53 protein-coding genes and 1 pseudogene (2 of these 54 cut by a window edge) are annotated in these 55,936 nt (G+C 65.1%); 13 read left to right on the top strand and 41 right to left on the bottom strand.

Going from position 1 to position 55,936, the window contains the following annotated elements; translation table 11 throughout:
• The 3 genes in view from glgC to HYH08_RS13790 are tightly spaced (at most 37 nt apart) and all read left to right on the top strand, a layout consistent with a single transcriptional unit that may run on beyond the window.
• Nucleotides 1–893 carry the 3' portion of a glucose-1-phosphate adenylyltransferase gene (gene glgC, locus HYH08_RS13800; protein WP_220010349.1) on the top strand. The gene continues 370 nt to the left of window position 1, outside the view, so 893 of the gene's 1,263 nt are visible here — the last part of the coding sequence; the start codon falls outside the window, past its left edge; it ends in the stop codon at nt 891–893.
• Nucleotides 890–2,338 (top strand): glycogen synthase GlgA, encoded by a 1,449-nt coding sequence (gene glgA, locus HYH08_RS13795; RefSeq protein ID WP_220010348.1) that lies wholly within the window; start codon nt 890–892, stop codon nt 2,336–2,338. The genes glgC and glgA overlap by 4 nt, the downstream gene beginning before the upstream one ends.
• A gap of 37 nt (nt 2,339–2,375) precedes the next feature.
• Nucleotides 2,376–2,636 carry a SemiSWEET transporter gene (locus HYH08_RS13790; protein WP_220010347.1) on the top strand — a complete coding sequence of 87 codons (261 nt, stop codon included), beginning with the start codon at nt 2,376–2,378 and terminating at the stop codon, nt 2,634–2,636.
• Nucleotides 2,637–2,799: 163 nt separating this feature from the next.
• On the opposite strand, the gene HYH08_RS13785 is transcribed toward HYH08_RS13790, so the two are convergent.
• Nucleotides 2,800–3,594: a DODA-type extradiol aromatic ring-opening family dioxygenase gene (locus HYH08_RS13785; RefSeq protein ID WP_220010346.1), complete on the bottom strand. Its 795-nt coding sequence runs from the start codon at nt 3,592–3,594 to the stop codon at nt 2,800–2,802.
• 160 nt (nt 3,595–3,754) lie between these two features.
• Here HYH08_RS13785 and HYH08_RS13780 point away from each other — a divergent pair, with 160 nt between their 5' ends.
• Complete coding sequence (locus HYH08_RS13780) at nt 3,755–3,934, top strand: hypothetical protein (RefSeq protein WP_220010345.1); 180 nt, start codon at nt 3,755–3,757, stop codon at nt 3,932–3,934.
• Between the two features lie 21 nt (nt 3,935–3,955).
• Here HYH08_RS13780 and HYH08_RS13775 read toward each other — a convergent pair whose 3' ends face one another.
• Nucleotides 3,956–5,416 (bottom strand): carboxylesterase/lipase family protein, encoded by a 1,461-nt coding sequence (locus HYH08_RS13775; protein WP_220010344.1) that lies wholly within the window; start codon nt 5,414–5,416, stop codon nt 3,956–3,958.
• A gap of 242 nt (nt 5,417–5,658) precedes the next feature.
• Nucleotides 5,659–5,835 (bottom strand): hypothetical protein, encoded by a 177-nt coding sequence (locus HYH08_RS13770; protein ID WP_228747813.1) that lies wholly within the window; start codon nt 5,833–5,835, stop codon nt 5,659–5,661.
• 261 nt (nt 5,836–6,096) lie between these two features.
• Between HYH08_RS13770 and HYH08_RS13765 the strand changes: the two genes are divergently transcribed.
• The gene (locus HYH08_RS13765; RefSeq protein WP_220010342.1) at nt 6,097–8,787 is read left to right on the top strand and encodes a flavin-containing monooxygenase; all 2,691 of its coding nucleotides are present in this window, start codon (nt 6,097–6,099) and stop codon (nt 8,785–8,787) included.
• A gap of 27 nt (nt 8,788–8,814) precedes the next feature.
• Here the strand turns inward: HYH08_RS13765 and HYH08_RS13760 are convergent, their stop codons facing one another.
• Nucleotides 8,815–10,206 carry an MFS transporter gene (locus HYH08_RS13760; protein WP_220010341.1) on the bottom strand — a complete coding sequence of 464 codons (1,392 nt, stop codon included), beginning with the start codon at nt 10,204–10,206 and terminating at the stop codon, nt 8,815–8,817.
• Between the two features lie 81 nt (nt 10,207–10,287).
• On the opposite strand from HYH08_RS13760, the gene HYH08_RS13755 reads away from it, so the two are divergent.
• From HYH08_RS13755 to HYH08_RS13745, 3 genes are all read left to right on the top strand, one after another.
• Entirely contained in the window at nt 10,288–11,223 is a 936-nt protein-coding gene (locus HYH08_RS13755) for a LysR substrate-binding domain-containing protein (protein ID WP_228747812.1), read from the top strand.
• 151 nt (nt 11,224–11,374) lie between these two features.
• Nucleotides 11,375–11,647 carry a hypothetical protein gene (locus tag HYH08_RS13750; protein ID WP_220010340.1) on the top strand — a complete coding sequence of 91 codons (273 nt, stop codon included), beginning with the start codon at nt 11,375–11,377 and terminating at the stop codon, nt 11,645–11,647.
• A 112-nt stretch (nt 11,648–11,759) separates the two neighbouring features.
• Nucleotides 11,760–12,065 carry a hypothetical protein gene (locus tag HYH08_RS13745; protein ID WP_220010339.1) on the top strand — a complete coding sequence of 102 codons (306 nt, stop codon included), beginning with the start codon at nt 11,760–11,762 and terminating at the stop codon, nt 12,063–12,065.
• A 279-nt stretch (nt 12,066–12,344) separates the two neighbouring features.
• On the opposite strand, the gene HYH08_RS13740 is transcribed toward HYH08_RS13745, so the two are convergent.
• From HYH08_RS13740 to HYH08_RS13655, 18 genes and pseudogenes are all read right to left on the bottom strand, one after another.
• Nucleotides 12,345–12,500: a hypothetical protein gene (locus HYH08_RS13740; protein ID WP_220010338.1), complete on the bottom strand. Its 156-nt coding sequence runs from the start codon at nt 12,498–12,500 to the stop codon at nt 12,345–12,347.
• Between the two features lie 104 nt (nt 12,501–12,604).
• On the bottom strand, nt 12,605–13,123 hold the full coding sequence (locus HYH08_RS13735) for a septal ring lytic transglycosylase RlpA family protein (protein WP_220010337.1): 519 nt from the start codon (nt 13,121–13,123) through the stop codon (nt 12,605–12,607).
• Between the two features lie 153 nt (nt 13,124–13,276).
• Nucleotides 13,277–13,441 carry a hypothetical protein gene (locus tag HYH08_RS13730; protein WP_220010336.1) on the bottom strand — a complete coding sequence of 55 codons (165 nt, stop codon included), beginning with the start codon at nt 13,439–13,441 and terminating at the stop codon, nt 13,277–13,279.
• Nucleotides 13,442–13,475: 34 nt separating this feature from the next.
• Nucleotides 13,476–14,726, bottom strand: a complete 1,251-nt coding sequence (locus tag HYH08_RS13725) for a DUF1501 domain-containing protein (protein WP_220010335.1) — start codon at nt 14,724–14,726, stop codon at nt 13,476–13,478.
• A gap of 2 nt (nt 14,727–14,728) precedes the next feature.
• Nucleotides 14,729–16,186 carry a DUF1800 domain-containing protein gene (locus HYH08_RS13720; protein ID WP_220010334.1) on the bottom strand — a complete coding sequence of 486 codons (1,458 nt, stop codon included), beginning with the start codon at nt 16,184–16,186 and terminating at the stop codon, nt 14,729–14,731.
• Between the two features lie 168 nt (nt 16,187–16,354).
• The gene (locus HYH08_RS13715; protein WP_220010333.1) at nt 16,355–18,874 is read right to left on the bottom strand and encodes a M56 family metallopeptidase; all 2,520 of its coding nucleotides are present in this window, start codon (nt 18,872–18,874) and stop codon (nt 16,355–16,357) included.
• Nucleotides 18,871–19,263: a BlaI/MecI/CopY family transcriptional regulator gene (locus tag HYH08_RS13710; protein ID WP_220010332.1), complete on the bottom strand. Its 393-nt coding sequence runs from the start codon at nt 19,261–19,263 to the stop codon at nt 18,871–18,873. Before HYH08_RS13710 ends, HYH08_RS13715 begins: the two co-directional genes overlap by 4 nt.
• 383 nt (nt 19,264–19,646) lie before the next feature.
• A complete protein-coding gene (locus tag HYH08_RS13705; RefSeq protein ID WP_220010331.1) occupies nt 19,647–21,299 on the bottom strand; it encodes an NAD-dependent malic enzyme in 1,653 nt (550 codons plus the stop codon).
• 427 nt (nt 21,300–21,726) lie between these two features.
• The gene (locus tag HYH08_RS13700; RefSeq protein WP_220010330.1) at nt 21,727–22,719 is read right to left on the bottom strand and encodes a Bug family tripartite tricarboxylate transporter substrate binding protein; all 993 of its coding nucleotides are present in this window, start codon (nt 22,717–22,719) and stop codon (nt 21,727–21,729) included.
• Nucleotides 22,720–22,820: 101 nt separating this feature from the next.
• On the bottom strand, nt 22,821–25,145 hold the full coding sequence (locus HYH08_RS13695) for a mechanosensitive ion channel domain-containing protein (protein WP_220010329.1): 2,325 nt from the start codon (nt 25,143–25,145) through the stop codon (nt 22,821–22,823).
• Nucleotides 25,146–25,843: 698 nt separating this feature from the next.
• Nucleotides 25,844–26,802, bottom strand: a pseudogene (locus tag HYH08_RS13690) (polyphosphate kinase 2 family protein).
• Complete coding sequence (locus HYH08_RS13685) at nt 26,762–27,781, bottom strand: branched-chain amino acid ABC transporter permease (RefSeq protein ID WP_220010327.1); 1,020 nt, start codon at nt 27,779–27,781, stop codon at nt 26,762–26,764. The pseudogene HYH08_RS13690 and the gene HYH08_RS13685 overlap by 41 nt, the downstream one beginning before the upstream one ends.
• A complete protein-coding gene (locus tag HYH08_RS13680) occupies nt 27,778–28,659 on the bottom strand; it encodes a branched-chain amino acid ABC transporter permease (RefSeq protein WP_220010326.1) in 882 nt (293 codons plus the stop codon). Before HYH08_RS13680 ends, HYH08_RS13685 begins: the two co-directional genes overlap by 4 nt.
• Before the next feature lie 5 nt (nt 28,660–28,664).
• Nucleotides 28,665–29,369, bottom strand: a complete 705-nt coding sequence (locus tag HYH08_RS13675) for an ABC transporter ATP-binding protein (protein WP_220010416.1) — start codon at nt 29,367–29,369, stop codon at nt 28,665–28,667.
• A complete protein-coding gene (locus HYH08_RS13670; RefSeq protein WP_220010325.1) occupies nt 29,369–30,139 on the bottom strand; it encodes an ABC transporter ATP-binding protein in 771 nt (256 codons plus the stop codon). The genes HYH08_RS13675 and HYH08_RS13670 overlap by 1 nt, the downstream gene beginning before the upstream one ends.
• A 15-nt stretch (nt 30,140–30,154) precedes the next feature.
• Entirely contained in the window at nt 30,155–31,465 is a 1,311-nt protein-coding gene (locus tag HYH08_RS13665; RefSeq protein ID WP_220010324.1) for an ABC transporter substrate-binding protein, read from the bottom strand.
• A gap of 93 nt (nt 31,466–31,558) precedes the next feature.
• Nucleotides 31,559–32,263: an NUDIX hydrolase gene (locus HYH08_RS13660; protein WP_220010323.1), complete on the bottom strand. Its 705-nt coding sequence runs from the start codon at nt 32,261–32,263 to the stop codon at nt 31,559–31,561.
• A gap of 29 nt (nt 32,264–32,292) precedes the next feature.
• Nucleotides 32,293–33,318: an ABC transporter substrate-binding protein gene (locus HYH08_RS13655; RefSeq protein ID WP_220010322.1), complete on the bottom strand. Its 1,026-nt coding sequence runs from the start codon at nt 33,316–33,318 to the stop codon at nt 32,293–32,295.
• 139 nt (nt 33,319–33,457) lie between these two features.
• Here HYH08_RS13655 and HYH08_RS13650 point away from each other — a divergent pair, with 139 nt between their 5' ends.
• Nucleotides 33,458–33,907 carry a cupin domain-containing protein gene (locus HYH08_RS13650; protein ID WP_220010321.1) on the top strand — a complete coding sequence of 150 codons (450 nt, stop codon included), beginning with the start codon at nt 33,458–33,460 and terminating at the stop codon, nt 33,905–33,907.
• A gap of 47 nt (nt 33,908–33,954) precedes the next feature.
• Here the strand turns inward: HYH08_RS13650 and HYH08_RS13645 are convergent, their stop codons facing one another.
• From HYH08_RS13645 to HYH08_RS13620, 6 genes are all read right to left on the bottom strand, one after another.
• Nucleotides 33,955–34,728 (bottom strand): anti-sigma factor family protein, encoded by a 774-nt coding sequence (locus tag HYH08_RS13645; protein WP_220010320.1) that lies wholly within the window; start codon nt 34,726–34,728, stop codon nt 33,955–33,957.
• Nucleotides 34,725–35,243 carry a sigma-70 family RNA polymerase sigma factor gene (locus HYH08_RS13640; protein ID WP_220010319.1) on the bottom strand — a complete coding sequence of 173 codons (519 nt, stop codon included), beginning with the start codon at nt 35,241–35,243 and terminating at the stop codon, nt 34,725–34,727. The genes HYH08_RS13645 and HYH08_RS13640 overlap by 4 nt, the downstream gene beginning before the upstream one ends.
• A 40-nt stretch (nt 35,244–35,283) precedes the next feature.
• Nucleotides 35,284–36,753: a YncE family protein gene (locus HYH08_RS13635; RefSeq protein ID WP_220010318.1), complete on the bottom strand. Its 1,470-nt coding sequence runs from the start codon at nt 36,751–36,753 to the stop codon at nt 35,284–35,286.
• Between the two features lies 1 nt (nt 36,754).
• On the bottom strand, nt 36,755–37,327 hold the full coding sequence (locus HYH08_RS13630) for a DUF305 domain-containing protein (protein WP_228747811.1): 573 nt from the start codon (nt 37,325–37,327) through the stop codon (nt 36,755–36,757).
• A 74-nt stretch (nt 37,328–37,401) separates the two neighbouring features.
• Entirely contained in the window at nt 37,402–38,187 is a 786-nt protein-coding gene (locus HYH08_RS13625) for an ABC transporter permease (protein ID WP_220010317.1), read from the bottom strand.
• Nucleotides 38,187–39,005: an ABC transporter ATP-binding protein gene (locus HYH08_RS13620; RefSeq protein WP_220010316.1), complete on the bottom strand. Its 819-nt coding sequence runs from the start codon at nt 39,003–39,005 to the stop codon at nt 38,187–38,189. The genes HYH08_RS13625 and HYH08_RS13620 overlap by 1 nt, the downstream gene beginning before the upstream one ends.
• A 122-nt stretch (nt 39,006–39,127) precedes the next feature.
• On the opposite strand from HYH08_RS13620, the gene HYH08_RS13615 reads away from it, so the two are divergent.
• Together HYH08_RS13615 and HYH08_RS13610 are read left to right on the top strand one after the other, a co-directional pair.
• Complete coding sequence (locus tag HYH08_RS13615; protein ID WP_220010315.1) at nt 39,128–39,910, top strand: ATP-binding cassette domain-containing protein; 783 nt, start codon at nt 39,128–39,130, stop codon at nt 39,908–39,910.
• The gene (locus HYH08_RS13610; RefSeq protein WP_220010314.1) at nt 39,907–41,466 is read left to right on the top strand and encodes a glycine betaine ABC transporter substrate-binding protein; all 1,560 of its coding nucleotides are present in this window, start codon (nt 39,907–39,909) and stop codon (nt 41,464–41,466) included. Before HYH08_RS13615 ends, HYH08_RS13610 begins: the two co-directional genes overlap by 4 nt.
• Nucleotides 41,467–41,492: 26 nt before the next feature.
• On the opposite strand, the gene HYH08_RS13605 is transcribed toward HYH08_RS13610, so the two are convergent.
• From HYH08_RS13605 to HYH08_RS13595, 3 genes are all read right to left on the bottom strand, one after another.
• A complete protein-coding gene (locus HYH08_RS13605; RefSeq protein ID WP_220010313.1) occupies nt 41,493–41,870 on the bottom strand; it encodes a rhodanese-like domain-containing protein in 378 nt (125 codons plus the stop codon).
• Between the two features lie 82 nt (nt 41,871–41,952).
• A complete protein-coding gene (locus HYH08_RS13600) occupies nt 41,953–43,665 on the bottom strand; it encodes a sulfatase-like hydrolase/transferase (RefSeq protein WP_220010312.1) in 1,713 nt (570 codons plus the stop codon).
• A 197-nt stretch (nt 43,666–43,862) separates the two neighbouring features.
• A complete protein-coding gene (locus tag HYH08_RS13595; protein WP_228747810.1) occupies nt 43,863–44,516 on the bottom strand; it encodes a TetR/AcrR family transcriptional regulator in 654 nt (217 codons plus the stop codon).
• Nucleotides 44,517–44,622: 106 nt separating this feature from the next.
• Here HYH08_RS13595 and HYH08_RS13590 point away from each other — a divergent pair, with 106 nt between their 5' ends.
• Complete coding sequence (locus HYH08_RS13590) at nt 44,623–45,243, top strand: hypothetical protein (protein WP_220010310.1); 621 nt, start codon at nt 44,623–44,625, stop codon at nt 45,241–45,243.
• A gap of 166 nt (nt 45,244–45,409) precedes the next feature.
• On the opposite strand, the gene ilvC is transcribed toward HYH08_RS13590, so the two are convergent.
• The 7 genes from ilvC to miaA form a co-directional block, all read right to left on the bottom strand.
• Nucleotides 45,410–46,429: a ketol-acid reductoisomerase gene (ilvC, locus tag HYH08_RS13585; protein ID WP_097667105.1), complete on the bottom strand. Its 1,020-nt coding sequence runs from the start codon at nt 46,427–46,429 to the stop codon at nt 45,410–45,412.
• Nucleotides 46,430–46,562: 133 nt separating this feature from the next.
• Complete coding sequence (locus HYH08_RS13580; RefSeq protein WP_220010309.1) at nt 46,563–47,165, bottom strand: LysE family translocator; 603 nt, start codon at nt 47,163–47,165, stop codon at nt 46,563–46,565.
• Nucleotides 47,166–47,172: 7 nt separating this feature from the next.
• On the bottom strand, nt 47,173–48,048 hold the full coding sequence (locus HYH08_RS13575; RefSeq protein ID WP_220010308.1) for an EamA family transporter: 876 nt from the start codon (nt 48,046–48,048) through the stop codon (nt 47,173–47,175).
• 48 nt (nt 48,049–48,096) lie between these two features.
• Nucleotides 48,097–48,792, bottom strand: coding sequence for a class I SAM-dependent methyltransferase (locus HYH08_RS13570; protein WP_220010307.1), 696 nt, complete (start codon nt 48,790–48,792; stop codon nt 48,097–48,099).
• A 3-nt stretch (nt 48,793–48,795) separates the two neighbouring features.
• Nucleotides 48,796–49,338, bottom strand: coding sequence for an acetolactate synthase small subunit (ilvN, locus tag HYH08_RS13565; RefSeq protein WP_220010306.1), 543 nt, complete (start codon nt 49,336–49,338; stop codon nt 48,796–48,798).
• Nucleotides 49,339–49,358: 20 nt separating this feature from the next.
• Complete coding sequence (locus HYH08_RS13560) at nt 49,359–51,134, bottom strand: acetolactate synthase 3 large subunit (RefSeq protein WP_220010305.1); 1,776 nt, start codon at nt 51,132–51,134, stop codon at nt 49,359–49,361.
• Nucleotides 51,135–51,463: 329 nt separating this feature from the next.
• A complete protein-coding gene (gene miaA, locus HYH08_RS13555; protein ID WP_220010304.1) occupies nt 51,464–52,405 on the bottom strand; it encodes a tRNA (adenosine(37)-N6)-dimethylallyltransferase MiaA in 942 nt (313 codons plus the stop codon).
• Nucleotides 52,406–52,416: 11 nt separating this feature from the next.
• Here miaA and serB point away from each other — a divergent pair, with 11 nt between their 5' ends.
• The gene (gene serB / locus HYH08_RS13550; RefSeq protein WP_220010303.1) at nt 52,417–53,322 is read left to right on the top strand and encodes a phosphoserine phosphatase SerB; all 906 of its coding nucleotides are present in this window, start codon (nt 52,417–52,419) and stop codon (nt 53,320–53,322) included.
• 143 nt (nt 53,323–53,465) lie between these two features.
• Here serB and HYH08_RS13545 read toward each other — a convergent pair whose 3' ends face one another.
• From HYH08_RS13545 to hflC, 3 genes are all read right to left on the bottom strand, one after another.
• Nucleotides 53,466–54,956 (bottom strand): Do family serine endopeptidase, encoded by a 1,491-nt coding sequence (locus HYH08_RS13545; protein WP_220010302.1) that lies wholly within the window; start codon nt 54,954–54,956, stop codon nt 53,466–53,468.
• A gap of 144 nt (nt 54,957–55,100) precedes the next feature.
• Nucleotides 55,101–55,307, bottom strand: coding sequence for a DUF2065 domain-containing protein (locus tag HYH08_RS13540; protein ID WP_092022075.1), 207 nt, complete (start codon nt 55,305–55,307; stop codon nt 55,101–55,103).
• Nucleotides 55,308–55,392: 85 nt separating this feature from the next.
• On the bottom strand, nt 55,393–55,936 hold the 3' portion of the coding sequence (hflC, locus tag HYH08_RS13535) for a protease modulator HflC (RefSeq protein ID WP_220010301.1). 353 nt of this gene lie beyond the right edge of the window; only the last 544 of its 897 coding nucleotides appear in the window; its start codon lies off the right edge, out of view; its stop codon occupies nt 55,393–55,395.

Genomic DNA, 55,936 nt, shown 5'->3' with positions numbered 1-55,936 from the left:
ACGCCTGCCGCTTCATCGTCGTGCTGGCCGGCGACCACGTCTACAAGATGGACTACGAGGTGATGCTGCGCCAGCATGTCGACAGCGGCGCCGACGTCACCGTCGGCTGCCTCGAAATGCCGCGTGCGGAATCCTCGGCCTTCGGCATCATGCATATCGACGAGAACGGCTGGATCCAGGAGTTCCTGGAGAAGCCCAAGGATCCGCCGCCGATGCCGGGCAAGCCCGACGTCTCGCTCGCCAGCATGGGCATCTACGTGTTCAACGCCAAATTCCTGTTCGACGAGCTCAAACGCGATGCCGAGGACCCGAACTCGAACCACGATTTCGGCAAGGACATCATTCCCTATATCGTCAAGAACGGCCGTGCCATCGCGCATCAGTTCTCGACCTCCTGCGTACGCTCGGGCAGCGACCCACGCGCCTACTGGCGCGACGCCGGCACGGTGGATGCCTATTGGGCCGCCAATATCGACCTCACCGACGTGGTGCCCGAGCTCGACCTGTTCGACCGCGCCTGGCCGATCTGGTCCTATGCCGAGATCACGCCGCCGGCAAAGTTCGTCCACGACGAGGAGAGCCGCCGCGGCCAGGCGGTGAGCTCGCTGGTCTCGGGCGGCTGCATCATCTCCGGCGCCTCGCTGCGCCGCTCGCTGCTGTTCACCGGCGTGCGCGTCAACTCCTATGCCAATGTCGAGAACGCCGTGATCATGCCCTATGTCAATATCGGGCGCGGTGCGCGGCTGAAGAACGTCGTGATCGACCGCGGCGTGGAGATTCCGGAGGGCCTCGTCATCGGCGAAGATCCGGAATTCGACGCAAAGCGCTTCCGCACCACCGAACAGGGGATCACGCTCGTCACCCAGCCGATGATCGACAGGCTCAATACATGACGCCTGTTCGCGTCCTCGCGGTCGCCTCTGAAGTCTATCCCATCGTCAAGACCGGCGGCCTCGCCGATGTCGCAGGCGCCTTGCCGATCGCGCTGAAAGCGCACGGCGTCGAGATGCGCACCTTGATGCCGGGCTATCCCGACGTGATGCGGTGGTTTTCCGGCGCGGAGGAAATCCGGCGCTGGCCGGATTATTTCGGCGGCCCCGGGCGCCTGCTCGCGGGCTCGCATGACGGCCTCGATCTGTTCGTGCTCGACGTGCCGCATCTCTACGCGCGGCCGGGAAACCCCTATGTCACGCGCGAGGGCACCGACTGGCCCGACAACGGCGTGCGCTTCGCCGCGCTGTCGCGTGTCGCCGCCGACATCGGCCACGGCCTCGTTCCGGCTTTCGTGCCTGATGTCGTGCACGCCCATGACTGGCAGGCCGGACTCGCGCCGGCCTATCTGCACTATGACGGCGGGGCGCGGCCCGGCACGGTGATGACCATTCACAACATGGCCTATCAGGGAAAATTCGCTCCCGAGCTGATCGGGTCGATCGGCCTGCCCTGGCACTCGTTCAACACCAGCGAACTTGAATATTTTGGCGGGATCAGTTTCCTGAAGGCAGGCCTGCAATTCGCCGATCGCATCACGACGGTATCGCCGACCTATGCGCAGGAGATCCAGAGCGATGAAGGCGGCATGGGGCTCGGCGGCCTGCTGCGCGCGCGCGCCGACGCATTGAGCGGCATTCTCAACGGCATCGACACCGCAGTCTGGAATCCTCAGACCGATCCGCACATCGCGTATCGCTTCGGCGCGGACGATCTCACCTTCCGGGCCGCGAACAAGGCGGTGCTTCAGCAGCAATTCAATCTCGATTCATCGGACGAGGCACCGCTGCTCGGCGTCATCAGCCGGCTGTCCTGGCAGAAGGGCCTCGATCTCCTGCTGGAGGTGATCCCCACCATCCTGCGCGAAGGCATGCAGCTGGCGCTGCTCGGCAGCGGCGACCGCGATTTGCAGGAGGGCTACCAGGCCGCCGCGCGCGCGAACCCCGGCCGGATCGGCGTCGTAATCGGCTATGACGAGATTTTGGCACATCTGATTCAGGCCGGCTCGGACGCGCTGCTCGTGCCCTCCCGGTTCGAGCCCTGCGGCCTGACCCAACTCTGCGCGCTGCGCTATGGCGCCGTCCCGATCGTCTCGCGCGTCGGCGGCCTCGAGGACACCATCGTCGATATCGGCGAGGCCGGCCGCGAGGCCACCGGATTCAAGTTCGGCCCGGTAACGGCGGATGCACTCGGCTGGGCACTGCACAAGGCTAGCACCACATTCCGTAACAAGGCGGCCTGTCGCCGCCTGCAATTGAGCGGCCTTGCCACCGACGTATCCTGGCGCAACCGCGCCGGCGAATACGCCGCGCTCTATCGTGATCTCATGGCATCCCGCCGCCGCTGAGGCATGATCGTCGTCGAATCCATGCTATAGAGCCGGCATGGACCCGCTCGTCATCAAGCTGATCGGCTTTGCCGCCGCCACCTGCACCACCGTCGCCTACGCGCCGCAAGTTGTCAAAGTCTGGAAGACCCGCTCGGCGCGCGACATCTCGCTCGGCATGTTCCTCATCATGGTGCTCGGCCTCGCGCTCTGGCTGGTCTACGGCCTGCTCTCAGGCGACGGCCCGCTGATCGCCTCGAACGCCGTCACCATGCTGCTCGCCGGCGGCATTCTGGTGATGAAGCTGAGATACGGGTGAGGCGTGGTAACCCTCTCCCCTTGCGGGAGATGGGTGAGGGGTATCTTCCCGCGAGTCTGGAATCGTAGGGTGGGCAAAGGCGCACTTGCGCCGTGCCCACCATCTTTCTCGATCGCAGAAAGTACGTGGGCACGCTCCGCTTTGCCCACCCTACGACACCGAGTCACCCAAACACGTACGACGCCATCGCAACATTCGCGACCTCGTCGACGAAGACGCGCTTGCCGACGTCGCCGCCGGCAGCACCGGCCGCGACCATCAGCGGCAGCAGATGGTCCTCGCGCGGATGTGCCAGCCGCGCGCTCGGCGCGCTCTCCCAGTCGACCAGCATCGCGTTGCGGCGCGCCGCGTCCTTATTGCTGATGGCTTCGTTGAGATAGGCTTCGAAATCGTACGAGACCGGCCTGGACTCCGGCCGGTTGAAGCCGCGCATGTTGTGATAGGTCAACCCGCTGCCGACGATCAGAATGCCCTCGTCGCGCAGCGAGGCGATCGCCTGCCCGACCTTGATGTGCTCGGCCGCATCGTAACTCGACTTCAGCGACAGCAGCACGATCGGCATGTCGGCATCCGGATACATCAGGCCGAGCGGCACGAAGGTGCCGTGGTCAAAACCCTGATTGGCGTCTTCGCGGCAATCGAACCCGGCGCGCGTCAGCAGCGCCTTCACATCCATCGCGAGCTCGGGCTTGCCCGGCGCAGGATATTTGAGGTGGTAGGTATGCTCGGGGAAACCGTAATAGTCGTACACCATCGGCGGATGCGCCGAGGTCGAGACGGTGAAGGCGTCGGCCTCCCAATGCCCGGTGATGACGAGCACGGCCTTCGGCGTCTCGGGGAAAAGCTGCGGCAACCGGCCGAACTCCGCGGCGGTCTTGGCATATTGCACCCGCCGGTCCTCCATGAAGGGCCAGGGGCCGCCGCCATGGGACAGGAACAGGGTCGGTAATCGCGTCATGGGCAAGGGCTCGGCTAAAAGACAACATATGCGCGCAGCTGGCCGCGCGAACCGGCCGCGAGCATAGGCAAAGCCGTATGGTTAGCAAGCCGTTAACGATTTGCCGCCCACAATCGCCCCACGGCCGAAGGAGTCGGCCTGAAGACAAGCGAGACGTGAGATGAAGAAGTTTGCGCTGGGGGACGTCGTCAACAGTGACAAGGGCCGCCGCGGCGTCGTGCGCGCCGCCTACCGCTCGAAGGAAGGCCAGCAGTTCTACGCCGTCGAGAAGGACGGCGCGATCGACCATCTGGAGGAAGACCGGTTGACGCCGGCCCCGCGCGTCGAGCTCGCGGCCTAACTCCACTCTCTCATTGTCGCGTTAGCGCGCAAGCCGGTCGAGACGCTCCGCAAGGGGATCGTCCCCGCTCGCGATGCGCTCGTTCGTGATCAGCAGCAGACGATCGCGGCCTGCCGCCGCATCCCAGCGCGGCAGGTCTGGCCCGTTGGGATCGCCGTTCCGGGCAAAATTGATCCAGTAGGCGCGCATGCTGTTCGCGACCTCGCGGTCGCGCCTTGAGAAGATGCCGGCGCCGGGCACGCCTTCCGCGCCGAAGATGAACTGCAACTCCCGCCCGTGGCCGCCTTCGGCATTGGCACGCGGCGCCTCGGGCATATAAGCGAAGCGATAGCGGAAGGTCGGCGCGCCGCGTGCCGCATGCAGCCGCGCGAGCAGCCGTGCCGGTTCAGTGAAGACTTTGTCGGTATAAAACCTTGCCGCGAGGTCCGATGACGTGGCGACTTCAGGATAGAGCTTGCGCAGCTCATTGATGGTCGTGCCTGAGGATGCAAGCGCCCTCACAATGTCGGGCTCGCTGTCGAAATCCGTCTCGTCATCGTTGCAGCCGATGATCAGCGCAATCCGGCTTTCATGTCCGGCCGCAAAGCCTGTTGCGATATCTTCCGTCACGAGACTTCCGTCGATTGCCGGCGCAAAGCCGTGCGGTGATGTCGCGAGCAGCTTCTGCTCGGCGGCCAGCACATGTCGCGGCTCGGCGGCGCGCAAATCTGCCTGGCCTCCGAGTTCGGCCGCAAATTGCAGGCCCGCGGCCTCCGCCTCTTGCGCCGGGCGCAAGCGCGCGCGGCCAGGCACCGATTGCAGGATGGCTTTCTGGAACAGGCCCCGCGCCTCCTCGCACAGCATCAGCAGCGCAATCGACGTCGCCCCCGCGCCGCTGCCGAACAGGGTGACGTTGTTCGGATCGCCGCCGAACGCCGCGATATTGTCGTGAACCCAGCGCAGCGCCGCGATCTGGTCCATCAGTCCAAAATTTCCGGAGCCGCCTTCCGACAGCGCGGGATGGCTGAGCCAGCCGAGTGCGCCGAGGCGATAGTTCACCGTGACCACGATGAGGCCGGCCTGCGCCAGCCTGGCGCCGTCGAACAGCGGATCGTTCACGGTGCCGCCGACGAAGCCGCCGCCATGGATGAACACCATCACCGGCAGTGGGCCGTCGACGCCGAAGGGCCGGAAGACGTTGAGCGTGAGGCAATCCTCGCTGGCATCCGCCAGCGATGGCTGGAGACAGGGCGCGCCGTACTCATAGGCGGTGCGCATCTCCGAACTCTCGGCCGTTGCCTGCGGCGGCCGCCAGCGCAGCGCGCCGACCGGCGGAGCCGCATAAGCAAGCCCCTTGAAGAACGCCACCTCGCCTTCGACCGCACCAAGCAGCTGACCTTCACGCGTCAGCGCAAACGGGAACTGTCCGACCGGCTGGGCGACGGCCGGCCCGGCAAGGCAGAGGAATGCGGAAGCGGCAACAAGCGCAAGCACGGATCGCATCTTGGGGGATCTCGATGCGCGACAGAGTTCTAACGAAGTTACGTCTGCCGTACGCGCGGAGGCAAGCTCTGTGGGCGTCTTGCTACCCTACTTGCGACAGCCGTCATGCCCGGGCTCGTCCCGGGCATCCACGTTCTTCGTGCCACCGGAAAGGCGTGGATGGCCGGGACAAGCCCGGCCATGACGATGTGGAGGGCGCAACGCACATCAAAAGCAGCTGATTTGGCTCCGCGACGGCAGGCCTACCCGCCCTTCGCCAGGATCTCCGCCAGCGCCCGCCTTGCGATGATGCCGAGCTCACCGAGTGTGGAGTGGCCCGCCTGCGCCGCTTCGATCAGGCGCTCGGCGATGAACCTGCGGCTGTCGTGATCGCCGCCATGTGGCAACTGGCGGCACGTCTCCTCCAGGACGACGTCCATGTTGGCTTTGGTTCGCTCACTTAACTCGGTCATAACGCCCGGCAGGTCACGCGTGGCTTGTAACCGCAAGCATACACGGACGGATCGTCCATGATTAGTCCGGGCAATCACGGCCATTGTGCATCGCGACGCGTGCAATGGAGCAACGTTCGCGCCGCCATGACGCCGCAAACCAACTATCGAAGATTGCACTTGTTCTGATGACAATCCGGACCTGCAGGGCTAGCCTGCCGGCAAAACAAGATACACGGGAGGAATGCCATGCCTGACGCAGTGGTCGCTGCACGTGACTCCAACGCCGCTGATGGAACCGCCCAGCAGGTCGACGTCGCCGTGGTCGGCGCCGGATTTGCCGGCCTGTATCTCCTGCATCGCCTGCGCAAGGCTGGCTTCAGCGCCATCGGCCTCGACGAGGCCGGCGATGTCGGCGGCACCTGGTACTGGAACCGCTATCCCGGAGCGCGCTGCGATATCCAGACCATCGACTACAGCTACACGTTCGATCCGGAACTCGACACGGCCTGGACCTGGTCGGAGAAATACGCGACCCAGCCCGAAATCCTGCGCTATCTCGGCTTCGTCGCCGACCGTTACGATCTCAGGCGCGACATCCGCTTCAAGACCAGGGTCACCGGAGCCAGATGGGACGAGACCGCCGAGCGCTGGCAGCTCACCACCAGCAATGGGGCGCCGGTGTCCGCGCGCCATTACATCATGGCCACCGGCTGCCTCTCGACACCGAAGCCGCCGGAGATCGACGGCGTCAGGGAATTCGAGGGCAAGGTCTATTTCACCGGGCGCTGGCCGCATGACGGCGTCAACCTCGCTGGCAAACGCGTCGCAGTGATCGGCACGGGCTCGTCGGCGATCCAGTCGATCCCGCTGATTGCCGAGCAGGCCGCGCATCTGACCGTGTTCCAGCGTACGCCGAATTTCGCGCTGCCGGCGGGTAACGGTCCGGCGCCGGAGGATCGCAGAACCTTCTTTGAGAGTGACCGCGCCGCCTATCGCGAGCAGGCGCGCCAGTCGATGGCCGGCGTGCCCTATCCGCAGCAGACCGTAGTGAGCTGGCAATTGAGCGATGCCGAGCGCCGCGAGCGGTTCGAACGCGCCTGGGCCGCCGGCGACCTCGTCCACATCCTGACCCAGCTCTGGGCCGACCAGGCCGTCGACGTCGACGGCAACAAGATCGTCCAGGACCTGATCCGCGAGAAGATCCGCGCCGCCGTCAACGACCCCGAGACCGCGGCGGCGCTGATGCCGGACGATCATCCGTTCGGCGCCAAGCGTCCCTGCCTCGAGACCAATTACTACGCCACGTACAACCGGCCGAACGTCACGCTGGTCAATCTGCGCCAGGAGCCGATCAAGGCGATCACGGCGAGCGGCATCACCACCGGCAAGCGCAACTTCGATGTCGATGTCATCGTGTTCGCGACCGGCTTCGACGCCATGACCGGCGCGATCCGCGCCGTGCATCCGATCACCGGACGCGGCGGCAAGTCGCTCAACGATGTCTGGGCGCAGGGGCCGCAGAGCTATCTCGGGCTCACGGTCGCGGGCTTTCCGAACTTCTTCATGATCACCGGGCCCGGCAGCCCGTCGGTGCTGTCGAACATGGCGGTGTCAATCGAGCAGCATGTCGACTGGGTCGTCGATCGCCTCGCCGCGCTGCGCGACGCCGGCTTCTCAACGATGGAGCCGACCGAGACCGCGCAGGCCGGCTGGAACAGGCACATGGCCGACTGCTCGATGGTGACGCTGCACCGGCTCGCCAACACCTGGTACACGGGCGCCAACGTACCCGGCAAGGTGCAGGGCCTGATGCCCTATACCGGCGGCGTCGGCCCCTATCGCAGCATCTGCGATGAGGTGGTCAGCCGCGGCATGCTCGGCTTCAGGCTGACCGGCCCGAATGGCGGCGCGCAGTGCAATGACGGCGAGGTGGTGCGCCTGCAGCCCGACGTGCGGCTGGTGCTGAACCTGCTGGCGACGCTCAATTTGCCGGCGATCGAGTCGATGGGCGCAGAGGGCGCCTGTGCCTTCGTGAGGGAGTTCAACAAGGGCCGGCCCGCCGGCCGGCCGATCGGCGAGATCGTCGACGGCACCCTGCCTGGCCCCGACGGTCCGCTGCCCTATCGGGTCTACAAGCCGGCCTCGCCGGGGCCGCATCCCGTCGTGGTCTATTTCCATGGCGGCGGCTGGGTGCTCGGCGACGAGCAGTCGGATGAGCCGTTCTGCCGCGACATGGTGCGGCGGACGGGCATGATGTTCGTCAGCGTCGGCTATCGCCACGCGCCGGCGCATCGCTTCCCGACCGCGGCGGAAGACGGCTATGCGGCGACGCGCTGGATCGCCGAGCATGCCACTGAGCTCGGCGGCAGAGCGGGCCCGGTGCTGGTCGCGGGCTGGAGCGCCGGTGGCAACATCGCCGCCGTCACTTGCCAGCTCGCGCGCGATCGCGGCGGGCCTGAAATCGCCGGCCAGCTGCTGGTGTGCCCGGTCACCGACTGCAGCTTCGATCGTCCCTCCTACAACGACAATGCGACGGGTTATTTCCTGACGCGCTCGCTGATGTACTGGTTCTGGGATCTCTACTGCTCGCCGGCCGACCGCACTGATCCGCGGGTGTCGCCGCTGCGCGGCAAGGTCGCCGGCCTGCCGCCGGCCTTCGTCGTCACTTGCGAGTTCGATCCGCTGCGCGACGAAGGCATCGCCTATGCGGAAGCGATGGCCGCCGAAGGCGTCCCGGTCGAGCAGCTGAAGGCGCGCGGCCATTTCCACTCGTCCTTCACGATGGTGGACGTGATCATCACGGGCGTGCCGGGCCGGGTGCAGATGGCGCAAGCCCTGCGGCGCTTCGCCGGACTTCCGCCGGAGGTCAGCCGCGACGACGAGCACAGCCACGGTCACGTCAGCCCGGGGCACAGGATCGCGGCGGCTGCGAGCTGATCACGACGCGGCGGCCGGGACCTGCGGCTAGGGCTGGTGGTGCGGCAACAACATCGCGGCCGCAATCAGCCCGCCTGCGGACGCGAGAGCCGCAAGAAGCCACGGCCATGCGTAGCCGGCAGCCGTGGCATCATACGGTAGCGTTGCACCGAGCGCTGCGATGCCGAGTGCAAAGCCGCCCTGGCGCATGACCACGGTCACGGCCGAGGCCATGCCGGCCTGGTCCGGAGGCACCAACGCGACGACAGCACCCGACAGTTGCGGGTGCGCAAGCACAGCGCCAAGCCCGATCAACAGCATCCCTGTTGCTGCCGCGGCGCGAACGGCTCCAATGTTCGGGAGCCAACCGCTTGCCGCCAGCACCAGAACGAGATTGCCCGCCGCCAGCACCAGCATCGCAGTCGCGAACAGCCGACGCCAGCCCCAGCGTTTCGCCAAACGGGCACCATAGGGCGGCAGCAGGAGCATCGGCAGCGTCGCAACGAGCAATACGAAGCCGACCGATGAGCCTGTCCAGCCGAACGCCGCACCCAGGAACGGCGGCAGGTAAACGAGGACGGCCCAGTATCCGATCGAGACGGCAATCAGCAACGACGAAATTCCGATCATGACCGGCCGACCGAATACGGCCGGGTCGAACATCGGCGCAGGCCGGCGCCGCTGCTGCATCGTGAAGATGGCGAGCAGGCCCACACTGGCCGCGAGACCGACCGCAAGGCGGACCGGTGCCGCACGCCCCATCAGCAGGCTCTCGATCGCAAGACCAAGAGCAAGCGTGAGAAGAACGACGCCGCTCCAATCCAGCGGACGATCGGCAGGACCGCGCGATTCCGCGACCAGCCGCGGGACGGCCAGAAGGGCGAGCAGGCAAAGCGGGATATTGCCGAGGAAAATCCAGCGCCAGCCGATCCAGGTCGAGACCAACCCTCCAAGCGTCGGCCCGAGAGCCATGGCTGTACCCGACAGCACACCCATCAGCGCGAATGCGCGGGCGCGCGCGTCAGGCCCGGTATAGGTGTTCGCGATCAGCGCGATACCTCCGGTGATGACGAACGCCGCACCAAGGCCTTGAACGGCACGAGCCGCCCACAGCTCCGGGCCTCCCGTCGCAAAGCCGCAAGCGACCGAGCCCACCAGGAACACGATGTTGCCGCCGAGCAGGGCACGTCGGCGGCCATACCTGTCGGCCAGCGCACCGGCGGCCAGCAATCCCCCGGTAAAGGCCAGACTGTAGGCGTCCATGACCCAGGCATAGGCGGCGGTGCCGAAACCGAGCTCGGCCGCCATGGCCGGCATGGCGACGACGACCGCCGTCACGTCAAACTGCGTCAGGAAGGCCGATAGGCCGAGCACCGCCGCCGGCAGCAGCAGGTCGCGCCGACAGTTCCGCGGCTGCGTAGGGAGTTCGGTCCTGACCATCGTTTTCCAACCGTGAAGGGGTCTCTCCCCGATATGCCCGCCCGCGCGGGCCACGCGCCAATGCGAGCTGTTCACATCGCCATGAAATTCATTCATGATGATGCGATGCGCTCATTTCCTCCCTTCGATGGCCTGATTGCGTTCGAGGCCAGCCTGCGCCATGCGAGCGTCACGCGCGCCTCGGCAGAACTCGGGCTGACACAGAGCGCGGTCAGTCATCGCCTTCGCAAGCTCGAAGACTTCGTCGGCATGCCTCTGCTCATTCGGCAACCGACCGGGGTGAGCGCCACCCCCGCCGGCATTGCGCTCTCGAACGAGTTGGCCGGCCTGCTCGCGAGGATGGCCGACTTTCGCGCGCTGTGCCGCGCGGCCGCGCCGCCTCCCGCCTTGAAGGTCGGCGTCAGCGCAGCGCTTGCCGACTACTGGCTCGTGCGCCGCTTGCCGGATTTCGCGCAAACACATCCCGGCATACCGGTTGAACTGGCGGTACGTGACGCCGACGCACAAGCGAGGTCGGCCGATCTTGACGTCGCGGTGGTGTGGCAACCAGCAGCCGGCTTCAGGCCGACGTCCACACAGCGATTGCTGTTTCGTGAGCATGTGTACCCGGTCTGCCACCCCCGCCTGCTGCCAGGCCGGCGTCCCCTGACCGACCCGACGCGCCTCAAATCATTGCCGCTCCTGCACAAGGGCCGGGCCGGCGAAGACAATGGGACCGAGTGGTCCTGGACGACCTGGTTCGAGCGATTGGGCCTGGGCCGCCCTCCGCCTGCGGAGATCCGTTTTGCGACCATCGCGACCGCCATCGCCGCCGCCCTCGCAGGCAATGGAATCGTGCTCGCACGCTCGCTGCTGGTTCAGGACGCCCTCAAGGACGGCAGGCTGGTGCGCGTGCTCCCGCAATCGTGGGATTTGCCATCGAGCAAGACCCAGATCGTGCGCTGGCCAGCGGCAATGGCAGAAGATCGCCGGGTGAAGGCGTTTGCCCGCTGGATCCTGCAAATTCCCAAGATTTAGCATCGAGCTGGCGCCGCGCGGATTAGCCAGGAACTATTTCCCGGCTGCCGCGTTGAGGGGGGCCAGTGGCATTGAGATGCAGCGATAGGTGTGGGCCCCGGCACGCAAATCCGCGTGCTGGGGCGTTTTTTGCGTGAGTGAGACGGGGGCGATGGGGGACGTAGTCGGAGAGTCAAAAGTCGATTTCGGCGCGCGTGCAACGCTGCACAAATGGCCCTCGCTGGCCAACCAGCGCCAGCCGGATCGCGAGAGCTACCAAGTCAGCGAAGGCACGCTCGACGAATGCATCTCGGCTTTCATGCAGAAGCCGGCGAAGACCCGGCATCTCTATGAGATCCACACCATGGCGCAACCGCCGCTGGTGACGGATGTGCTCTCGCCAGAACACGTCATCGAGCTTTCGCGGCTTCGCGAATTTCTCTGATTGCGTGCAGACGCCGCTTTCTGCAAAGGCACGACGAGCTTCTCCGGGGCAGGAACCTTCGTCCGGTTTTTCCCGTTAACGGAGATCGGAAGCCAAGGCGTGGGTATCTAACATGCTTGAAGCTGGCGTGCCTTCCCCGGTCGTGCCTTATGGCGCGGACCAGACCCTGTTCGTGGTGATCGACCGCCGCGACAAGGCGACGGAAATCCGGATCGAGCGGAGCGATCTCGAAACCACCATCGGCGAACTCGTCGCCGGCTGCTTCAACGATCCCATCAAGGTGATCTCGTTCAACACGCTCGAGCACTGGGCCAAGGACATCTCGACCGATGTTGCCGATGAAATCAGGGCGCGCTGCGACATCGATGGCGTGACATTGCCGGACTATCTCAGCGACTTCGTGGAGAACCACAGCTGACGACGCGTCTTCGCCTCTCGGCTTCTCTAAGCTCTACATCGCAGGCAACAAAAAAGCGCCGCTTCCGCGGCGCTTTTCGTGTAACAATCTCAGTGGTGCCAGAACAATGCCAGCAGCAGAACGATCGGCAGCGGCACGCCAAGCAACCAAAGCAAAGCACCTCGTCCAAAACCCATGACTTCCTCCTCCTCAATGTACTGCCCAGATGACGCAGGACACGAGAAGAAGTTCCGCGCTTTGCAGCGTGTGCGGATGCGTTCAATGCATGGTCTGAAGGAGTTATGCGGGTCGCCGCCTGGCGGCGATGACCTCGATCTCGCGGCGGCGTTCGCCGGCGAAGGTCAGGAGCTTTTCGATCGTCAGCGTATCCGTGATCCGTTTGGCGAGCCGCTCGGCACGCGCGGCCTGATCTTCGAGATACTGGATCGTGTTCAAGCGCCCGCCTCCCCAAAAGCCCGGATTTGTTTGGGCAGCCATGGTGCGCCAGATGCGGCTAACAGCCGGTTAAGGCAGCAGCGTCTGAGCTCGATGAATTCCAGCTATCGCACCACGTCGAGCCTGACATTGGCCACACCCTTGTCGACCATGCCGAGCGCCTCGGCCGCGGACGGCGAGATGTCGACGACACGGCCGCGAACATAGGGGCCGCGATCGTTGACCCGGACGGTGACGAAGCGCCCGGAAGAGACGTCGGTGACCCGCAGCTTGGTGCCGAACGGCAGGCTCGGATGCGCCGCGGTCAATTCGTTCTTGTCGAACTTCTCGCCGCTCGCGGTTTCCGTATCCGAGTAGAAGCTGGCAACGCCATGCGAGGCGGTTTGCTTTGCATCGCTGTCCGGGACGCGCACCCGGCTGATCGGCCGCGGATGCAGCGCTGCCACGCGATGCGGTCGTTCGACCACGGCCTGCCTTGTGGTGGTGCCGAGATCGGCCTTTTGCCGGCCGACCGGCGATTGCGCGCAGGCGGCGAGCGAGGCGGCAGCGATGACAGCGAGCAGCGACCGGCTCGAGCTTGCCAGCGAGATCCCGGCGGTTTCGGCACTTGCAAAGCGAGACATGATGCGCCCTCCGAACACGTTTAAGTTTCGGTGGGCAATCGGGGCAGAACCTTGTCGGAAGAAAAGCGGGCCTGAGGCCGCGGCCGTTTCGACGCCGGCTGTGGCGATTCCACCACAGTCGATGTCCTGAATCGGGACAGGCGGGCAAGAAAATCAGCCCGATACGATGCGCCAGAGGATCGGGCGCGCGCCCGGCTGATCCTCGCCAGGCTCGGCATCACCCCGCAGAAGCCGCATCAGCTCGCGCCGATAGAGCCGTCGCCAGCCGGTTTTCAGGCCGGCCAGAAAGTCGAGCTCTCGTTGTGTCAGTGTGCACATCACGAACCCGATCCTGTCGCGAGAGACCGCGTCGTCAGCCGACGAGGCCTCCCATCGGTTTGACGTCGGCGCTGCCGGGGAAGACTGCTTCGGCGAGCACCTTCTCGTCGACACGCAAATGATCTCTCAGCAGCCCCTTCAGCACGGCGCGCAGATCGGTGGTCGGCTTGAGGTCGCGATCCTCGAACAGCTGCGCCGGCTTCAGGCCCGGCCAGTCCGCGATCACGCAGCCGCCGGTGAGCCCGCCGCCGATCAGGAAGGCGACCGTGCCGGTGCCGTGATCGGTGCCTTCCGTGCCGTTGATGCGCGCAGTGCGGCCGAACTCGGTAACGACCGCGACCACCGTCTCGTGCCACACCTCGCTCATGTTGGTTTCGATCGCGGCAAACGCACCGTCGAGCGCGCCGAGCAGATTGTAGAGCTGGCCGGAGGCCGCGCCTTCGGCGATGTGCGTATCCCAGCCGACAAAGCCCATCGCACCGACGCGCGGCCCGTCGGGTTTCGCCAGATAGCGCGCGGCCGTGCCGGCGGCTTCGGCAAAAAACGCGCGCACGCGGGCCGCGCCCGGCGGCATCAGCGTCGGATCGTCCGGCATGGGATCGCCGCTGCCGCGCGCGCCGCCAAGCGAAGCCAGTTTCATGCGCGCCTGAAGCACGGTCGCAAGCTTCGGGTCGGTGTGCTGGTAGAGATCGAGCAGGCGGTTCTGCGTGTCCTCGCTCGCGGGGAGCAGCTTTTGCGGTACCCATGTCATGACCGGCGCCGCGCCGCGCACCACCAGCGGCGTCACCGAGCCGATGCCGAGCGCGCGGCTGCCGTGGGGATCGACACGTCCGCCGGATTCCATCGCGAGCAGCGCGCGGTTGAGCCATCCGGATGCCGTGGCACCCGGCTTGGTGAAGCCGCTCTCCAGCACGTCCTGGCCATCGAAATGCGAGCGCTCGCGATAGGGCGTCGCCGTGGCGTGGACGATCGCGGCTTTCCCGATCTTGTAGAGACGATGCAGGTTCGGCATCGCCGGATTGAGGGCAAAGAAGGAATCGAGCGGCAGCGCCTGTGGCTTGCCGTCGAGCAGCAGCGCGCGATCGCCGCGCAGCGAGATCCAGTCGGGATCGCCGACCGGCGCAACGGCACCGAGGCCGTCGAGCGCGCCGCGCAGGATGACGACGAGCAGGCGCGGATCGCGCCCTTCCGCGCGCGCAATCCGCGGCATCTGGCTCCAAGCGAACAGCGCGCCGGAGCCGACGAGGAGCTCCCGCCGCGTCGGCAGATGATTGGCGATGCCCATGCTCACCTCCTCTGAAAATCGGCCGACATGAACAGCAGCGCGAGCGCCTGCTGCCGGCTCTCGGCGCGGCCGACCGCCTGCTTCACCTCGGGCGCGATCTCGGACGCGAAGACGTCCGCGATGATCGCTTGCGGATCGGCCATGCCGGCGATGCGCTCGGCAAAATTGTTGGCGATGTCGAGCCGGCGGCCGACGCCGTCGATCCAGCTGGCCTCGTCGTCGGGATAGCCTTTGGGCGCGGACGGACGCCACAGCGCCTCGCCGAGCAGCGCCTGGCCGCCGGTGAATCGTTCAGGGTCGACGGTGGTGATGCCCGTCGCGCGCACCATGCCGACGCCCCATTCGCTGGGACGTTTGAGCTTCGACGGCGGCCCGCGCCAGGCCTCGTCCGACGACACCATCGCGATCGCGACCTGCTTGAGATCGCCCTCGGTGTCGCGAAATGTCTTCGCCATCTGCTCGACCAGCACCGGCGGCGGCTCGTCGGCGACGAAGTGCCGCGCGAGCTTGGTCGCGACATGGGTTGCGGTCGCAGGATTGGCGGCGAGATCGCGCAGCACTGCGCGGCCCTGCTCGACATCCTCCTGCTCGTAGAGCTTGCCGAGCACGGTCTGCCCGCCGGGCTCGTGCAGCCGCGGATTGAAGATGAACTCGCCGCCGTGCTCGGGATTGTCGCCGGGCGGCACCAGCGTCCATCCGGTCATGACATTGGCGAAGCTGATGACGTCGTCCTGGGTGTAGCCGGTGCGCACGCCGAGCGTATGCAGCTCCATGATCTCGCGCGCGATGTTCTCGTTGAGGCCGCGACTGCGGTTGATGCCCGCGATCGAGTTCGCGCCCATCGAGCCCAGATTGTCGAGATAGAACAGCATCGCCGGATGGCCCTCGACAGCCAAGAGGAGATCGACGAAACGGCCAAGCACGTTGGGGCGCACCGCTTCGCGCTCATAGGCGCCGGACATGCTCTGGATCTTGTTGGCCGAGATGCAGAAATGGTTGGACCAGAACCACACCAGCCGCTCGGCGAAGCCGATCTCGGCGACGAGCGCGGCTTCGGTGCGCAGCTTGGCTTCCTGCAGATAGATCGGACGGCCGGGATCGGGCACGGCTTCGGCCGCCTGCTTGGCCGCCATTTCGGCAACGTCTTTATCCTTGTCCTGCGCCTGACCTTGCGTCTGGTCTTCGGACATCGCGGTCGCGGCCGCCATCTGCTGCTTCTTGGCCTGCTGCTGCGCCTGCTTGGCGCGCGCCGCCCGCCGCGCATTGGCATCGGCCACGATGCGATAGGCTTTCGCGCTGGGAGGAAGGCTCGCGGCTGCGGTCAGCGCGAGCGGCCGGTCGAGTTCGGCGATCAGCGCACCGCGCGGGTCGCTGCCGAGTGCAGCCACCGATCCCGGCCGCGGCCCCATGCCGAAGCGATGAAGCGCCAGCACGGCGGCGGCCTTTGCAGAATTGCTCATGGCGAACGCCCAATTCTCTCGAAGCTGCCGGCGGCTCGCCGGACGAGGCTACGATCCGTAATGCTACGCATCGTAACACTCGGGACAAGGCGCCGCAAGCGGAGATTGAACCATCCCCGCCCCTGTCGGGCCGCGCTTTAGTTGCGACGGACGGCGGTCGCGACGATCCTAGAAATTGGGCCCGAGCGCGATCTTGGTGATGGTGCCGTTCCGGACGCCGATCCGCCATTCCGCCGAACCGTTGGCGAACTGGGCGATGTAGATGTCGCTGTCGAGCGCGGTGACGCCGCGGAACGACACCGCACGCAGCGCGCCAAGCTTCGCCAGGATCGCTTGGTCGAACGGAAGCTGCTGGCGCGTGATGTCGGCGACCTCGGGCGTCATGTGCTCGTAGTCGGGCTGGCCCTTGCCGACGGCCTCGATATAGCGGCGCAGCATGTCCTCGCCATTGGCGATCGGAACAGCGCGGCGCGCCGCGCGTCCGGGCTTGGCGCCGATGCTGGAGGCTTCGACATTGTGGAAGCGCGTCTGCCGGCCCGGCACCAGCACCTCGAGGCACCGCCCCGATCTGTCGGCAATCACCCAGGGATTGTTCACGGTGGTCGTCGCGGCCCAGCTCATGTTGGGCCTGACGACGCTCTCGGCCTTGCGATTGCCGTCGGCATCGAGATTGAAGACGCGGATGTCCTCGCCCATCTCATTGTAGATCATGATCCGGATCGGCGAGGTGCCGGCGCGGCCGCGCACCTTCGCCTCGTCGGCGCAAGGCAGGATGCCGCCGAGCTCGTCATTGCCGTCGGCCCGGAAGATCACGTCGCCGGCCTTGCCGTCGGGCTCGAGCAGCAGACGGAATTCCGCCGTGCCATTCTCGAACTTGGCGCCATAGATGTCGTAGCCGCCGGGGCCGACGCCGCGGAAGAAGATCGACTCGAGGGCACCGAGCGCCACGAATGTCGCCTGCGTTTCCTCGAGGTAGCGATGGATCTTGGCCGCGAGCGGCGCGCTCATGCGGTCGTAGTTCGGCGTACCGCGGCGCAGATCCTCGATTCCGCGCAGGATGACCTCCTTGCTGCCGTCAGCCGGGACCTGCTGCCTGAACCGGTCAGGCGCCTCGGCAAGGCGGCGCGCGAAATCCGCCTCGATCGCCTGCGCCACCGCCGCATCGATCCGCGGCGCAAGCCGTGCGCCGAACACCGAATTCTGCACCAGGACGCGCGCGACCTTCGACTGCCCGTCACGCAGGAAGATCAGGAGATTCTCGCCGTGGATCGAGAAGACGTCGGCCCCCTCGGCCAAAAGCGTCGCCGGTCCCTGCACGGTTTCCTGCACCTGGAGCCGGTCGCCGTCACGCCGCACCGTCAGCACGCGGTTCGGCGCAATCCTGTACCAGCCGGCATATTGATCGAGCGCGGCAGGCTCAGTGGCCGAGATCGGCATTTCGGCGACCCGAACCGCACGCACGTCGCGGCCGTTCATGCGCAGCATCAACTCGGACGAGCGACGCTCCGCATCGGCCGAGAACGTGATCTCGCCGGAGGATGCCGGGTAGGTCGCGGTGCCGTCAGCGCTCACCGTCAGGCGCATTTTACGCTGACCGGTGAGCTGGCCGTAGATCTCGTCGCCCTCGCGGAAGACCGCGAACACCGAGGCCGGGCCCATCGCATAGAAATTGACGAAGGGGCGGTAATGTTGCGCCGGCACCTCGCCGGCATCGGCGACACCGGGCGCCGGATCCGGCGTGCGATAGGCGATCATGCCGGCGGAGACGATCACGACCGGAACGATCGCGGCCGCGATCCACAGCCGCTTGCGCCAGCCGACCGCCGCGGGCATCGCGGCCGCCGCGATGATGCGCTCGACGCGGGCGCGCACGGTCGAAGCCCGTGCCATCGCCAGCTCCAGGGGCCGCGGCTTCACGCTGCTGGCAAAATCGAGCAGGATTTCCGCATAGGACAGCCGGTCGTCGATCACCTCGATCGCCTGCGCGTCGCTGATGATCTCGGCGAGCTCGGCAAGGCGCGCGAGTTGCCACCACGAGAACGGGCTGAACCAGAACACCGCGCGGTTCAGCGCCGCGAGCAGCAGGACGTAGAAATCGCGGTTGGCGACATGCGCGCCTTCATGGGCGAGAACCGCGAGGCGCTTCTTGGCGTCCCAGCCGGCAAATTGCGGCGGCACCAGAATGGTCGAGCCGAAGGTGACGGGGCCGCCAACATCGCGGCTGACGCGCACGTCGGCACTGGTCATCTGCGCGCCCTTCACCGGCTTTGCCGCGCGCGCGAGGCGCCAGGTCAGGCCGAGCCCGATCGCAAGCCGCAGCAGCAACAGGCCGGCGACGCCGGCATAGACCAGTGTGGCAAGCAGCCACCAATTGATCGAGACGACGCTTTTCACCGGCGGCGCGACGGCCGGGTGAGGTGCGATCGGCAGCGCGGGTTGCGGCGTCTCCAGCATCGACATGTCGGCCGGCGGAAAATCATCCGGCATCGCAACCGGCAGCGGCAGCCGGGTGATCGTCAACGTCGGCCAGTGCATCACGAAGGGCATCGCCAGCGACGCGATGAGCACGACGACCCACGCCGTCATGTGAACGTGCGGATTGCGCACGCGAAACAGGTTGAGACCGAACCAGACGACGCCTCCCAGCACAAAGGAGCGTAGCGCCGCCTCCGCCAGAGTTGCGATCATTCGTTCTTCACTCCCCTCGCCTTCTTCGCCTTGGCCACCTGGTCGGCCAGCGTGCGCAATTGCTGCTGGTCGAGCATCTTGTTGTCCACCATGCCGACCAGGACCTCCTCGATCGAGCCGTTGCAGAACCAGTCGACGATGCGCTGCACCGCCTTGGCCGCGACCTTCGCGCGCGGTTCGGCAGCCTGGTAGACATAGGTGCGTCCGTCCACCGTATGGTGAGCATAACCCTTTTCCTCGAGCCGGCGCAGCACCGTGCGCACGGTCGATTCCTTCAGCTTTCGCGACAACCGCTCCCGCACCACCTCGGCGGTGACAGGACCATGGGCCCAAACCAATTGCATGACCTCGTGCTCGAGGTCGCCCAGTTCAGGCAAACGATCGTCCATGGCAGCTGACCTTGCGGATTTGAGTTTCTTGTAACGTTACGGATTGTCGCATATGCGGCCGTGCCGGGCAACGGCGATTCCGGCGGGAATGGCGGTGCGGGCGGGCTGGGCTGACGAGGGTTGGCGACTCGGACGGGCCTCCGATCTGGCCTGCAGGGTGCCTTGCCCCTCACCCGGATTGCGCCGGACGATGCTTCGCATCGCCGGAGGCAATCCGACCTCTCCCCGCAAAGAGCGGGGAGAGGTTAAGAAGCGCCACCGCGAACGATTAGCTGATCATCGGACGTTAGGGACGCGCCGCTCCCTCGCTCCCTCGCCCCGTTCTTACGGGGAGAGGGTGGGGTGAGGGGCTGCGTCCGCGAGCTCGATCTGGATTGTAGGCCTCAATATTTCGGCTCGTACATCTGCGACTGCACCAGGGCCTTCACATCGTTCGGCGCAGGACCATCCGCGAGCCCGCGCTGGTACGCGACATCCGCCACAGCCGCCGCGATCTTGGCCGAGACCTCGCGGATGCGCGGGAGGGCCGGATAGAGGCTGCCCTGGGCGAGATCCTCCTTGCCGACGCAATCGGCGAGCGTATGGGCCGCCGCCATGAACATCTCGTCGGTGACGAGCTTTGAGCGGCTGGCGATGACGCCGAGGCCGACGCCGGGGAAGATGTAGGAATTATTGCCCTGGCGCGGCACGAAGGTGCGGCCGTTGAGCTTCACAGGATCGTAAGGGCTGCCGCAGGCGAACAGCGCGCGGCCCTCGGTATAGCGATAGGCATCCTCCGCCGAGCATTCGGCCTTCGAGGTCGGGTTGGACAGCGCGAACACGATCGGCTGCTCGTTGAGCCCGGCCATCGCCTTGAGCACCTCGGGCGTGAAGGCGCCGCCGACCGCGGCGACGCCGATGATCGCCGTCGGCTTCAGCGTCTGGATCGCGGTGAGGAAGTCGGCGATCGGCGCCTGCTCGGTATGGGCATAGCGCAGCTTGTGCCCGTGCAGGCCGTCGCGGCCGCTGACGACGAGCCCGCGGGAATCCACTAGCCAGTTGCGACGGAGTGCTTCGGCTTCCGTTGCGCCCTCTGCCATCATCGCGGAGACAACCAGGTCGGCAATGCCGGTCGCCGCCTCGCCCGCGCCGAGGAACAGGATCTTCTGGTCCTTCAGCTTGCCGCCGGAGACGCGCAACGCCGAGAACAGGCCGGCCAGCGCCACCGCCGCGGTGCCCTGGATGTCGTCGTTGAAGACGCAGGCTTCATCCCGGTATTTGTGCAGCAGCTTGAACGCGGAGTGATTGGCAAAGTCCTCGAACTGGATCAGCACGCCCGGAAAGGTTTTTCGCGCGGCTGTCACGAATTCATCGACAAAGCTGTCATAGGCCTCGCCGGTGAGGCGGCGTTCGCGCAGGCCCAGATAATAGGGATCCGCCAGCAGCTCTTCGTTGTTGGTGCCAACGTCCAGAACAATGGGCAGGCAAGCTTCCGGATGCACGCCCGCGCAGGCCGAATAGAGCGAGAGCTTGCCGACCGGAATGCCCATGCCGTTGGCGCCGAGATCGCCGAGGCCCAGAATGCGCTCGCCGTCGGTGACCACGATCAGCTTGGCGGAATTGGGCCAGTTCTTCAGGATGTCCGCGATCTGGCCACGATCGCGCGAGGAAATGAACATGCCGCGCGGCCGCTGGTAGATCAGACCGAATTTCTGGCAGGCGAGCCCGACCGTCGGCGTGTAGATGATCGGCTGGATCTCGTCGATATTGTCGACGACGACGCGGAAGAACAGCGCCTCGTTGCGGTCATGCAGCGCGTTCAGCGCGACGAATTTTTCCAGATCCGTCGGCAGCATGCGCAGATTGGTCAGCACGCGTTGAGCCTGCGTCTCCATCGTCAGCACGCAGGGCGGCAGCAGGCCGCGCAGGCCGAGCGTATCGCGCTCCGCCTCCGTGAAGGCGGTGCCCTTGTTGAGCAAGGGATCGCGCAGCAGCGCGATGCCGTGCGCGGTGTCGGATGAGGTCGAATGGGCGCTGACCCGAGCAGGTCTATTCACGAAATCCCCCAGGGAGTTTCTTATTGAAGGGCGGCCATTGTCGGCCAGCGCTCCCCCGAGATCAAGGACGCAGCAACCAGCACATCGATTGTGATCTCGCACCGCAGCGAGGCTAGGCGCGAGAGATCACTCGCGACAATAGTTAACGCGCGCGGCACGCGTCCCGAACCATGAAGGCTCAGCAATCGCATATGATGTGCACGACGCTGCGGCATCGGCAGCCCACTCCCTCTCCCGCTTGCGGGGGAGGGCTGGGGTGGGGGTGTCTCCGCGTCGGGATTGCCGCGAATTGCGGAGGATATCCCACTGCGGAGAGAGCCCTCACCCGCCGTGCTCGGGACGATGCTGCGCATCGCCCGGGGCACGTCGGCCTCTCCCGCAAGCGGGAGAGGCGGAGCAAGCCCGCAGACAATCCCCGTGAAATCCGCTACTCCGGCTTGATATCCGCAGCCTTCACGATCGGCCACCACTTTTCCGTTTCGGCCTTCTGGAAGGCCGCCAGCGCCGCGGGCGATTGCTGCTCGACCGGCGGAATCTCCTGCCCCAGCTCGCCAAACCGCTGTTTCACCGCGGGATCGGCAAGCACAGTGACGATGGCGGCATTGAGCTTCGTGACGATGTCCCTCGGCGTGTTCTTCGGTGCCCAGATGCCGTGCCAGTAGGAAATATAAAGCCCGGGCAGGCCCGCCTCGTCGACCGTCGGAATGTCAGGCGCGGAGGCAAGCCGTGTCGGCGATGTCACCGCGAACGCCTTGATCGCACCGTTCTTGTATTGCGGGAGCGAGTTCGAGGCCTGGTCGAACATGATGTCGATCTGGCCGGCGACCAGATCGATCATGGCAGGCCCGGCACCGCGATAGGGCACGAACTGGAAGTCGGTGCCGGTCTTCTCCTTGAAGAAGACGCCGGCGACATGGGCGCCGGTGCCGGCACCGGCGGTGCCTGCGGTCGCCTTGCCGGGATTGGCCTTCAGCCAGGCGATCATCTCCTTCAGGTTGTTGGCCTCGAGCGACTTGCGGCCGACGATGAGCTGCGTGCCCATCGCGATGGTCGCGACCGGCTCGAAATCGGCGAGCACGTCATAAGGCAGCTTGAAGATCGCGCCGTTGAGCACATGGGTGCCCCAATGGCCGATGGTGATAGTGGTGCCGTCAGGCGTCGCGCGCGCAACGCGGGCGCCGGCGATGCTGCCGGAGGCGCCGGCGACGTTCTCGACGACAACAGTGGTATGCAGCTCTGCAGCGACGCGCTCGGACAGAATTCGCGCGAGCGTGTCGGTCGGGCCACCGGCCGCGAACGGCACCACGAGCGTGATGGGGCGCGATGGAAAGGGTTGAGCGGTCGCGGGCGCGGCCGCACATCCGAGCAACGCGCAAATGACGATCACATGACCGCTTAATCCGGCCCACAGCCCCCGCATCGTTCTCTCCCACGCTTTTACCGCCCGCATGTTGTCAGCGGGCTGGAGGTGAGAGTGAACGATGCCGTATGCGCAGAGGCAAGCGGTAAGTTGACCGAGCCCTACCCTGCCGCGCGCCGCGGCGTGAGGTTCGCGACATGGTCGGCCGGCGGCGCGACATGCATCAGAATGGTCTGGGTCGCGGATGCGACTTCGATGCCGTGCTGCTGGAAGCGCAGCTTCATGCGGCGGTTGAATTCGCGCTGGACCGGCCAGCGGCCGGCCTCGGTGCAGCGAATCTGGCCGACGATCGACACCATGGCGCCGTCGACCTTGTCGATGCCCCAGAGCTCGAGATCGCCGCGGATCAGCGCGCGGAAATCCGGCTCGCGACGCATCTCCTCGACGATGTCCTTGAGGATCTGCCCGGCGCGGTCGGTGTCCTCCTTGTAGGCGACATTGACGGAGACCGAGGCATTGCCGGCGCCGCGGCTGGCATTGGTGATGGTCGTCACCGCGCTGAACGGCACGATATGCACGGCGCCGTCACCGGCGCGAAGACGTATCGTTCGAATGGAAACGTTCTCGACCACGCCTGACAGGCCCGACACGCTGACGGTGTCGCCGACCTGCACGGTGTTCTCCAGCAGCAGGAACAGGCCGGTGATGAGATCCTGCACCAGCTTCTGCGAGCCGAAGCCGACGGCGATGCCGACGATGCCGGCGCCCGCGAGCAGCGGCGCGACATTGACGCCGATCTCGCTCAGCGCCGTCAGCCCCACGACCGTCGCGATCAGGCAGAGCAATGCGGTGCGCAGCATCGGCTGGAAGGTGCGCAGCCGCGCGGCGCGGGCATAGTGGCCGTCGCGGGACAATGTGTTGATCTGACGATCCAGCAACGCATTGCTGATTTCCCAGATGGCGGCCGCGATGAACACGGCAATGCCGATCGTCGCCACGGCCGAGATCAGCTGGCCGCCGATCTGACCGCCATAGAACCAGACGATGGCATCGACGCCCCAGACCTCGAGCACGGCCACCAGGCCGATGAAGGTGATCACGCCGGAGACGACCTTGCGGAGCAGCGGCAGATAGCGGTTGGCGCGAACCTCCAGTCCCGGAAAGCGCTGGAGGATTTCCGGCTTGATGCGAAAACCGCGGTCGATCAGGCCCAGCGTCAGCATGATGGCAACGCGCGTGAGCAGCGCCACCACGATCGTGCCGACGAAATATTGCAGCAGCAGCGAATAGCCGTTGCGGATGTTGAGCGCCCACACCGCCCACAGCGCGAGATCGAGCGCAATGGCCAGATAGTGCCAGCCGCCGGCGATGCGGTTGCGCAGGCGCGCCGCGATGCCCTGCCGTTCGGCCGGTGCGCGAATGGCCTCGGCGACCTGGCGGCGGCATTGCAGGATGATGACGACGATGAAGAGATGCACGACCAGCATCACCATGCGCAGCAGTGCCGCATAGCCGGCGCGATGCAGGCCGAGCAGCAGCGCGACATTGGCAAAGGCAATGCCGGTGACGCCGACGCCGACAATGCGGCGCGCCCAAATCTCGATATAGGCCGCAGTCTCGGCGCGCACCGGAAACAGGCCGAACGGGCCTGCCAGCGCCCGGACCACGCAGATGAGCCCGCGCGAGAACGCATAGGCATTGACGACCGCGAGGATCACGAGACGGGCCGTCATGGGCTCGCCGATCTCCGTCCCGAGCAGCGCGGATGCAACGCCCATGAGGACGAATACGGGAAGCAGTTCGAGCAGGAGGCGCCCAAGCACGAAGGGCAGCCGCAGCATCACCTGCCAGATCCGCGCAAGGTTGTGGCGGCGTCTGTGCAGCTCAGGCGCAGGTGTGACGTCGGCCACCGAGGACGGCGGATCGGCGATCGGCAGCGCCTGTGCCGGCAGGCGCGCGGTTTGCGGTATGCGTCCTTCCAGGAACGCGACCGGCCGCCGGATCAGGCGGAACACCACCCATTCAGCGGTAAGCGCGCAGCCGAGGACCAGCGCGAGCTTCCAGGCGATCTCGATCAGGAGATTGTAAGCCGAGGGATCGTTGGCGGTGCGCACGATCCAGTAATAGAACGCCGGAAAGTGCGTGAGCGTTCGCGCCATATCCGCGACTTCGCGCGACATCTCGCCGATCTCCTCCGACACCGTGAGCAGGAGCTGCGCGCCGAGGCCGTCGGCCGATAGCGGGATCGGCGATTTCGGGTCCGGCTGCTGCTGACCGGAGGCCGTCGCGATGGCGCGCAGCGTGTCGATCATCTGCGCGCGCTTCTTGTCATCCTGAAGCGTGTCCAGCGCACGTTTGGCTTCGTCAGGCGACAGTGCGGCGGCATTGGTGGCAGCCGGCGTCTGCGGCTCGGCACGGACACTGGAGAGAGACGAGATGGCGAGGAAGATGATGGCGAGAAGCGCCGGGGCAAGCTTATGCGACACGCGGATTCCTTGAAAAAATGAACGCGCCGGCGGCGACGAAATCGTCGACGCTGAAGCACTGCGTCATGTCGGATGGCCGCTATTCGCCTGCGCCCTGTGTCGGAAGTTTGCCGATGAGGCGACAATCTCTTGGCATTTGCTGCGATGCGGGAAGCAGAAGCGTCGGGTTCTGATGCAGCGATATGCCGATTGGCGGATGCTCGCCCACTGGATCAGTCCGACCCACTCGCATCCAAAACGCACAGCGCCGGGCAGGTAGGGGCTCTGCCTCACTGATGCAGCCCTCTAGTCCTGGACCCGGCGTGCCGTTCGCGGTTTCTGCCGCTATGCGATAGTCCGAACGAGCTCCATCGCACTTAACGCGGCTGGATTTGCGGAGGTGGTGTCATAGACCTCCCCTTGCTCATGAGGTGGACGTTACGCGTCGCTTTGTTCGCGACCATGGGGATGGTCCTCCCATGACATAAAACTGTCAAGCGGGATCAATGGCACTCAAATCACATTTGGCGACATGTTCCGCGCTGCTCCGCGACATGCGCGAATGACAAGGCGAGGCTTGCAGCCCGACCGACCTTCGGCGATGATGACACCATACCGCTGTTTTGCCCGACGTGTCAAGCCAAAATTCTAAAAATCCGAACTGCGGCCCGAGCCACGCCCCCCGCCCGCCGCCAACCCATTGATTTCCCCATCACCGGCTACTGTGCATGGGGTTGTTTTCGGATTTTCATTTCGCCCGCTTCTTGCCGCCCTTCCCCTCCCGCTCCAGCGCCTTGCGCACCGCGTCGAACTCCGCCAGCGACGCCTTGTCGGCGCGGGGAAAGCGCAGGTCGAGCTTTTCGAGCGCGGCATTGATCACCGAGCCGATCACGACGCGGGCGAACCATTTGTGATCGGCCGGCACGACATACCATGGCGCATGCGGCGTGGAGGTGTGCCGGACGATGTCCTGATAGACCGCCTGGTAGCGCGGCCACAGCGCCCGCTCCTTGATGTCGTCCATCGAGAACTTCCACTGCTTGGCCGGCTCCTCCAGCCGGTCGAGGAAGCGCTGGCGCTGCTCCTCCTTCGAGACGTTGAGGAAGAATTTCAGCACCACGGTGCCGTTGCGGCAGAGATAACGCTCCCAGGCCGAGATGTCCTCGAAGCGTTCCTTCCAGATGCTCTTGGTGACGAGCTTTGCCGGCAGCTTCTCCTTGGCGAGGATCTCCGGATGCACGCGCGTCACCAGGCACTCCTCGTAATGCGAGCGGTTGAAGATGCCGATATGGCCCCGCTCGGGCAGTGCGACGGCGTGGCGCCAGAGGAAGTCGTGATCGAGCTCCTTGCTGCCCGGCGCCTTGAAGGCCGTGACTTCGCAGCCCTGCGGATTGATGCCCTCGAAGATCGCCTTGATCGCACTGTCCTTGCCGGCGGCGTCCATGGCCTGGAACACGATCAGCAGCGACCAGCGATCCTGGGCGTAGAGCTTCTCCTGGAAGTCGATCAGCCGCTTCTTGTTGGCGTCGAGCAGTTCCTGCGCCTCCTCCTTGTCGAGATCGCCCTTCACGTTGGTCTTGTGGTCCTTGAGATGAAACTTGCCCGAGCCATCGTAGCGGAACGGCGTGATGTAGCGGTCAAGTTCCTGGGCCAGTGATTTGGACGGCTTCTTGCTCATGAGCGCGTGGCACCTTGGGTTGCGGCTTCAAACGGTCGAGCACGCTACCAAGGATGCCCTTGGGAAGGAATATGATGAAGAGCACCAGCAGCACGCCGTAGACGAGGTTGTCCCAGCCGACCGCCTTGGTGCCGAAGCCGATGCGCAAGGTCTCTGCCAGCAGGATGGTGATGATGGCGCCGACGGTCGGGCCGAGCGAGACGAACAGGCCGCCGACGATCGCGGCGAACACCATCTGGAGCGACACCGCAATGCCGCTGACGGTGTCGGGCGTGATGAACATCTGGTACTGGCAGTAGATCGCACCCGCGAGCGCCGTCATCAACGCGCTGATCAGCGTGATCTTCAGCTTCTCGGCGGTGACGTTGACGCCGGCGGCGGCCGCAGCATCCTCGTCCTCCGAGATCGCCTCCAGCGCGTAGCGCGCCATGCTGCGGTCGACCCAGTGCCAGACCAATATGCCGAACAGCCAGATCCCGAGCGCGATCAGGTACCAGGTGGTCTTGTCGTCGAATTGCAGCGCCAGCAGCTTGTTGCCGGAGGCGCGGTTCGGCGTATAGCCGAGCGAGCCGCCGGTGTAGTCGCGCGTCGCAGTGATGACCTGGAGCACGATGCCCGACAGCGCCAGCGTCACCAGCACGAAATAGTGCCCGGTGATGCGGAAGCGAAAACATGGATAGCCGACAATCAGCGCCAGGATGCCTGCCGCGACCATGCTGATGGGGATGCCGATCCAGGGCGACAGTCCCAGGTGATTCCACAAGAGCGCGGTGACGTAAGCGCCGATTCCCATGAAGCCGCCATGGCCGAGCGAGACCAGGCCGAACCGCCCCATCATCGACCAGGATGTGTAGGCGAACGACCAGATCAGGATCAGCACCAGGATGTGCAGATGATAGGGATCGCGATAGAGGAACGGCAGCGCGACCAGGGCCGCCAGCGCCACCGCCCAAGCCGCAAGCCGCCCCTGCCCGATCATCGGCGCCTCGCAAGCAGGCCCGCGGGCCGGATGAACATCATGACGATGAAGAAGGCGAAGGCGAGCACGTAGCCCCATTCGAGATCGGAGAACAGGCCGCCGAGCGAGATGATCTCGGCGAACACGAAGGCAGCGATGAAGCCGCCGATGAAATTGCCGAGGCCGCCGAGCACGCAGATCAGGAACGTGATCGGACCGAAAGACAGCCCAACGAAGGGATGCACGTCATATTGCAACACCAAGAGACAAGCGGCGAGCCCGGCCAGCGCGCCGCCGAGTGCGGAGGTGATGAGATAGATGCGCCTGGTGTCGACGCCCATCAGCGCCATGATCTGCCGGTCCTGCGAGATGGCGCGGATCGCAGTGCCGGTGAATGTCCGCGTCATGAACAGATAGACCGCGACCATGCCGACCAGCGCCGCCAGGAACGACAGAAGTCGTGCATAGCTGAAATTCATGTCGCCAAAGGCGAGCACCGGCAGGCGGATGCCGAGATTGCGGAAGTCGATGCCGAAGGCGACGGTGGCAAAGCTCTGCAGCACGAACAGCACGCCACCGGTCGCGAGCAGCTGGTTGATCGGCGGCGCGGTGAGCAGCGGCGCGATCACGAGGTAGTGGAGCAAGGCGCCGAGGATCGCGACCAGCAGGATGGTGAGCGGCGCGGCAACAAAGTAGCTGACGCCGTAATACTGCACCATGAAGTACATGGCGTACATGCCGATCATCACCAGCTCGGCGTAACAGATCCAGGTCACGTCGATGACGCCGAAGATCAGATTGAGCCCGAGCGCGAGCAGCGCCAGCACGCCGCCGAGCAGGATGCCGTTGATCACGGCCTCCAGCAGGTAGATGTCGAAAATGTCCAGGAACGCCTGCATGCCCATCACACCCCGAGATACGCTTCCTTGACCGTATCGCTCGCCAGCATCTCCGCCGAGGTGCCTGAGCTGCGGATCGTGCCGGCCTCGATCAGATAGGCGCGGTCGACCACCTTCAGCACCTGCTGCACGTTCTGCTCGACGATCAGCACGGTCAGCCCGCGGCTGCGGATCCGCCTCACCAGCTCGAACACCTGCTGCACCACGACCGGCGCCAACCCCGCCGAGGGCTCGTCGAGCAGCAGCAGCGTTGGATTGGACATCAGTGCGCGGCCGATCGCGCACATCTGCTGCTCGCCGCCGGACATGGTGCCGGCCATCTGACGGCGGCGCTCCCTCAGGCGCGGGAACAGGTCGAACACGACCTCCAGCCGTTCGGCATAATGGCCGCGCGCCTCCTTCATGAAAGCGCCCATCTTGAGATTGTCGTCGACCGTCAGTTGCGGAAACAGCCGCCGGTTCTCCGGCACATGCGCGATGCCGAGGCTGACGATCTTGTGCGGCGGCGTTGCCACGACGTCGACGCCCTGCATGGTGATCGACCCGCGTGTGGGGCGGATCAGGCCGGAGATGACGCGCATCAGCGTGGTCTTGCCGGCGCCGTTGGGGCCGATCACGCCGACGGCCTCGCCCGCCCTGACGTCGAGATTGACGTCGAACAGCGCCTGGAAGGTGGCGTAGCCGGCATTGACCCCGCGAAGCTCCAGCATCATTGCCCTCCCGCCCGGCGACGCGCTTCGGCCGCTGCGGCCTGCGTGGTCTCGGCATCAGTGCCGAGATAGACCTCGATGACGCGCGGATCGCGGGCGACCGCGCTTGGCAGGCCTTCGGAGATCTTCTCGCCGTGATCGAGCACCATGACGCGATCGACGACGCGCATCAGCACGCCCATGATGTGCTCGACCCAGATGATGGTGATGCCGAGCTCGTCGCGGATGTTGCGCAGCATGTCGGCGGCCTGATCCATCTCGGCCTCGTCGAGGCCGCCGAGGCTCTCGTCGGCAAGCAGCAGTTTTGGCGCGGTGGCGAGCGCTTTCGCCAATTCGAGTTTCTTCAGACCAGCCGCCCCTAAGCCATCGACACTGGCATGGCGATCGGTTGGCAAGCCGACCATCGCCAGCGCGCGCTCGGCCGCTTCTTCTGCCTTGATGCGGCTGTGGCGGCCCTGCCCATAAAAGCCGGCGAGGGCCACGTTCTCGAAGATGGTCAGGCGGCGGAACGGCCGCGGAATCTGGAAGGTGCGGCCGATGCCGCTGTTGATGATCCGGTGCGGCGCGAGGCCCGCGATCTCGTGGCCGCCGAACAGGATCGACCCCGACGTCGGCGCCAGCGTGCCGGAGAGCATGTTGAAGATCGTGCTCTTGCCCGAGCCGTTGGGGCCGATCAGGCCGAGGATCTCGCCCTGCTCGACCCTGAACGACACGTTGTTGACCGCGGTGAAGCCGCCAAACCGCTTCACCAGCCCGCTGACCTCCAGCACCTCAGCTCTCCGCCGCTACTGGTTGCTATAGGTGGTGCCTTTCGGCAGCGGCAGTACGGCCTCGCGCTGCGCCTGGCTTTTGGGCCACACCACGGAGGACTTGTCGTCGATGTACTGGATCACGACCGGGAACGAGCGCTCGTTCTGCCCGGACATCGGCGTGCCCTCGCCGTAGAACTTGACGCCGAAGCCGAGCATGGTGCCGCCCTCGGGAATGTCGGTGTCGAGCGCCGCCTTGCGTAGCGCATCGGGATCGACCCCGCCGTACTTCTTGATCGCGCGCGGCAGCACGTCGCTCATGAACACATAGGTGTTGGACGCGCCGATGCCCACATGGGCCGAACGAATGGCGACGCCAGGCTTGATCTTGTCGAACTCCTCGCCGACCATCTTGATCACGGGCGGAAGCTTCGGATCCATCGTCTTCTGGTTGGCGAGCCAGATCGAGATCGGGTCGGTGTTGAAGATATAGGCGGCGTCCGCGCCCATGCCTTCCTTCAGCTTCTCGTAAACGCCGTAGCCCGCGCCATGGCCCATCAGTGCGCCGAACTTCAGCCCCTGCTCGCGAGCCTGGCGCAGCAGCAGCGTGATGTCGGGGTTGTAGCCGGTGTGGAAGATCACGTCAGGTTTTGCGCGCTTCAGCTTGGTCACCAGCGCAGACAGATCGGGCGCGGTGGCCGAATAGCCCTCCTTCATCACGACATTGAAGCCCGCCTTCTTGGCGCCGACCTCGTTGCCCCTGGAGACGTCGACGCCGTAAGCGCCATCCTCGTGGATGATGGCGACGCGCAGGTCCTTCGGCTCTTTGTCGAACTTCGCCTTCGCATTCTGCGCGATGAAATCCATCGTCATCATGCCGAACTGGTCGCCGCTCGCCTGCGGACGGAAGACGTATTTGTATCCCTTCTCGTTGAACACGGCCGACGAGATGCAGGTCGTCATCCACATGAACTTCTTGAGCTGCTCGACGCGCGCGGCCACCGGCACGCATTGCGCCGAGGAGAAGAAGCCGAGCACCATGTCGACCTTCTCCTGCTCGAGCAGGCGGACGGATTCATTGATGGCAATGTCGGGCTTGCTCTGCGCATCGGCATAGACCGCCTCGATCTTGTAACCTTCGACGCCTGTCTTGGCGAAGTGATCCAGGATGATCTTGGCGCCGACATAATTGAGCTCGGAACCGCCACCCGCGAGTGGTCCGGTCAAATCGAAAACGACGCCGATCTTGATCTTCTTCTCTTGAGCTTCGGCCGAAGCCATCAAGCCCGTCGCAGCTATCGCGACCAACAGCCCATGGACCAAGCGGGCAGCCATGCGCAGGCGCATCTAAACCTCCCTGGACGATTGTGCATTGCAGCTTCTTGCTTTTGCTTTTTGCCCATCACATGGGCTGAGCGAAGCGATGTCAAGCCTCGCGCGTCAGCGCGAGGCGAACTGCTGCTCGACGAAAGCCGTGACAAATCGCGGCATGGACGCCGTGAGATCACTCAGCCCGCGCACGAGATGGATGGCCGACAATTCAGGCTCGGCCTCGCGCGCCAGATTGGCCTCGATCCGGGCACGGGCCGCCTCGCCCGGCATGTCGAGGTTGATGATCTGAATCATTGCAATCGACGGGCCGGCGGCGACACAGTGCCAGCCCGGCTCGATTCCGTAGTCGGCCGCGGTCAGGCCGGTCTCTTCGCCGAGCTCACGAACGACGCTGCCGGCAATATCGAGCGCCCCGTCCCTGACATCGTCGAGATCCGGCGTGCCCGAGGGGAAATAGATGCGGCCCGCATTGGCGGTGTGATGCGCCATCTCGCCCATGACGAAGGCGCCGTCCGAGGCGCGCAGCGCGCCCATGCCAAAGCCGTTGAACACCGATTTGTCCGGGTAACCCCAGTCGCGCCAGGCGAGGAAGCTTGCAAAATCCGTCTCGAAATAGGTGGCAGTGAGATGGCCGTCCGCGACCACGGCATCGCGCCCGAGCAGGACGCGGCCGTTCCAGATCTTCGGCCGCTCGCGCTGCTTCTCGATGAAGTGCGCCGCGATCTCGGCGCGGCGCTCCTCGGCAAACGGCCAGACGATCGGTCGCACGGCAAGATCGAGCGTCGTGACGCGATGAATGACCGGTGACGTCATGACGCCTGATTATACTGCTTTCGCGTCAGTTATTTGGCGCTCCCCGTGGTCTTCTTGGCCTGTTCGACGAACTTGTTGGTGAAGGTCTTGCTGACGTCGATCTTGGCGTTGGCGACCTCCGGCGAGCCGACGCTGAACACCGCGAGCACGGCATCCGCGCCCTTCGGATCCATCTTGCCGGTTTCCGAGAACATCGGGATCGTGTTCTTGAGTGCGGCGAGATAAAGATCCTTGTTCTTGCCGACCATCTCGTCCGGCATCTTCGCCATGATCTCCTCAGGGCTGTGGGAGTGAATCCAGGCGATCGTGGCGAGCATGGCGTTGGTGAGCGCCTGCGTTTCCTTCTCGTGGCCGTTGATCCAGGCCACGGTCGAGTACAGCGCGCCGCCCGGATATTCGCCGCCGAAGGTCTCGAGCGTGTCTTTCTGGGTGCGGGTATCGCTGAGAATGCGCAGATCCTTGTGGCTGCCCTGGAGCACGGTGACGGAGGGGTCGAGCATCACGGCCGCGTCGAGCTGCCCCTGCTCCATCGCGGCGACGGCGGTCGCACCCAGACCGACGCCGATCACGGCGGTGCCGGCGGGATCGAGCCCATTCTTCTTCAAGAGATACTTCAGGAAGAAGTCGGTGGAGGAGCCGGGCGCACTGACGCCGACCTTCTTGCCGGCGAGGTCCTTCACCGATTTGATGTCGTTCGTCCGCGAGGGCGCGACCACCAGCACGAGGCCGGGATAGCGATCATAGACCACGAAGGCCTGAAGCTCCTGCTTCTTAGCGGCGAGGTTGACGCAATGGTCGAAATAGCCGGAGACGACATCGGCGCTGCCGCCGAGCACGGCCTTGAGCGCGTCCGAGCCGCCCTTGAGGTCGACCAGCTCGACATTCAGGCCCGCCTTCTCGTACTCGCCGAGTTGCTTGGCCAGCACCGTCGGCAGATAGCACAGGCAGGCGCCGCCGCCGACCGCGACAGTCACCTTGCTCTGCGCCGCGGCAAATCCGGTGGTGAGCGTCAGCGCCAGCAGTACGCCGGCGAGCCTGGCAATCGTGTTCTTCATTGGTTTCCTCCGTTCGGCTGGCGGCACCATAGAGCAGCGGGACCGGCTTGAGAAGCACCGCCTAAGTGCGACTAGCCATCCGCCTTTCGGCGCAATAGCATGGGTCCACAAGAACAATGTTTGATGGGGAGGAGCAATCATGAATCGCCTTGCAATCGGCCTGTCGATCGCGGCCGCCTTTGCCGCCGGATGCGGTGCGAACCAGGTGCTGCGGCCGGCGCTGGCCGCCGAGAACATCACCGCTCAGATCATCCATACCGGCGAGATGGAAGGCGACGCGCTTGGGCCCGCAAACGCGGTCGGCTATCGTTCCAAGATGTTCATGGGTGCGGACGGCGCCACCGTTTCAATCCAGGTCGGCAACGTGCCCAAGCACATGCACCCCAACACCAACGAGATCCAGTACATCCTGGACGGGACCGGAACGATCTGGCTCGGCGACAAGGAAGTCACGGTGAAGCCCGGCGACCTCGTGATCATCCCGAAGGGCACGCCGCATGGCGGCACCAAGCCGATCAGCGGCCAGGTCAAGGCGATCGCCATCAAGACACCGCCGCAGGCGCCCGACGATACCAAGCTGCTGGATTGAGCTCTGGCGATCCGGGCCCGCGCCGATGCGCGAGCCCGTTTCCAGCACTAGATCGGGCGCGCCTGCTTCCGGATTTCGTTCGCGATCGGCTTCAGCGCATCCCCTGGAAGCTGGCCGACGAGCGTGTAGCCCATGCCCTCATCCGCCCACACGAAACCGGCCACGCCGCCGGTCGATTGCGGCATCATCGGTGTATCCAGATTGCGGTTGCTCATCGGGCGCGTCAGCACCACGAGCCGGTCGCCGCGATCATCATCGTACATGAACATCGCGGCCGGACCATGCGACGTCGCAACCAGACGTCCGCCCATCAGCCTGTAGCCTGAGACAGAGAGATCCGGCACCTTGACCGGCTGCTTCAGCCGGTTCGAGACCCACTGCGTGAGCTCGGAGCTGTTGGACGCCTTTATTTCGACCGGCCGCACGCGGTCCGGTGCATAGACGTTGTAGGAATAGGCCGCCTCCTGTGCCAACGCAGAGAGTCCGTTCGATCCCTCCTGCAAGACGCTGCGCATGGTCCATCCGCCGAGAGCGCCGATGCCGAGCAGCAGCATCGCAGCGATCGCTCCCCACGCCTGCAGCGGCCGCCGCTTCCGGCTCTCGATGATGCGCGACAGATTCAGCTCGGCCGGCAACGGCTCGTCAGCAATGGACCCAAGTGCGCCACGCAGCTGTTCGCGCTGGGTGACATAGGCTGCGACGCGCCCGGCAACGTCAGGGTGATCGTCCAGATAGGATGTGACCTCCGCCCGACGCTCGGGCTCGAGTGCCTGGTCGACATAGGCGTGGAGATCATCCTCGGTGATCGGCCGCTGGTTCATTTCAAGCTCCGCAGTACCACCACATTTCCGGGCGCAGCACCTTCCATCTCCTGCTGCAGCCTCTCCCGCGCACGCGACAGGCGCGACATCACGGTCCCAATCGGCACGTTCAGCACCTTCGCGGCGTCCGCGTAGGAGAGATCTTCGACTGCAACCAGCAATAGCACGGCTCGCTGCTCCTCCGGAAGTTTCGCAAGCTTGCCCAGGACATCCTGATAGATCAGCCTTTGCTCCTGCGCTGCCGCGCTGACGAGCTCCTGCTCGCCCGCATCGTCGATAGGCATATGCCTTCCCCGCGCCGTCGCCTGGCGAAATTGCGTGACCGCCAGATTGTGAAGGATGGTGAACAGCCAGGCGCGCACGCTGCCGTCGCGTCGCTGATGCCAGCGGCTGACAGCCCGCTCCAGGCAATCCTGGACCAAATCGTCAGCCGCGGCGCGGTCACGCATGAGCGCGCGCGCATAGCGACGGAGCGCGGGGATCAGTGGCTCGACTTGAACCAGCATGTCCTTCATGACGCGCTCCGCCACCTCTCCGTTGCCGCTCGAGCCGGCTTCACTGCGCCTCGATCTGGACCGCATCGCCGGGCATCGCTGCATCGCCGGACGCTATCACCAGATAGCGCTTTGCTGCCGCAGCCGATTGATCGACGATCTGTCTGATGGGACCGGCCGCGTTGACGATAGCCGATCCGGCCGGATTGGTCATGAACGCCGCCAATGGTTGCAGCCGACCGCTTCCATCGCCATGCTCCGCCAGCGCCAGAACATATTTCTGCTTGGGCTGAAGCCCCGTCACCGAGGCCTGTAGAATCTGGATCAGACCCTGGTCGAACAGCGAGATGCTGGTCGGCGCCTTGAGGTCCGTCGCGGCGTCTTTCGAAGCGAGCGTCAGGTGGGCGACCTGGCCGGCGACACCGAGGGTCTGCAGATTCTGCCGGTCGTCGGGTTCGGGGGCGGCATTCGGAACGTAGGCAATCGCCTGCGGCGCCTGGCCGATCGGAATGTTCGCGACCACTTGGTTCGTTGCCGTATCGATCGCCGCAAGCGCGTCGGCGTTCTCCAGTCCCACATAGATGCGGGAGCCGTCGCCGGACGGCCAGACGCCGTGCGGCAGATTGCCGACCGGGATCGTCGCGACCAGCGAGAAGTCGTCGGTGCGGAACACCTTCACCTGATTCAAACCACCGACGGTGACGTAGGCGAATGTGCCCTTGGCGGTGTGCGCGAAATTGACGTGATTGGTGATCGGGCCAGTGTCGATGGTCTTGATGGCGTTGAACGGAGGCCTGGCGTTGAACACCTGCGTGCGGCCGACGTCCTTCAGCGTGAACCACACCTGGTTTCCATCGGGCGTCGCCGCGATGTTCGGGCAGAATGGGCTCTCCTGCTTCACCTTGGCGATGATCTTGTGCTCGGCGACCGACACCACATCCGTCTCGGGATTGAACGACGAACAGATGTAGCCGTATTTGCCGTCGGGCGAGAAGATCTGCATGCCCGGCCCGTTCGGCGTCGTGATGCGGGTCTTCTCCCGGAACGTTGTCGGGTCGATGACGGAGATGTAGTTCTCGCCGCGAACGGTGACCCAGACCTCCTTGCCGTCAGGCGTGAAGAACGCCTCGTGCGGGGAGCGGCCGACATAGGTGATATGTTTGACCGCGTTGGTCGCGGTGTCGATGAAGCTCACGGAGTTCGATCCGATCGACACCACGGCGAGCGTCCTGTGGTCGGGCGAGAAGCCCATGCCGTGCACGAGCACCTGGCCCTTGTAGAGCGGGCTGAAATTGCCGGGCTGCGGGTCGCCCAGCCGGATCACGCCGAGTAGCTTGTTGTCCACGGGATCGGTGACAGAGACCGTATTGGAGAATTGCTCCGCGGCGTAGACACGGTCGTGGTGGCTGACCGGAATATCGGTGGCGGACAACGCGCCCGGCGCCTGCCCGGCCCATGCGGCGGAACCGGTGGCGAGCATGGTGGCCGCCAAGAAGATGCTCTTGATCATGTTGCTTCGTGACGCGGTCATCTCAAGGCTCCTGCTTCTTCATTCCTGCGGACATGTCCATCTGCATGCCCTGATGATCATGGATGTTGGCGACCGGAGCGTGCGCCGGCTGGGTCGCGGCAGGCGTAGTGTCGGTGGATGGCTCACCGATCGCGAGCTTCATGGCCGCGATCTCCTGCATCTGGTCGACGATGATTTCCTGGGCGATGCGCCGCAACTGCTCGTTCTTGCCGTAGCGCAATTCGATGATCGCCATATCGATTGCGCCCTGATGATGCGGATTCATCATTGCGACGAAATCACGATCGACGTCGCCGGTCGGCTTGGCCGCCATGCCGCTCATCATCCTGGTCATGGCCGCGTCGTTGTCTTGCAGAAAAGCACGTTCCTCTGCGCTGAGGGCGGCCGGCGGAGCGACCGGATGAGCTTCATGCGCGAACGCGAGCGGAGGTGTTGCGAACGCAACGAGAATGCGCGCGCCAAGAAAGGCCGTGCCGAGGCCGGGCCTCGGCCAACGGCATTTGCCTGCAAGCGCCGCCAGGGCGCTGCAAAACTGTGAAGGGGACATCCAAAACTCCCATGCGGCTGGTTGCATGGGGGTTTGACGCGTGGACGGGCGTTCTATTCCAGCCGGTCAATCACATAAATGTCAGCGGCCGACGAGGCGGCTCAGCCGCGCCCGTCCACCGTCGGCCGCCACACCAGCAGCCTGCGCTCCACCAGCGTCACGCCAAAGTCGATCAGGATGACGAAGGCCGACAGTACGAACATGCCGGCGAACACGCCGGCGACGTCGAACACACCCTCGGCCTGCTGGATCAGATAGCCGAGCCCGGCGGCCGATCCCAGATATTCGCCGACCACGGCGCCGACCACGGCGAATCCGACCGAGGTGTGTAACGAGGAGAACATCCAGGACAGCGCCGACGGCCAATAGACGTGCTGCATCAGCTGCCGCTCGCTCATGCCGAGCATGCGGCCGTTGTCGAGCACGGTGCGGCTGACTTCCTTGACGCCCTGATAGACGTTGAAGAACACGATGAAGAACACCAGCGTCACGCCGAGCGCAACTTTCGACCAGATGCCGAGGCCTAGCCACAGCGCGAAGATCGGCGCCAGCACGACGCGGGGCAGCGCATTGACCATTTTGACGTAGGGGTCGAAAACCGCCGCGACCAGAGGCTGGCGCGCGAACCAGAAGCCGACCAGCACGCCGCCGGCCGATCCGATCACGAAGGCGAGGATCGATTCCGTCAGCGTGATGCCGAGATGCTTCCAGATCACGCCGGACGAGAACCACTTCACGATCTGGGCGAAGACGTCGACCGGATTGGAGAAGAAGAACGGCGGCAGCAGGATTTTTCCAAACACCGGCACGGTCGCGAAGAGCTGCCACAATGCGAGACAGACGACGGCGACCAGGACCTGGAGCGCAAGCAGCGTGACGCGCGACATCAAACCGCCTCCGCCGCTTGGGAGGACTGCGCGTAGCCCTTCATCACCTCGTCCTTGAGCACGCTCCAGATCTCGCGATGAAGCGCATGGAACTCCTTGTCCAGCCGCACCTCGAAAATGTCGCGCGGACGCGGAAGCGTCACGCGCCAGTCGCCGATGATCCGCGAGGACGGCCCGGCCGACATGATCACGACGCGGTCGGCGAGCGCGATCGCCTCTTCGAGATCATGGGTCACGAACAGCACGGCCTTGCGGTCGGCATTCCACAGATCAAGCAACAGATTGCCCATCACTTGCCGCGTCTGCGCATCGAGCGGACCGAACGGCTCGTCCATCAGCAGGATCTTTGGATCGCGGATCAGCACCTGCGCCAGCGCCACGCGCTTGCGCTGGCCGCCCGAAAGCATATGCGGGTAACGGTTCGCGAAGGCGCCGAGGCCGACGGACGTCAGCCATTTTTGCGCACGCGGCAGCGCCTCGCTGCGCGGCGTGCCGTGAATCTCGAGCCCGATCGCGACATTGTCCAGCGCAGTCTTCCACGGGAACAACGCGTCCGCCTGAAACAGGTATCCGGCATCCCGGTTCAGCCCGGCAAGCGGCTGGTCGAAAATCTTGACGCTGCCGGCGGCAGGCTTGAGCAGGCCGGCCGCGACATTGAGCAGCGTCGACTTCCCGCAGCCGGTGGGGCCGACGATGGCGACGAACTCGCCCTGCGCCACTGAAAGATGCGCCTTCTCTACCGCCGTATAGACCCGGTCGTCCGCAACCCGGAACGCGACCTTGGCATCTTCCAGCGCCACTGCCGTGGGCGTCGTCATGTGTTCCCTCCGAACTCAGGTCCGATGCCTTAGCCGCTCGCGCGGCCAAGTTCAATCAAGCCGCCAAGCGTGCTACGCATGGGGTCTTGCCGTCCCGTGCCCCTCCCTTGAGCCCGTCTGCGATGCCTTCCAAGCTGGCGATCAGCTACCAACAGGTCACCAAGAGCTTCGGCCGTCTCAAGGCCGTTGACGACGTATCGCTGGACGTCGCCGAGGGTGAATTCCTGGCGATCGTCGGCGGCTCGGGCTCGGGCAAAACCACACTGCTGCGGCTCGCCAACCGGCTGATCGAGGCCGATGCCGGCACCATCACCGTCGCAGGCGAGGACGTGCGAAACGTCGACCCGGTCGCGCTGCGGCGGCGGATCGGCTACGTCTTCCAGAGCGGCGGGCTGTTCCCGCACTTAAGCGTTGCCGACAATATCGGCATCACGCCAAAGCTGCTGGGCGAGCCGCCAGCCGCGATCGCAACGCGCGTCGACGAGCTGCTGGACCTGGTGCAGCTCGACCGGGCCGAGCATCGCGACCGTCTGCCGGAGGCACTCTCCGGCGGCCAGCGCCAGCGCGTCGGCGTGGCGCGGGCGCTCGCGGCAAAACCCCGCATCGTGCTGATGGACGAGCCGTTCGGCGCGCTCGATCCCCTCACCCGCGATGCGCTCGGCGATGATTATCGTTCGCTGCATCGCAGCCTCGGGCTGACCACCGTCATGATCACGCATGACATGACGGAAGCGATTTTGCTCGCCGACCGCATCGCCGTGATGCGCGGCGGCAAGCTGCTGGCGCAGGGCACGCCGGCGGAGCTCTCGAACAGCGGGGACGCCTATGTGCTGGAGCTGTTGCGCACACCACGACGGCAGGTCGAACGATTGAATGCGCTGCTGCCGGCGAGCGGTGCGGCATGAGCCTGTCCGCAGATCCGCGCTGGGGCGAGGCGCTGTCGCATTTGTCCGACTATCTCGGCAACCATGTGCGAGTCAGCCTCGCCGCGCTTGCGCTGGGCCTCGCGATCAGCCTGCCGCTCGCCATCCTCACGCGCAATCGCCCAGCTCCACGCGCCATCCTGCTCGCGCTCGCCAGCATCGTGCAGACGGTGCCGGGGCTAGCGCTGCTCGCATTGTTCTATCCGCTGCTGCTGCTCGCCGCCTCGGTGACGCTGGCTTGGTTCGGCGTGTCCTTCTCCGCCTTCGGCTTCCTGCCGGCAATGCTGGCGCTGGCGCTCTATTCGATGCTGCCGGTGCTGCGCAACGGTATTACCGGCCTCAACGGCATCGACCCGGCGCTGATCGAAGCCGCCAAGGGCGTCGGCATGACCGCGCGGCAGTCGCTCATCATGGTCGAGCTGCCGTTGGCGCTGCCGGTGATGATGGCGGGCATCCGCACCGCCGCAGTGTGGGTGATCGGCACCGCAACGCTCTCGACCCCGATCGGGCAGACCAGCCTCGGCAATTACATCTTTGCCGGGCTCCAGACCCAGAACTGGGTGTTCGTGCTGTTCGGCTGCTTTGCTTCCGCCCTGCTCGCGCTCGCGGTCGATCAGCTGCTGGGTCTGATCGAAAGCGGCTTGCGTCACCGCAGCCGCTTGCGGACCGGGCTGGGCGGCATCGGCATCGCCGCGCTGGTCGCGGCCACGCTGGTGCCGACGATGGGGCGCTCGTCGCAGGGCTATGTGGTCGGCGCCAAGACGTTCGCCGAGCAATATGTGCTGTCAGCGCTGCTCAGGGATCGCCTCCAGGCAGCCGGCCTCTCCGCCACCGCAAGATCAGGCCTCGGCTCCAGCGTGATCTTCGAAGCCTTGAAGGCCGGCGACATCGATCTCTACGTCGACTATTCCGGCACGCTCTGGGCCAATCAGCTGCATCGCACGGACATCAAGCCGCGCGCCGAGCTGCTTGCGGATTTGAAGACGGCGCTCGCGAAGGACAAGATCACCCTGCTGGGCGAGCTCGGCTTCGAGAACGCCTATGCGCTGGTGATCCCGAAGAAGCGGGCCGAAGCGCTCGGCGTCCGCACCATTGCCGATCTCGCCGCCCACGCATCGACGCTGTCGATTGCCGGCGACTACGAGTTCTTCTCGCGCCCGGAATGGGCGGCCTTGCAAAAGGCCTATGGACTCCAGTTCCGTGCGCAGCGGCAGATGCAGCCGGACTTCATGTACGCGGCGGTCGCCACCGGCGAGGTCGACGTCATCGCCGGCTACACCAGTGACGGGCTGATCGCGAAATACGATCTCACCGCCCTCGAGGATCCCAAACACGCGATTCCACCGTATGACGCGGTCTTGCTGCTGGCGCCGAAGCGCGCCGGTGACGAGAAATTGCAGGCGGCGCTGAAGCCGCTGCTTGGCAAGATCGACATTGCCACCATGCGCGAGGCCAACCTGCGCGCTAGCGGCAACGATGCGAATTCGTCGCCGGATGCGGTCGCGAAGTGGCTGTGGGAGAAGGTGGGACGGCGCTAGAGCATGGCTCTGCGCCGCCGCCTTCGCTACGATTTCTCGACCGCGCCGCCAGCATCGGCCCAATCCTTGAAGCCGCCGACGTTGTAGACGTGGCGATAGCCCATGTCCTGAAGCAGCTTGCCGGCCAGCGCGGAGCGGCCGCCGGAGGCGCAATAGAGGATCACGGTCTTGTCCCTGGCGAGGGTCTTGTCGTGATAGGGCGAATCCGGATCGGCGCGGAACTCCAGCATGCCGCGCGAGATATTCAGCGCTCCGGGAATCTTGCCGCTCTTCTCGATTTCCGGCGCATCGCGCACATCGAGCACGAGCGCGCCCTTGCCGATCATCTCCTTGGCCTCGGCCGGCGTGATCTTTGGCACGGCAGCGTTGGCGGCCTCGAGCATCTGTTTCACGGAAATTGCCAATTGCGTCTCCTTGAGTTGGCGGTGTGTCGAACGCCCCCTTAGCCCGCATCGTCTTTGATCGCGTCCTTCGTTCGGAGGAGAGCTAAAGCCCCCGGATCATTCCGGCATTGATCAGCAGCCGGTTCAGCCGGCGCGCCTCGGCGCCGTCCTTGCAGCCGTAAAAAATGCCCTGGCAGCGGAGCATGATCTCCTTCTGCTCCGCGAAGGATGGATCGAGCGGGATGCCGGCGGCCTCCTGGATCACCAGCGGCAGATACGGCCCGTCGATCGTGTCCATTACGGCCTCGCTTCTGACCGGCTCGAAATTGACGGCGTCGATGGCGTAGTAGGTCGCGTAGAGGCGCCGATCGTAGGCATCGAGCTTCTTGCCGATCGCGCCTTCGTCGAGCCCGGGCTCGAGGATAGCAGGCGCAAATTCGGGCTGATGATCGCCATAGCGCACGATCAGGAACGGCTCGCCCGGGAACGTCTTCTTCAGGCCGGCGACGAACGCCTGATACTGCTCGGCGCTCATTGCCTGCCGACGCAGATATTCGTCGATCGAGGCCACGTTGCCCGGGGCGCGCCAATTCGGCATCAGGTCGGGGCGGAAGCGCGTCTCCCACGGGAAATGATTGGCACCAAGATAGATGAAGGTGAACAGCGGCTTGTTCGGCGGCTGCTGGCCCATCAGCTGGAGCGCCTTGTCATAGAAGAAGCTATCGGGCTCGACATTCTTGGCGCCGAGGTCCTTGGAATCGAGGAAGCGCTCGACGCCGGTCGTCATCTGAAAACTGCGCGCGCCCATGAAGCCGCCATAGGCGGGGTAGAGCGACAGGGTGTCGTAACCGCAGCGGCGCAGCGCCAGCGGCAGGCCGCGCTCGACGCGGTTCGACGCGATGCGCGTCACGAAATAGGCGAAGCGTCCGAACGAGCGCGAGGAAAGGCCCGCCAGCACGTTGTATTCGGTGAACCAGCTCGGCCCGCCATTGCTTTCAGCGAGAAACGTGCGCTGCTTGCCGTCCCAGGACTTGAAGTGGCCGCCATAGCCCTGCGGCACCTTGATGCCCTGCGCGGCGCGGATGTCGAAGCTGGATTCATCATGGATCATGATGATGTTCGGCCGGCGGCCGGCGGGATGGCAGGAATCGACCAGCGGCATGTTGAGCCGCTCGTTGGTCGCGGCGGCCGATTCCATGAGGCCGTACTGCACGAAGTCCGAGACCGAACTGACGCCGGAGCGGAAGAACTTCGAGAGATAGCCGTCGTCGTAATAGCCGCGCCAGGCTTCATCTGGATGATAGAGCGAATAGCCGACCAGCGCGGCGAGGCAGGCGAGCTTGCAGGCCAGCGCCGGCAGGCGGCGGATGCGGAACGGATCGAGCCACCATAGCGCATACATCAGCGGCAGCGTGACGAGGCCGGCCAGGATCACCGACCAGCGCAAATTCGGGAAGATCGTGAACAGGAACGCGACGGTGTCGCGGTCGATCATCATCAGGTCGATGAAATTGACCGTCATCTGCACGACATCGTGCTTGAGCCGCGACAGCAGCACCAGCACCACGACCATGGTTAGCGACAGCGCCCCCGACAGCGCCGGCCGCCGCAGCAGCGTGATCCAGAAGAAATTGAGGATGCCCCAGGCGAGCAGGAAGGAGAGGCGCGAGCCGAAATCCATCTCGGTCTCGTACATCAGCGCGAGGGCCGCGAAATGCGGCGCGGCCACCGCGAGCAGCCGCCAGATTCCGAGCGCGGCGACGCTCGCCAGCACGGCGGTCGTGGCAGAAGGACCTGGATTGGGCGCGGACGCCATCGACGACACGCAACTTCTGGTCCGGCGCGGTGATGCCTCGCTGTCTGGCCGGCCGAACGGCGGCCAGGGCGTCCGGCGCAGCCGGAAGCCTGCACCGTGTCATAAAACTGTAACGGAACGGTCAAGGACAGGCAACGCGCGCCGCGATCCGACCTTCGCTTAGCGGTCCTGGGTGGCGATGCGCCGCACGGCGGACGCTACGACTTCGCAATCCCCGCAATAAAGAGGTCGATCACCGCTTCGGCTATCCGCCCGATCTCCCCCTCCTCCACGCCCCAGCGCGGAAAGTGGCCGTCGAGGTTCATCCGGGCAAAACCGTAAACCAGGGCGCGGCCGGCAATCTGGATGCGCTTGAGGTCGGCCGATCGCAGCAGGCCCTGCGCGGCCGCATCCGTCAGCATCTGCTCGGTCAGCGCGATCAGTTCGGCATTGTCCCGCGTCAGCTCGGCCGAGCTGCCATGGGCGAAATAGCGCCCCGTGGAGATGATCTCGAAATGCGCGGGATTGCGCATCGCCCAACGCAAATAGGCAAGGCCGAAGGCGCGGAAACGGGCCAGCGGCTCGGTGGCGGGCGCCTCGCCCAGCGCCACCTCGATCTCGGCCCGGAAGCGCCGTTGTGCCTCCGCGGCCACCGCCGCCATCAGCGCATCGCGGTTGGGGAAGTGCCGGAAGGGCGCTCCCGGCGACACCGCGGCCCGACGCGCGGCCTCGCGGACCGAGACCTCGGCCCCCTCCGCGGCCAGTTGCAGCGCAGCATCGATCAGCACACGGCGCAGGTCGCCGTGGTGATAGGGCCGGGCTTCGGGCGTCTGGCGGCGGGCGGGCGGCTTGGACTTCTGTCGGGCGGGCATAGAACTTCCTAGCATCACCCGAACGTGAATGTAAGCAGTGATTACACCATTGACGCGCCGTCACCGCCAAATGTAATCGATGATTACATAACGGGAGAAGATCACCATGTCACAACGTCAAGGCTGGTTCGAAGACTGGCGGCTGCTGGCCGCGCTCACGCTGAGCCTGGCCGCGCTCTGCCTGTGGATCGCCGCAATGCGGCAGTTCGAGGTCGAGGGCGTGCGGATGGTGATCCGGTTCACGGCGCGAAGCTCGCTGGTGCTGTTCTGCCTCGCCTTCAGTGCCGCTGCGCTGGCGCGGCTGCGGCCCAATGCCTGGACGCGCTGGCAGCGGCGCAACCGCCGCTACCTCGGCCTCAGCTTCGCGGTCTCACACGCCATCCACGCGGCGGCGATCGTCGCCTTCGCCAGAATGGATCCGGCGGCCTTTGCAGAGGCCACCTCCGCCGCCTCCTATATCTTCGGCGGCATCGGCTATGCCTTCATCATCGCACTCAGCGCGACCTCGTTCGACCGCGCCGCCGCGCTGCTCGGGCCGCGCGCGTGGCGCGCACTGCACCTCACAGGCGGCTATTACCTCTGGTTCCAGTTCATGGTGTCGTTCGGCAAGCGCGTGCCGGCGATGCCGCTCTATGCCGCCTTCCTCGTTCCCCTGCTCGCCGTGATGGCGGTACGGCTGATCGCGATGGCCGCGCATCCACGCGGCCGAACGGTCGTGGCGGGCTGAACGCGTACCAGGCCTGCGGCAGAGACGAAAAGAGCGAGATCGCTGTTTGCGATCTCGCCCAGATATCGTCGCCGAAGGTTTAGGATTTGCTGTGTCGAGCGAAGCTTGTGTTTTCGCTCTCGGGTCCGGACGCGGCGCAAGCGATACGCCGCGTCATGACGACGACTTAGTTCTTCGACTTGTCGACCAGCGCGCCCTTCTTGATCCAGGGCATCATGTCGCGCAGCTTCGCGCCGACTTCCTCGATCGGGTGCGCGGCGAGCTTGGCGCGGGTCGCCTTGAACGAGGTCTGGTTGACCTTGTTCTCGAGCATCCAGTCGCGGGCGAACTTGCCGCCCTGGATGTCGGCGAGGACGCGCTTCATCTCAGCCTTGGTCTCGGCAGTCACGATGCGCGGGCCGGTGACGTACTCGCCGTACTCGGCGGTGTTGGAGATCGAGTAGTTCATGTTGGCGATGCCGCCTTCATAGATCAGGTCGACGATCAGCTTCACTTCGTGCAGGCACTCGAAATAGGCCATCTCCGGCGCGTAGCCGGCTTCGACCAGGGTCTCGTAGCCGCCCTTGATCAGCTCGACCAGGCCGCCGCAGAGCACGACCTGCTCGCCGAACAAATCGGTCTCGCACTCTTCCTTGAAGGTGGTCTCGATGATGCCGGCACGGCCACCGCCGACGGCCGAGGCGTAGGACAGGCCGAGGTCATGGGCGTTGCCCGAGACGTCCTTGGCGATCGCGATCAGGCAGGGCACGCCGCCGCCGCGCTGATACTCCGAGCGCACGGTGTGGCCGGGGCCCTTCGGCGCGATCATGAGAACGTCGAGGTCGGCGCGCGGGTCGAGCAGGTTGAAGTGGACGTTGAGGCCGTGCGCGAACACGAGGGCCGCGCCCTTCTTCATGTTGTCGTGCAGGTGCTCGCGATAGATGTCGCCCTGGAGCTCGTCCGGGGTCAGCATCATGACGAGGTCGGCCCATTTGGCGGCTTCGGCGACTTCCATCACCTTGAAGCCGGCGGCTTCCGCCTTCTTCACCGAGCCCGAGTCCTTGCGCAGCGCAATGGCGACGTCCTTGACGCCGGAGTCCTTCAGGTTGAGCGCATGGGCGTGGCCCTGGCTGCCATAGCCGACGATGGCGACCTTCTTCCCCTTGATCAGGTTCAGGTCGGCGTCGCGATCGTAATAAACACGCATAGTCGTTTCCTCGTTGAGGGCCGAAAATCGGCCGATGGTCAGTGTCCGAAGGGTGAGATTTGCGGATTTCGGGGGCTGTCTAGAGCATTTCGGCCCCTGAGGGAAACCCGTTTCTGCATGGAAATCCGCGACATCATGCATCCATGAAAACGGGGTAGAGAGAGGCGAGCAGCAGGAGAGCCATCAGGATGTTGAAGGCGCGGACCAGCCGCTCGGAGGTCAGCACCGGCCGTAGTGCAGCGCCGAAGAGAGCCCAGACGATGGTCGAGACCGTGCCCATCAGGACGCTGATCACGGTCTGGATCGCGATGTTGACCGGGAATTGGGCAATTGCGGCGTAAGCGGTGATGGTGCCGATCACGATCACCCAGCCCTTGGCGTTGATCCACTGGAACATGGCCGCGCCCCAGAAGGTCATCGGACCGCGGGAGCTAGCGCCTCCCGGAGTGGTCGGACCGGACATGGCGATCACGGCGGCGAGATAAATCAGGTACGCCGCGCCGGCATATTTCAAGATGGTCTGGAGGATCGGATAGGCCAGGAACACGGTGCCCAGCCCGAGGCCCACGGCTGCGACCATGAAGGCAAAGCCGATCACGATGCCGGCGATATGCGGAATGGTGCGCCGGAAGCCGTAGGTCAGGCCCGAAGCCAGCAGCATGATGTTGTTGGGCCCGGGGGTGAAGTACATCACCACCATGAAAGCGAGGAAAGCATAGAAGAGCGAGTGAGCCATGTTCACCTCACGCAGTCTTCGGCAGCGCTTGCGGCCGCTTGACCAGCACCATCACGGCGATGCCACCGATCACGGTCAGCATGCCGGCGAGGCGCAGCGGCCCGAACCGCTCGCCGAACACGATGCTGGATGCGGCCGAGCCGACGAACGGCACCAGCAGCGCGAACGGCACCACTTGCGCTGCGGGATAGTCGCGCAGCAGCCGGCCCCACAGCCAATAGGCGATGCTGGTGGAGACAGCGCCGATCATCAGCAGGCAGATCAGGCCGGTCAGCGACATGTGGATCAGCGACTGGAAGGTTGGCGCCGGTCCGTTCACGACCAGCGTCAGCGCAAACAGCGGCACCGCGGTGGCAAGACACAGCCAGGCGAACAGATCGAACATCGGCACGCCGCGCGCGCCGCGCAGCAGGATGTTGCCGATCGCAAAACTGATCGGAGCGATCATCAGCACCGCGAAGGCGCCGACGCTGAAATCGTAACCAACGGTGCCGCAGATCATCAGCAGGCCGATGGCCGCGATGACCACGCCCAGCGTCTGCACCGCTGTCGGGCGCTCGCCGAATGCGATCGCGGCGAAGCCGATAGTAAACAGCGCCTGGCTCTGCACGACGACACTGGTCAGCCCGACCGGCACACCATGGGCGATGCCATAGGCCTGACTCAGGAACTGGCCGAGGAACAGCGTAAAGCTGATCGCGATCAGCAGCGACCAGGCAACCTTGGGCTTGGGGACAAAGAGGCACGGCACCGCGGCGATGGAAAAGCGCATTGCCGTCATCAGCTCCGGCGAAAACTCGTCGAGCGCGATCCGGCTCGCCACGAAGGCAAGCCCCCAGATGATCGCCACCATGAGGGCGATGAGGATGTCGGCCGGCTTCATTGTTATTTCCGGTTCTGCCTTATGGTGCAGCCCTGTTCTTGTTCTGGTTTAGCCTTGCTCGCCGGCTTTCGGTTTCCGCAGCAGATAGGTGCCGTGCATCGGTGCGTGGTAATCGACTGACACCAGGTTGAAGCCGACGTCGGTCAGCATCCGCTCCATCACCCAGCCGAAGGTGGAATATTCGTCACGCATGTGTGTGACGACGCTTGCTCGCGAAAAATCGTGATTCTTGATCTGGTAGTCGGCCCATTGCTCGACATCGCGCTCGACCGCGTCGGGCATCGACGCATAGACGATGTCGCGCAAGTAGAAGCTCGCGCCCGGCTTGAGCGCACGAAAGATCCGCGACATCGCCACGGCCTTCCAGAAGTCGGGCAGATGGTGCAACGTGAACTCGCTGACGATCAAATCATAAGATTCGGGCCGGTAGGCGAAGCTAAGCAGGCCGGCCGACTGCGTGCGCACCGGCGCCTTGCGGTCGCGAGCGTAGATCTCGGCGAGCGCCAGCATGGCCGGCGAGATATCGATGGCGTCGACCTCGGCACCCATCAGCGCAGCTTCCGTGGCGAGCACGCCGTTGCCACAGCCGATATCGGCGATGCGCCAGCCGCGCTGGACTCCGAGCATTTTCAGCGCGGCGCGCGCCCGCAGATCGGCATCGTCATGGTTGTCGTAGATCGAGGCCACTGCGGGCTCGATCCCCATCCGGTTCCGCTCGTTATAGTACCAGTCGCGCGCCAGCATGGTTCACATCCCTTCAGGCCCGCGGCCGATCGCGGCAACGCCGGTGCGCGACACCTCGACAAGGCCGAGCGGGCGCATCAGGTCGATAAACTGGTTGATCTTGTCCGTATTGCCTGTGATCTCGAACACAAAGCTCTCGGTGGTCGCGTCGATGACGCGCGCGCGGAACGCATCGGCCAGCCTGAGCGCCTCGACGCGATGCTCGCCCTGCCCGCGCACCTTGACCATCGCCAGCTCGCGCTCGATCGAGCGTTTGGTCTGGGTCATGTCGACGACGCGATAGACCGGGATCATGCGATCGAGCTGGTGCTTGATCTGCTCGATCACCATCGGCGTGCCCGTGGTGACGATGGTGATGCGCGACAGATGCTTCTGCGCCTCGGTCTCGGAGACGGTGAGGCTCTCGATGTTGTAGCCGCGGCCGGAGAACAGGCCGATGACGCGCGCGAGCACGCCGGGCTCGTTCTGAACGAGCACCGAGAGCGTATGTGTCTCGTTGGGATCGTGACGCTCTTCAATGAAGTAGGCGGATGCGGGCTGGTTCATTGTTGCCTCAATCTCTCTCGTCACACCAGCGCCTTGCCGCCGGCGAATGCCTTCGCGGTGGCCTCATCGTTGGCCTGCTCCGGCAACAGCATCTCGTTATGCGCCTTGCCGGACGGGATCATCGGGAAGCAGTTTTCGAGCGCCGCGACGCGGCAGTCGAACAGCACCGGGCGCTTGACCGAGATCATCTCTTGAATGGCGCCGTCGAGATCGGACGGCTTGTGCACCTGCAGGCCGACGCCGCCATAGGCTTCCGCGAGCTTGACGAAATCAGGCAGCGCCTCCGAATAGGAATGCGACAGGCGGTTGCCGTGGAGCAGCTGCTGCCACTGCCGCACCATGCCCATGTACTGGTTGTTCAGGATGAAGATCTTGATCGGCAGCTCGTACTGAACCGCCGTCGACATCTCCTGGATCGTCATCTGCACCGAGGCATCGCCAGCGATGTCGATGACGAGGCTGTCGGGATGCGCCACCTGCACACCGACCGCGGCCGGCAGGCCGTAGCCCATGGTGCCGAGACCGCCAGACGTCATCCAGCGGTGCGGCTCCTCGAAGCCGAAGAACTGCGCCGCCCACATCTGGTGCTGGCCGACCTCGGTCGTGATGTAGGTGTCGCGGCCGCGCGTCGCCTCGAACAGGCTCTGGATCGCGTGCTGCGGCAGGATGACGTCGTTGCTCTTCTTGTAATAGAGCGAGTTGCGCGCGCGCCACTGCGCGATCTGCTGCCACCACGCCTTGATGTCGGGCTTCTTCGCCTCGGCCTTGAAGACTTGCAGGATGTCACCGAGGATGTTGCCGCAATCGCCGATGATCGGCACGTCGACGCGGATGTTCTTGTTGATCGAGGACGGATCGATGTCGATGTGGATCTTCTTCGAGCCCGGCGAGAACGCATCGACCCGGCCGGTGATCCGGTCATCGAAGCGCGCGCCGACGCACAGCATGACGTCGCAATCGTGCATCGTCATGTTGGCCTCGTAGGTGCCGTGCATGCCGAGCATGCCGAGCCAGTTCTTGCCTGACGCCGGATAGGCGCCCAGACCCATCAGCGTCGAGGTGATCGGGAAGCCGGTGACCTCGACCAGCTCGCGCAACAGCTTGGTGGCCTCAGGGCCGGAATTGATGACGCCGCCGCCGCTGTAGATGACGGGGCGCTTGGCATTCGCGAGCAGCGACACCGCTTTGCGGATCTGTGTCGCATCGCCCTTCACGCGTGGCGCATAGGAGCGGTGCACGTCGGATTTGCGCGGCGGATGATAGGTGCCGGTGGCAAACTGCACGTCCTTGGGAACGTCGACCAGCACCGGGCCCGGACGGCCCGTGGTCGCGACGTAGAAGGCTTCGTGCAGCACCTTTGCGAGATCGTTGACGTCGCGCACCAGCCAATTGTGCTTGGTGCAGGGCCGCGTGATGCCGACCGTGTCGCATTCCTGGAACGCGTCGTTGCCGATCAGATGCGTCGGCACTTGGCCGGAGATGCAGACCAGCGGGATCGAGTCCATCAGCGCGTCGGTCAGCGGCGTCACCATGTTGGTGGCGCCCGGGCCGGAGGTCACCAGCGCAACACCAGGCTTCCCGGTCGAGCGCGCATAGCCCTCGGCGGCGTGGCCCGCCCCCTGCTCGTGACGAACCAGGATGTGCTGGACCTCGCTCTGCTGGAAGATCTCGTCATAGATCGGGAGCACGGCGCCGCCGGGATAGCCGAAAATGTCGGTCACGCCGTGATCGATGAGCGCGCGGACGATCATCGCGGCGCCGGTCATCTGGTTCGGATCGTGGCTCTTGTCGCTCATTGGCTTGCTCCGGATGCGCTGTTGCCAGCGGCTTTGTTCGTGTCGGGTTCGGGAAATAAAAAAGGCCCCGAAGAGGGCCCATGCACACCGCCTGTCATGTGGATGGCAGCTAGCCACCCCCGGCGGTGTGCCTGGGTACGACGGCGATAAGGAGGCTGGTAATAATATTACGCATGGCAGGCGCTCGGCTTCCCAAAGGTTGCGCGAAACATAACGACCAAAGCCTCGATGTCAAGGCAATGCGGCCGCTTCCGCGCGATTTTGGCAGTGTAGCGGTGTTCCCAGCGTTCGGCGAGAGGTAAAATCGGGAACCCGAGCACAAAAGCGCGTCAACTTTCGTCCCTGGCTGCGCTGACGACGGCGGCCAGCCATCCCCTCGCCTCCTCCGGCTTCGCCCATTCGAACTCCGGCAATTGGTGCCGGAACCAGGTGAATTGCCGCTTGGCGTAGTGGCGGGTGTCGGCCCTGCCGATCGTGGCGGCCTCGTCCAGGCTGAGCTCGCCGCGCAGATGCCGGATCAGCGCCGGCACACCATGGGCCTTCATGGCCGGCAGCAGCGGATCGAGGTGTCGCGCGGCGAGACGCTCGACCTCCCGCAACGCGCCGGCGCCCAGCATGGCATCGAAGCGGGCGTCGATGCGGGCGTAGAGCTCGTCGCGCTCCGGCGCGAGAAATACCGCGCGATAGCACTCCTTCGGCAGCAACGGCGGCTGACCCTCGTGATGCCAGTCGAGCAGCGAGCGTCCGGTGGCCTCGACCACTTCGAGCGCGCGCGCGATGCGGGTGCGGTCGCGCAGGTTCAGTCGCTCAGCCGCGCGGGGATCGCGCCGTGCGAGTTCCGCATGCAGCGCCTCGACGCCGTTCCGCTCGAGCCGCGCGCGCACGTCATCGCGCACCTCCGCGGGAATTGCCGGCACCACGGAGAGGCCGGCCGTCAGTGCCTTGAAATAAAGCCCGGTGCCGCCGACGAAGATCGGAAACCGGCCCTCGGCACGGACCTCTTCCAGCGCCTTTGCCGCGTCACTGACCCAGGCACCGGCGGAGAAATTCACGGCCGCATCGACATGGCCGTAGAGGCGATGCGGAACGCGCGCTTCTTCACCATGCGTAGGACGCGCCGTGATGATGCGCAGGTCACGGTACACCTGCATGGAATCGGCATTGATCACGGTGCCGCCCGCGCTGAGGGCAAGCTCCAGCGCCAGCGCCGACTTGCCGCTGGCGGTCGGGCCTGCGATAAGCACGGCCTTGCTTGAATGCCCCTCGCTCACGAAAACCTCAAATGTCCCTCGTCGCCACGCTGATCTGCAATCCCGACAATCCCGCTCTCGACTCCACCATCGTCGACGGCGCCCGCGCCGTGCTGCCCCAGGCAGCTCCCGCGCACTGGCTGTTCGACGGGGTTGCGGTCGACATTCCCTTCGGCGCCGACAGTAACCTCGAAGGCGACCGTCACGCCATCGAGCAGCGGCTCCGCGAGCTGCGCGGCGACCTGCCCATCGACATCGTGGTGCAGCCTGTCGGCTTCCGGCGCAAGAAGCTTTTTCTCGCCGACATGGATTCCACCATGATCGGCCAGGAATGCATCGACGAGCTCGCCGATCTCGTCGGGATGAAAGCGCACGTCGCCGCCATCACGGAACGCGCGATGCGCGGCGAGATCGAGTTCGAGCCGGCGCTACGCGAGCGCGTCGCACTGCTGAAGGACCTTCCCGCCAGCGTCGTCGACGAGGTGCTCGCCACGCGGATCACACTGACCCCGGGCGGCCGCGCACTGGTCGCAACCATGCGCAAGCACGGCGCCTATACCTGCCTCGTCTCCGGCGGCTTCACCCTGTTCACCAGCGCCGTCGCCGCCAAGATCGGCTTCCAGGAGAATCGCGCCAACGAGCTCGTGGTGCGCGACGGCAAGTTCACCGGCGAGGTGAAGGAGCCGATTTTGGGTCGCGCAGCAAAACTCGCGACGCTGGTGGATCTGGTGGAATCGTTCGATCTCGACGACATCGACTCGGTCGTGGTCGGCGACGGCGCCAACGATCTGGCGATGATCCAGGCGGCAGGGCTCGGCGTGGCGTATCACGCCAAGCCGGCGGTGGCGGCGGCCGCGGCGGCGCGGATCGATCACGGCGATCTCACCGCACTGCTTTATGCGCAGGGGTATCGGCGCGAGGAGTTTGTGGAGGGGTAGCGTCTCGCCGCACGCCATGCTGCCGTAGGGTGGGCAAAGGCGCGCTCTTCGCGCGCCGTGCCCACCATCGCTCTCAATCATGAAAAGATCGTGGGCACGGCGCAAGCGCGCCTTTGCCCACCCTGCGGGAGCTTTATCCGCAACTACTGCACGCTCAGCGCAACAAACCGCAGCTCGCCGTCGGCATTCGAGACCAGCAGCAGCACCGACTTCTTGCCATCCTTCTTGAGCTGGTCGACGCGCTTCTGGATGTCGGCACCGTTCGACACCGCTTCCTGCGCCACCTCGACGATGACGTCTCCAGCGGAGAGGCGCTTCTCGGCAGCGTCGGAATTGGCGTCGACATTGGTCACGACCACGCCCTTGACACTGTCCTTGATCTTGTAGCGCGTGCGCAGGTCCTTGTTCAGCGCGGCGAGATCGAGGCCGAGCGCTTTCTGCGTCACCGGCTTCTCGGGCGCCGGCTCGTCAGTCTTCACCGCGGCCTGAACCTTGTCCGGATCCTGGAGGCGGCCGAGCGTGACCTTCTTGGTCTGCTCCTCGCCCTTGCGGATGATGATGACGTCGACCTCCTTGCCGACCGCGGTGTCGGCGACGACGCGGGAGAGATCCTTGGGGTCCTTGACGTCCTTGCCGTCGAACTTGACGACGACGTCGCCGGGCTCGATGCCGGCGGGCTTGGCCGGGCCCTTGTCGTCGACGCCGGCCACCAGCGCGCCGCGCGCCGGCTTGATGTTGAGGCTCTCGGCGATCTCGTCGGTGACGCTCTGGATACGGACGCCGAGCCAGCCGCGGCGCAGCTCGCCGAACTGGCGGAGCTGGTCGACGACACCCGCGACCGTCTTCGACGGCACGGCGAAGCCGATGCCGATCGAGCCGCCGGACGGTGAGATGATCAGCGTGTTGACGCCGATGACGTCGCCATCGAGGTTGAACAGCGGCCCGCCGGAATTGCCGCGGTTGATGGAAGCGTCGGTCTGGATGTAGCTGTCATACGGTCCCGACGAGATGTCGCGATTCTTGGCCGAGACGATGCCGGCCGTCACGGTGCCGCCGAGACTGAAGGGGTTGCCGATCGCGACCACCCAGTCGCCGAGGCGCAGCTTGTCGCTATCGCCGAACTTCACCGCGATCAGCGGCTTCGGGGGCTTGAACTTCAGCACGGCAAGGTCGGTTTTCTTGTCGACGCCGACCAGCTCGGCCTTGATCTTGGTGCCGTCGTTGAGGATGACGTTGATCTCGTCGGCATCCGCGATGACGTGGTTGTTGGTGACGACGACGCCTGACGTGTCGATGATGAAGCCGCTTCCGAGCGAATTGGTCTTTTTCGGCGGACCGTTGTCGCCGCCCTTGCTGCCGCCGCCGGGACCGCGGCGGTTCTTGAAGAAGTCGTCGAAGAACTCCTCGAAGGGCGAGCCGGGCGGCAGTTGCGGCATGGCGTTGCCGCCGCCCTTGGCCTCGACGGTCTGCGAGGTCGAGATGTTGACGACCGCGTCGATCACCTTCTCGGCGACGTCGGCGATGCCGTCCGGTCCGCGCGCCTCGGCCGGCGTGCCGAACGCGCTGAAAGCGCCGACGGCGAGCGCGGCCAGCCCTAGGCGCAAGCGGGACGAGGCAATGATGGCTGCGGTCATAGGAATCTCCAGAGAAAAGGATTCGGCTGCGAGACTGCGCTCGAACGGGGGGACGGCGCAAGCGCGGAGCTTACCGGGCCCTCAAGTCCCCAATAATACGGCGAAAACCCGCCTCTCGCCTTCACTTTGGCGTTGGCGCGACGCTTAAATCGGACGGCGCATCACCCAGATCAGGATCAGGCCGGCCACAGCCGAACCGATCCCGACCACCCGCAGGACATTGTCGGGCGTGGCGATGGCACTCTTCATGGCCTTGCGCATCCAGTTCGGACTGGCCGCGAACATCAAGCCTTCCAGCACGAACAGAATGCCTAAGCCGATGAGGAAGTCGGCGAACGCAATGGACCTCATCGGATTGGAACCTCCCGTTGTGCTGTTCTTGTCTGGACGAAGGGCGGCAGAACTGCCGCCCAAGTCTAGTCAAAGCTTGTCTAGCTCACGGCTTCGCCGGCGTCTCGCCCGCCGTCTTGCCGGACGGGTTACCGAAATACCGGAAGAAATCCGAATCCGGCCGCAGCAGGAAGCGCGTGTCGCTCGACTTCAGCCCGTTTTCATAGGCCGTCATCGACCGGTAGAAGGCGAAGAAGTCGGCATCCTTGCCGTAGGCTTCCGCGAACAGGCGGTTGCGTTCGGCGTCGCCGACACCGCGGGTTTGCTCGGCCTGCGACCTGGCTTCCGCTTCGATCACGGTTGCCTCGCGGTCGGCCTTCGACTTGATCTCCTGCGCCTTCTGGCCGCCCTGCGCGCGGAACTCGGCGGCTTCGCGCTGACGCTCGGTCTTCATCCGGTCGTACACGGCCTGGCTGTTCTGGTCCGGCAGGTCGGCGCGGCGGATCCGGACGTCGATGACCTGGATGCCATAGCCGTCGGCTTCGCGATCGAGTTGCTCGCGGATGCGCAGCATCAGCTTCTCGCGCTCGTCGCGCACGACATTGATGAAATTGACCTCGCCGAGCACGCGGCGCAGCGCGGCGTTGAGC

The sequence above is a fragment of the Bradyrhizobium sp. BR 10289 genome (assembly GCF_019455385.1).
GTDB lineage: Bacteria > Pseudomonadota > Alphaproteobacteria > Rhizobiales > Xanthobacteraceae > Bradyrhizobium.
Note: the sequence above shows the minus strand (reverse complement) of the source record. Positions and strands in the feature narration are given on the sequence as shown.

What these genes read in the sequence shown, in the direction of transcription:
- HYH08_RS13720 (WP_220010334.1), bottom strand. Translation starts at nt 16,186, where the DNA reads ATGAGCAATTCTGCAAAGGCCGCCGCCGTGCTGGCGCTTCATCGCTTC.
- HYH08_RS13790 (WP_220010347.1), top strand. Translation starts at nt 2,376, where the DNA reads ATGGACCCGCTCGTCATCAAGCTGATCGGCTTTGCCGCCGCCACCTGC.
- HYH08_RS13680 (WP_220010326.1), bottom strand. Translation starts at nt 28,659, where the DNA reads ATGCAGGCGTTCCTGGACATTTTCGACATCTACCTGCTGGAGGCCGTG.
- HYH08_RS13775 (WP_220010344.1), bottom strand. Translation starts at nt 5,416, where the DNA reads ATGCGATCCGTGCTTGCGCTTGTTGCCGCTTCCGCATTCCTCTGCCTT.
- HYH08_RS13760 (WP_220010341.1), bottom strand. Translation starts at nt 10,206, where the DNA reads ATGGTCAGGACCGAACTCCCTACGCAGCCGCGGAACTGTCGGCGCGAC.
- serB (WP_220010303.1), top strand. Translation starts at nt 52,417, where the DNA reads ATGTCCCTCGTCGCCACGCTGATCTGCAATCCCGACAATCCCGCTCTC.
- glgA (WP_220010348.1), top strand. Translation starts at nt 890, where the DNA reads ATGACGCCTGTTCGCGTCCTCGCGGTCGCCTCTGAAGTCTATCCCATC.
- HYH08_RS13620 (WP_220010316.1), bottom strand. Translation starts at nt 39,005, where the DNA reads ATGACGACGCCCACGGCAGTGGCGCTGGAAGATGCCAAGGTCGCGTTC.
- ilvC (WP_097667105.1), bottom strand. Translation starts at nt 46,429, where the DNA reads ATGCGTGTTTATTACGATCGCGACGCCGACCTGAACCTGATCAAGGGG.
- HYH08_RS13595 (WP_228747810.1), bottom strand. Translation starts at nt 44,516, where the DNA reads ATGCCCGCCCGACAGAAGTCCAAGCCGCCCGCCCGCCGCCAGACGCCC.
- HYH08_RS13785 (WP_220010346.1), bottom strand. Translation starts at nt 3,594, where the DNA reads ATGACGCGATTACCGACCCTGTTCCTGTCCCATGGCGGCGGCCCCTGG.
- HYH08_RS13755 (WP_228747812.1), top strand. Translation starts at nt 10,288, where the DNA reads ATGAAATTCATTCATGATGATGCGATGCGCTCATTTCCTCCCTTCGAT.
- HYH08_RS13660 (WP_220010323.1), bottom strand. Translation starts at nt 32,263, where the DNA reads ATGACGTCACCGGTCATTCATCGCGTCACGACGCTCGATCTTGCCGTG.
- HYH08_RS13615 (WP_220010315.1), top strand. Translation starts at nt 39,128, where the DNA reads ATGCCTTCCAAGCTGGCGATCAGCTACCAACAGGTCACCAAGAGCTTC.
- ilvN (WP_220010306.1), bottom strand. Translation starts at nt 49,338, where the DNA reads ATGAACCAGCCCGCATCCGCCTACTTCATTGAAGAGCGTCACGATCCC.
- HYH08_RS13650 (WP_220010321.1), top strand. Translation starts at nt 33,458, where the DNA reads ATGAATCGCCTTGCAATCGGCCTGTCGATCGCGGCCGCCTTTGCCGCC.
- HYH08_RS13745 (WP_220010339.1), top strand. Translation starts at nt 11,760, where the DNA reads ATGCTTGAAGCTGGCGTGCCTTCCCCGGTCGTGCCTTATGGCGCGGAC.
- HYH08_RS13725 (WP_220010335.1), bottom strand. Translation starts at nt 14,726, where the DNA reads ATGGGCATCGCCAATCATCTGCCGACGCGGCGGGAGCTCCTCGTCGGC.
- HYH08_RS13600 (WP_220010312.1), bottom strand. Translation starts at nt 43,665, where the DNA reads ATGGCGTCCGCGCCCAATCCAGGTCCTTCTGCCACGACCGCCGTGCTG.
- HYH08_RS13770 (WP_228747813.1), bottom strand. Translation starts at nt 5,835, where the DNA reads ATGGACGTCGTCCTGGAGGAGACGTGCCGCCAGTTGCCACATGGCGGC.
- HYH08_RS13630 (WP_228747811.1), bottom strand. Translation starts at nt 37,327, where the DNA reads ATGCAACCAGCCGCATGGGAGTTTTGGATGTCCCCTTCACAGTTTTGC.
- HYH08_RS13580 (WP_220010309.1), bottom strand. Translation starts at nt 47,165, where the DNA reads ATGGCTCACTCGCTCTTCTATGCTTTCCTCGCTTTCATGGTGGTGATG.
- HYH08_RS13645 (WP_220010320.1), bottom strand. Translation starts at nt 34,728, where the DNA reads ATGAACCAGCGGCCGATCACCGAGGATGATCTCCACGCCTATGTCGAC.
- HYH08_RS13570 (WP_220010307.1), bottom strand. Translation starts at nt 48,792, where the DNA reads ATGCTGGCGCGCGACTGGTACTATAACGAGCGGAACCGGATGGGGATC.
- HYH08_RS13575 (WP_220010308.1), bottom strand. Translation starts at nt 48,048, where the DNA reads ATGAAGCCGGCCGACATCCTCATCGCCCTCATGGTGGCGATCATCTGG.
- HYH08_RS13780 (WP_220010345.1), top strand. Translation starts at nt 3,755, where the DNA reads ATGAAGAAGTTTGCGCTGGGGGACGTCGTCAACAGTGACAAGGGCCGC.
- HYH08_RS13655 (WP_220010322.1), bottom strand. Translation starts at nt 33,318, where the DNA reads ATGAAGAACACGATTGCCAGGCTCGCCGGCGTACTGCTGGCGCTGACG.
- HYH08_RS13710 (WP_220010332.1), bottom strand. Translation starts at nt 19,263, where the DNA reads ATGGACGATCGTTTGCCTGAACTGGGCGACCTCGAGCACGAGGTCATG.
- HYH08_RS13715 (WP_220010333.1), bottom strand. Translation starts at nt 18,874, where the DNA reads ATGATCGCAACTCTGGCGGAGGCGGCGCTACGCTCCTTTGTGCTGGGA.
- HYH08_RS13560 (WP_220010305.1), bottom strand. Translation starts at nt 51,134, where the DNA reads ATGAGCGACAAGAGCCACGATCCGAACCAGATGACCGGCGCCGCGATG.
- HYH08_RS13625 (WP_220010317.1), bottom strand. Translation starts at nt 38,187, where the DNA reads ATGTCGCGCGTCACGCTGCTTGCGCTCCAGGTCCTGGTCGCCGTCGTC.
- HYH08_RS13590 (WP_220010310.1), top strand. Translation starts at nt 44,623, where the DNA reads ATGTCACAACGTCAAGGCTGGTTCGAAGACTGGCGGCTGCTGGCCGCG.
- HYH08_RS13635 (WP_220010318.1), bottom strand. Translation starts at nt 36,753, where the DNA reads ATGACCGCGTCACGAAGCAACATGATCAAGAGCATCTTCTTGGCGGCC.
- HYH08_RS13700 (WP_220010330.1), bottom strand. Translation starts at nt 22,719, where the DNA reads ATGCGGGGGCTGTGGGCCGGATTAAGCGGTCATGTGATCGTCATTTGC.
- HYH08_RS13765 (WP_220010342.1), top strand. Translation starts at nt 6,097, where the DNA reads ATGCCTGACGCAGTGGTCGCTGCACGTGACTCCAACGCCGCTGATGGA.
- HYH08_RS13730 (WP_220010336.1), bottom strand. Translation starts at nt 13,441, where the DNA reads ATGTGCACACTGACACAACGAGAGCTCGACTTTCTGGCCGGCCTGAAA.
- HYH08_RS13640 (WP_220010319.1), bottom strand. Translation starts at nt 35,243, where the DNA reads ATGAAGGACATGCTGGTTCAAGTCGAGCCACTGATCCCCGCGCTCCGT.
- HYH08_RS13665 (WP_220010324.1), bottom strand. Translation starts at nt 31,465, where the DNA reads ATGCGCCTGCGCATGGCTGCCCGCTTGGTCCATGGGCTGTTGGTCGCG.
- HYH08_RS13540 (WP_092022075.1), bottom strand. Translation starts at nt 55,307, where the DNA reads ATGAGGTCCATTGCGTTCGCCGACTTCCTCATCGGCTTAGGCATTCTG.
- HYH08_RS13735 (WP_220010337.1), bottom strand. Translation starts at nt 13,123, where the DNA reads ATGTCTCGCTTTGCAAGTGCCGAAACCGCCGGGATCTCGCTGGCAAGC.
- HYH08_RS13750 (WP_220010340.1), top strand. Translation starts at nt 11,375, where the DNA reads ATGGGGGACGTAGTCGGAGAGTCAAAAGTCGATTTCGGCGCGCGTGCA.
- HYH08_RS13610 (WP_220010314.1), top strand. Translation starts at nt 39,907, where the DNA reads ATGAGCCTGTCCGCAGATCCGCGCTGGGGCGAGGCGCTGTCGCATTTG.
- HYH08_RS13685 (WP_220010327.1), bottom strand. Translation starts at nt 27,781, where the DNA reads ATGATCGGGCAGGGGCGGCTTGCGGCTTGGGCGGTGGCGCTGGCGGCC.
- HYH08_RS13545 (WP_220010302.1), bottom strand. Translation starts at nt 54,956, where the DNA reads ATGACCGCAGCCATCATTGCCTCGTCCCGCTTGCGCCTAGGGCTGGCC.
- HYH08_RS13675 (WP_220010416.1), bottom strand. Translation starts at nt 29,369, where the DNA reads ATGCTGGAGCTTCGCGGGGTCAATGCCGGCTACGCCACCTTCCAGGCG.